The organism is Paenarthrobacter ureafaciens, assembly GCF_004028095.1.
Taxonomy (GTDB): Bacteria; Actinomycetota; Actinomycetes; order Actinomycetales; family Micrococcaceae; genus Arthrobacter; species Arthrobacter ureafaciens.
In genome coordinates this window covers 1-46,572 of sequence record NZ_SBHM01000008.1, presented here as the reverse complement: position 1 = coordinate 46,572, position 46,572 = coordinate 1, and the positions used below count along the sequence as shown (strand labels likewise).

General features: G+C 63.7%; 42 protein-coding genes. 17 read left to right on the top strand and 25 right to left on the bottom strand.

Annotation, left to right across the window (positions count from 1 at the left end):
- A partial coding sequence (locus AUR_RS18665) for an ATP-binding cassette domain-containing protein (RefSeq protein WP_164888704.1) occupies window positions 1-838 on the bottom strand: 838 nt, incomplete at its 3' end.
- A 275-nt stretch (window positions 839-1,113) separates the two neighbouring features.
- On the opposite strand from AUR_RS18665, the gene AUR_RS18660 reads away from it, so the two are divergent.
- From AUR_RS18660 to AUR_RS18650, 3 genes are read left to right on the top strand one after another with little or no spacing between them, the layout of a single operon-like run.
- Window positions 1,114-1,749 (top strand): biotin transporter BioY, encoded by a 636-nt coding sequence (locus AUR_RS18660; protein ID WP_062096856.1) that lies wholly within the window; start codon window positions 1,114-1,116, stop codon window positions 1,747-1,749.
- The gene (locus AUR_RS18655; protein ID WP_062096855.1) at window positions 1,746-2,468 is read left to right on the top strand and encodes an energy-coupling factor ABC transporter ATP-binding protein; all 723 of its coding nucleotides are present in this window, start codon (window positions 1,746-1,748) and stop codon (window positions 2,466-2,468) included. Before AUR_RS18660 ends, AUR_RS18655 begins: the two co-directional genes overlap by 4 nt.
- Window positions 2,465-3,115 (top strand): energy-coupling factor transporter transmembrane component T family protein, encoded by a 651-nt coding sequence (locus tag AUR_RS18650; RefSeq protein WP_062096854.1) that lies wholly within the window; start codon window positions 2,465-2,467, stop codon window positions 3,113-3,115. The genes AUR_RS18655 and AUR_RS18650 overlap by 4 nt, the downstream gene beginning before the upstream one ends.
- Here AUR_RS18650 and AUR_RS18645 read toward each other — a convergent pair.
- Both AUR_RS18645 and AUR_RS18640 read right to left on the bottom strand, forming a co-directional pair.
- Entirely contained in the window at window positions 3,112-4,350 is a 1,239-nt protein-coding gene (locus AUR_RS18645; protein WP_079941623.1) for a thiolase family protein, read from the bottom strand. The two genes, AUR_RS18650 and AUR_RS18645, sit on opposite strands and share 4 nt — an antisense overlap.
- Window positions 4,325-5,716 (bottom strand): class I adenylate-forming enzyme family protein, encoded by a 1,392-nt coding sequence (locus AUR_RS18640; protein ID WP_062096853.1) that lies wholly within the window; start codon window positions 5,714-5,716, stop codon window positions 4,325-4,327. The genes AUR_RS18645 and AUR_RS18640 overlap by 26 nt, the downstream gene beginning before the upstream one ends.
- A gap of 61 nt (window positions 5,717-5,777) precedes the next feature.
- Between AUR_RS18640 and ypfJ the strand changes: the two genes are divergently transcribed.
- Window positions 5,778-6,677, top strand: coding sequence for a KPN_02809 family neutral zinc metallopeptidase (gene ypfJ, locus AUR_RS18635; RefSeq protein ID WP_021470429.1), 900 nt, complete (start codon window positions 5,778-5,780; stop codon window positions 6,675-6,677).
- 78 nt (window positions 6,678-6,755) lie between these two features.
- Here the strand turns inward: ypfJ and AUR_RS18630 are convergent, their stop codons facing one another.
- From AUR_RS18630 to AUR_RS18605, 6 genes are read right to left on the bottom strand one after another with little or no spacing between them, the layout of a single operon-like run.
- Window positions 6,756-7,088: a metal-sulfur cluster assembly factor gene (locus AUR_RS18630; protein WP_021470428.1), complete on the bottom strand. Its 333-nt coding sequence runs from the start codon at window positions 7,086-7,088 to the stop codon at window positions 6,756-6,758.
- A gap of 13 nt (window positions 7,089-7,101) precedes the next feature.
- A complete protein-coding gene (sufC, locus tag AUR_RS18625; protein ID WP_021470427.1) occupies window positions 7,102-7,887 on the bottom strand; it encodes a Fe-S cluster assembly ATPase SufC in 786 nt (261 codons plus the stop codon).
- 45 nt (window positions 7,888-7,932) lie between these two features.
- The gene (locus AUR_RS18620) at window positions 7,933-8,289 is read right to left on the bottom strand and encodes a non-heme iron oxygenase ferredoxin subunit (protein ID WP_021470426.1); all 357 of its coding nucleotides are present in this window, start codon (window positions 8,287-8,289) and stop codon (window positions 7,933-7,935) included.
- 53 nt (window positions 8,290-8,342) lie between these two features.
- Entirely contained in the window at window positions 8,343-9,647 is a 1,305-nt protein-coding gene (sufD, locus tag AUR_RS18615) for a Fe-S cluster assembly protein SufD (protein ID WP_021470425.1), read from the bottom strand.
- A gap of 2 nt (window positions 9,648-9,649) precedes the next feature.
- Window positions 9,650-11,125 carry a Fe-S cluster assembly protein SufB gene (gene sufB / locus AUR_RS18610; protein ID WP_021470424.1) on the bottom strand — a complete coding sequence of 492 codons (1,476 nt, stop codon included), beginning with the start codon at window positions 11,123-11,125 and terminating at the stop codon, window positions 9,650-9,652.
- Window positions 11,125-11,928, bottom strand: coding sequence for a helix-turn-helix transcriptional regulator (locus AUR_RS18605; protein ID WP_031215925.1), 804 nt, complete (start codon window positions 11,926-11,928; stop codon window positions 11,125-11,127). The genes sufB and AUR_RS18605 overlap by 1 nt, the downstream gene beginning before the upstream one ends.
- Window positions 11,929-12,056: 128 nt before the next feature.
- Between AUR_RS18605 and AUR_RS18600 the strand changes: the two genes are divergently transcribed.
- Genes AUR_RS18600 through AUR_RS18590 form a run of 3 tightly spaced genes read left to right on the top strand, consistent with a single transcriptional unit; the run spans window position 12,057 to window position 14,744 of the window.
- The gene (locus AUR_RS18600) at window positions 12,057-13,016 is read left to right on the top strand and encodes an ABC transporter ATP-binding protein (protein WP_062096852.1); all 960 of its coding nucleotides are present in this window, start codon (window positions 12,057-12,059) and stop codon (window positions 13,014-13,016) included.
- On the top strand, window positions 13,013-13,777 hold the full coding sequence (locus tag AUR_RS18595) for an ABC transporter permease (protein WP_062096851.1): 765 nt from the start codon (window positions 13,013-13,015) through the stop codon (window positions 13,775-13,777). Before AUR_RS18600 ends, AUR_RS18595 begins: the two co-directional genes overlap by 4 nt.
- 22 nt (window positions 13,778-13,799) lie before the next feature.
- The gene (locus AUR_RS18590) at window positions 13,800-14,744 is read left to right on the top strand and encodes a COX15/CtaA family protein (protein ID WP_021470420.1); all 945 of its coding nucleotides are present in this window, start codon (window positions 13,800-13,802) and stop codon (window positions 14,742-14,744) included.
- A gap of 729 nt (window positions 14,745-15,473) precedes the next feature.
- Here the strand turns inward: AUR_RS18590 and AUR_RS18585 are convergent.
- Window positions 15,474-16,436, bottom strand: a complete 963-nt coding sequence (locus AUR_RS18585; protein ID WP_021470418.1) for a heme o synthase — start codon at window positions 16,434-16,436, stop codon at window positions 15,474-15,476.
- Window positions 16,437-16,877: 441 nt separating this feature from the next.
- Between AUR_RS18585 and tkt the strand changes: the two genes are divergently transcribed.
- Genes tkt through pgl form a run of 6 tightly spaced genes read left to right on the top strand, consistent with a single transcriptional unit; the run spans window position 16,878 to window position 25,101 of the window.
- Window positions 16,878-18,995 carry a transketolase gene (gene tkt / locus AUR_RS18580; RefSeq protein WP_062096850.1) on the top strand — a complete coding sequence of 706 codons (2,118 nt, stop codon included), beginning with the start codon at window positions 16,878-16,880 and terminating at the stop codon, window positions 18,993-18,995.
- Between the two features lie 31 nt (window positions 18,996-19,026).
- Entirely contained in the window at window positions 19,027-20,145 is a 1,119-nt protein-coding gene (gene tal / locus AUR_RS18575) for a transaldolase (protein ID WP_062096849.1), read from the top strand.
- Between the two features lie 6 nt (window positions 20,146-20,151).
- A complete protein-coding gene (locus tag AUR_RS18570; RefSeq protein ID WP_062096848.1) occupies window positions 20,152-21,783 on the top strand; it encodes a glucose-6-phosphate isomerase in 1,632 nt (543 codons plus the stop codon).
- Between the two features lie 15 nt (window positions 21,784-21,798).
- Window positions 21,799-23,355 carry a glucose-6-phosphate dehydrogenase gene (zwf, locus tag AUR_RS18565; RefSeq protein ID WP_021470414.1) on the top strand — a complete coding sequence of 519 codons (1,557 nt, stop codon included), beginning with the start codon at window positions 21,799-21,801 and terminating at the stop codon, window positions 23,353-23,355.
- A complete protein-coding gene (locus AUR_RS18560; protein ID WP_062096847.1) occupies window positions 23,352-24,293 on the top strand; it encodes a glucose-6-phosphate dehydrogenase assembly protein OpcA in 942 nt (313 codons plus the stop codon). Before zwf ends, AUR_RS18560 begins: the two co-directional genes overlap by 4 nt.
- Window positions 24,283-25,101 (top strand): 6-phosphogluconolactonase, encoded by an 819-nt coding sequence (pgl, locus tag AUR_RS18555; RefSeq protein ID WP_082694504.1) that lies wholly within the window; start codon window positions 24,283-24,285, stop codon window positions 25,099-25,101. Before AUR_RS18560 ends, pgl begins: the two co-directional genes overlap by 11 nt.
- Here pgl and AUR_RS18550 read toward each other — a convergent pair.
- The 15 genes from AUR_RS18550 to AUR_RS18480 all read right to left on the bottom strand — a co-directional run bounded on the left by AUR_RS18550 (window position 25,054) and on the right by AUR_RS18480 (window position 40,958).
- Window positions 25,054-25,449 (bottom strand): RNA polymerase-binding protein RbpA, encoded by a 396-nt coding sequence (locus tag AUR_RS18550; protein ID WP_079941385.1) that lies wholly within the window; start codon window positions 25,447-25,449, stop codon window positions 25,054-25,056. The genes pgl and AUR_RS18550 overlap by 48 nt on opposite strands.
- Before the next feature lie 109 nt (window positions 25,450-25,558).
- Window positions 25,559-25,816 carry a preprotein translocase subunit SecG gene (gene secG / locus AUR_RS18545; RefSeq protein WP_021470411.1) on the bottom strand — a complete coding sequence of 86 codons (258 nt, stop codon included), beginning with the start codon at window positions 25,814-25,816 and terminating at the stop codon, window positions 25,559-25,561.
- A gap of 36 nt (window positions 25,817-25,852) precedes the next feature.
- Window positions 25,853-26,668: a triose-phosphate isomerase gene (tpiA, locus tag AUR_RS18540; protein ID WP_062096846.1), complete on the bottom strand. Its 816-nt coding sequence runs from the start codon at window positions 26,666-26,668 to the stop codon at window positions 25,853-25,855.
- Window positions 26,669-26,743: 75 nt separating this feature from the next.
- Window positions 26,744-27,970, bottom strand: coding sequence for a phosphoglycerate kinase (locus AUR_RS18535; RefSeq protein ID WP_062096845.1), 1,227 nt, complete (start codon window positions 27,968-27,970; stop codon window positions 26,744-26,746).
- Between the two features lie 9 nt (window positions 27,971-27,979).
- Complete coding sequence (gene gap, locus AUR_RS18530) at window positions 27,980-28,990, bottom strand: type I glyceraldehyde-3-phosphate dehydrogenase (protein WP_062096844.1); 1,011 nt, start codon at window positions 28,988-28,990, stop codon at window positions 27,980-27,982.
- A 267-nt stretch (window positions 28,991-29,257) separates the two neighbouring features.
- Entirely contained in the window at window positions 29,258-29,881 is a 624-nt protein-coding gene (locus AUR_RS18525) for a superoxide dismutase (RefSeq protein WP_128397275.1), read from the bottom strand.
- Window positions 29,882-30,056: 175 nt separating this feature from the next.
- Complete coding sequence (gene whiA, locus AUR_RS18520; RefSeq protein ID WP_021470406.1) at window positions 30,057-31,037, bottom strand: DNA-binding protein WhiA; 981 nt, start codon at window positions 31,035-31,037, stop codon at window positions 30,057-30,059.
- A gap of 13 nt (window positions 31,038-31,050) precedes the next feature.
- Window positions 31,051-32,067 carry a gluconeogenesis factor YvcK family protein gene (locus tag AUR_RS18515; RefSeq protein WP_062096843.1) on the bottom strand — a complete coding sequence of 339 codons (1,017 nt, stop codon included), beginning with the start codon at window positions 32,065-32,067 and terminating at the stop codon, window positions 31,051-31,053.
- Entirely contained in the window at window positions 32,067-32,990 is a 924-nt protein-coding gene (rapZ, locus tag AUR_RS18510; RefSeq protein WP_021470404.1) for an RNase adapter RapZ, read from the bottom strand. Before rapZ ends, AUR_RS18515 begins: the two co-directional genes overlap by 1 nt.
- Before the next feature lie 111 nt (window positions 32,991-33,101).
- Window positions 33,102-35,114: an excinuclease ABC subunit UvrC gene (gene uvrC / locus AUR_RS18505; RefSeq protein WP_021470403.1), complete on the bottom strand. Its 2,013-nt coding sequence runs from the start codon at window positions 35,112-35,114 to the stop codon at window positions 33,102-33,104.
- Window positions 35,115-35,216: 102 nt separating this feature from the next.
- Window positions 35,217-35,885 (bottom strand): lysophospholipid acyltransferase family protein, encoded by a 669-nt coding sequence (locus AUR_RS18500; RefSeq protein WP_021470402.1) that lies wholly within the window; start codon window positions 35,883-35,885, stop codon window positions 35,217-35,219.
- Window positions 35,872-36,588, bottom strand: a complete 717-nt coding sequence (locus tag AUR_RS18495) for an HAD hydrolase-like protein (RefSeq protein ID WP_062099190.1) — start codon at window positions 36,586-36,588, stop codon at window positions 35,872-35,874. The genes AUR_RS18500 and AUR_RS18495 overlap by 14 nt, the downstream gene beginning before the upstream one ends.
- Window positions 36,589-36,668: 80 nt before the next feature.
- A complete protein-coding gene (gene uvrA / locus AUR_RS18490; RefSeq protein WP_062096842.1) occupies window positions 36,669-39,596 on the bottom strand; it encodes an excinuclease ABC subunit UvrA in 2,928 nt (975 codons plus the stop codon).
- Window positions 39,597-39,661: 65 nt separating this feature from the next.
- Window positions 39,662-40,042 carry a GntR family transcriptional regulator gene (locus AUR_RS18485; protein WP_021470399.1) on the bottom strand — a complete coding sequence of 127 codons (381 nt, stop codon included), beginning with the start codon at window positions 40,040-40,042 and terminating at the stop codon, window positions 39,662-39,664.
- 142 nt (window positions 40,043-40,184) lie between these two features.
- Window positions 40,185-40,958 (bottom strand): trans-aconitate 2-methyltransferase, encoded by a 774-nt coding sequence (locus tag AUR_RS18480; RefSeq protein ID WP_062096841.1) that lies wholly within the window; start codon window positions 40,956-40,958, stop codon window positions 40,185-40,187.
- Window positions 40,959-41,041: 83 nt separating this feature from the next.
- Here AUR_RS18480 and AUR_RS18475 point away from each other — a divergent pair, with 83 nt between their 5' ends.
- The 4 genes from AUR_RS18475 to AUR_RS18460 form a co-directional block, all read left to right on the top strand.
- Window positions 41,042-43,576 (top strand): DEAD/DEAH box helicase, encoded by a 2,535-nt coding sequence (locus AUR_RS18475; RefSeq protein ID WP_062096840.1) that lies wholly within the window; start codon window positions 41,042-41,044, stop codon window positions 43,574-43,576.
- Window positions 43,577-43,599: 23 nt separating this feature from the next.
- Window positions 43,600-44,985: a CoA transferase gene (locus AUR_RS18470; RefSeq protein WP_062096839.1), complete on the top strand. Its 1,386-nt coding sequence runs from the start codon at window positions 43,600-43,602 to the stop codon at window positions 44,983-44,985.
- A 49-nt stretch (window positions 44,986-45,034) separates the two neighbouring features.
- The gene (locus AUR_RS18465) at window positions 45,035-45,547 is read left to right on the top strand and encodes a GNAT family N-acetyltransferase (RefSeq protein ID WP_062096838.1); all 513 of its coding nucleotides are present in this window, start codon (window positions 45,035-45,037) and stop codon (window positions 45,545-45,547) included.
- A partial coding sequence (locus AUR_RS18460) for an alpha/beta fold hydrolase (protein WP_128397274.1) occupies window positions 45,540-46,572 on the top strand: 1,033 nt, incomplete at its 3' end. The genes AUR_RS18465 and AUR_RS18460, both read left to right, overlap by 8 nt.

Below are 46,572 nucleotides of genomic sequence, written 5' to 3'. Positions count from 1 at the left end.
TCGCGCGCATTTTGTTGGCTTGGTCCAAAAGGACCTGGGCCTTCTTTTCGGCGTTGGCACGCTCGCGCCGGCGGGCGCGCTCGTCAGTTTCGCGCTGCTGGAGATACCGCTTCCAGCCCATGTTGTAGTAGTCGATCTGGGCACGGTTGGCGTCGAGGTGGTAGACCTTGTTTACGGTCGCTTCGAGCAGCTCAACGTCGTGGCTGATGACGATCAAGCCGCCTTGGTGGTTCTTAAGGAAGTCACGCAGCCAGCTGATCGAGTCGGCGTCGAGGTGGTTGGTCGGTTCGTCCAGCAGCAGAGTCTCGGCGGACGAGTAGAGGATGCGGGCGAGTTCCACGCGGCGCCGCTGGCCACCGGAGAGGGTCTTCAGCGGCTGGTTCAGGATGCGCTCAGGCAGTGCAAGGTTTGAGGAGATGGCAGCAGCTTCAGCCTCGGCTGCGTATCCGCCCCCCGCCAGGAACTCAGCTTCAAGCCGGTCGTAACGGTTCATGGCCTTGCGCTGGACGGCGGCGTCCTCGCTGGACATCTCGGCCTGGGCCTTCTTAAGCTTGCCGACGACGGCGTCCAGGCCACGGGCCGACAGGATGCGGTCCCGCGCCAGCTGTTCCATGTCCGGGGTGCGCGGGTCCTGTGGGAGGTAGCCGATTTGCCCGCTCCGGGTGACTTTGCCGCCGGCAGGCAGGCCTTCCCCGGCGAGTACACGGGTGAGAGTAGTCTTGCCGGCACCGTTGCGGCCGACAAGTCCGATTTTGTCCCCTTTGTCCACCCTGAAGTTGACCTGGTCCATCAGCAGGCGTGCGCCGGCACGAAGTTCTAGGTCCTGGACGTTAATCAATTCGGGTGATGCCTTTCAACGGGGAACGCCTGCGGCACCGGACAATCCGGTGGAAGCGGCGGGAACTGCTGTGAGAACAGCCTTATCAAGTCTACCGGCAGGCTGGAGGCCAACAAACACGACGGAAATTTCCCGGAACACTGCCCCACTCTCCAAAGAACTGCGGCCGGTCTTTGTGGAGAGGCTCCAAAATGGCCTGCCGCCGCGCTCCGTACCCTCGAAAGAGTGGGCAGTGCCCGCTTAAAACGCACCAACTTTTCCGCAGAGGATCCCCAATGACCCAGACCCATTCCACCAAGGGCCCCGGCGCAGCGGCCCGTCGCCGTTGGAACGCCACCGACCTCGGACTCGTGGCCGTTTTCGCGGCCCTCGTGGCCACCTCCGCCATCGTTCCCGGCATCCCGGTCGGCGCCCTCGGGGTGCCGATCACGCTTGTCACGTTGACGGTGATGCTCAGCGGACTGGTGCTGGGCGCAGGGAGGGGGTTCGCCGCCGTCGGGCTTTATGTCCTGCTCGGACTGGCGGGCCTGCCCATCTTCAGCGGCGGACGCAGCGGACTTGGCATCCTCGCAACACCGTCTGCCGGCTATATCATCGCTTTTCCCTTGGCCGCGGCAGCCACCGGGTACTTGACGTCGTTGATCATCCGCAAGACGGTACGGTTCCGCGCGGCGCTTCTCTTTGCAGCCACCATGGCCAGCAGCGTCCTGATCATCCACGCACTGGGGATCGTGGGCATGATGGTTAACGGCAAGCTTGACCTTCCCAAGGCTTTCCTCGCGGACCTCCCGTTCTATCCGGGAGATATCCTGAAGAATGTCCTCGCGGTGGTTATCGCGGTGGCACTCCATAAGGCATTTCCTGACGTCCTGGTGCGCCGGGTTAAAAGGGCAGGCTCCACTTCTTCATGAACTCCATCAACTTCAGCAACGTCTCAGTCGCCGTCGCAGTAGATGGCAGCGACGCGCCCAAGACGCTGCTGCAGGATGTAAGCCTCGATCTGCGCGAACGACGGATCGGCGTCATCGGGGCCAACGGCTCCGGGAAGTCCACGCTGCTGCGCCTGGTCAATGGGCTCGTGGAGCCGAGCCAAGGATCAGTTGTGGTCCACGGCCACAACACCGTCCACGACGTCCGCAAGGTCAGGGCAAACGTCGGTTTCGTCTTTACCGATCCCCTCTCCCAACTGGTGATGCCAACAGGCCGCGAGGACGTCGAGTTGTCGCTGAGGCGCAGCATCAAAAACAGGCAGGAGCGGGCTTCCCGCGCAGAGTCCGTTCTGGAACGGTTTGGAATCCTGCACCTGGCGGACCAGAGTATCTACGAACTTTCGGGCGGGGAACGGCAACTGCTCGCGCTGGCAGCCGTGCTGGCGGTCGACCCCGCGGTTCTGGTCCTCGACGAGCCTTCCACCCTGCTGGACCTCAGGAACCGCGAATTGCTGCGCCGCACCATGTCCGGCCTGGAGCAACAAGTCATCATGTCCACGCACGATCTGGACCTCGCCGCCGACATGGACCGCGTGTTGGTGGTCGAAGCCGGGAGGATTGTGTTCGACGGCGGTCCGTCCGCTGCGGTGGCACATTACCGTGCGCTGTGCGCGGCGAGCCTGGAGGGTCCGGGCCGATGAGGGGGCACGGCTTCCTGCTGGCGAACTATGTCCGTGGAGATTCGCTTGTCCACCGCACTCCCCTCTGGGCCAAGTTCCTTGTGGTGGCTGCATGCGGCGCTGCTTCTTTCCTGATCGTCGACTGGCTGGTATCCCTGCTGGTCCTGGCACTTTTGTGCGGGATCTTCCTGCTCACGGGGGCCGGCTTCCGGAGGCTCCTGCGGGCTGTATGGCTGGTAGCGCCGATCCTCCTTGTCATCGGGGCATTCCAGTGGTGGCAATTGGGCGGCCCTACGGCTGCACGCATCGTGCTGAACGTTCTGGTGTGCGTGGTGGCGGCGTCCATCCTGACGGCCACTACCCCGGTCCAGGACCTGTTGGACGGAGTGGTCCGGTTGGCCCGGCCCTTCCAGCGCTGGGGCGCGGATCCGGAACGTTTTGCCCTCACCATCGCCATCATGCTCCGGAGTATCCCGTTCATAGCCGGTGCCTTCAGCGATGTGCGGGATGCGGCGCGTGCACGCGGATTGGAACGAAACCCGAAGGCCCTCATCCTGCCGGTGTTCATTAGCACTGTTGCCTATGCGCGGCAGACGGGCGACGCCTTGGCCGCACGGGGCCTCGGCGAAGCCGACGATTACCCGGAACCGCCTCCGGGCCGGGGCTAGAACCGACGGTACTTCACCAAGGCCGCGGTACCCATGCCCCCGGCGATGCTGATCATCGCAATACCCGTGACTTCCCGCTGCCGAAGTTCGTAGTCCCGCCGCGCCTGCGCCAGCAGCCGGGTTACCAGGACCGCGCCCGAGGCGCCGTAGGCATGCCCCAAGGCCAGTGCTCCCCCATCGAGGTTGGCACGTGCAGCGTCAATGCCCAGATGGTCGAGGCAAGCCAGCGTCTGCGAGGCGAAAGCCTCATTGAATTCGACCAGGTCCAGCTGCTCCGGATTCATGCCGTGGCGTGCCAACAACTGCTCCGCCGCGAAAGCTGCCCCGATGCCGAGCAACTGTGGGTCGACCCCTGAAGTGCCGCTGTCCAGGACAAGCAGCCCGTCCTTCACACCCATGAGGCGGGCCCGTCGCAGGGAGGTGACGACGACGGCGGCCGCTGCGTCAGCGTCGAAGCAGGAGTTCGCGGCCGTGACGGAACCTTCCGGTACAAAAGCTGCCGGGAAGCGCGCCATCAGCGCAGGACGAAGGTTGGGCTTGGGGCCGTCGTCCGCGGTTACTGGCCGGCCGTCGACGTCCAAGGGCACTGTTTCGGCAAGGAAGGTGCCTGCAGCTGCCGAAGCGACTGCCCGCTGGTGGCTTCGGAGGGCAAAGTCGTCCTGCCGGTCGCGGCTGATCGCGAAGTGCCGGGCGACGTTCTCGGCCGCCACGCCCATGTCCGGGTCACCGAAGGTAGGCGGCACGAAGGCGGCCCGCGAGTAGAAGTCCAGTCCGCCGTCGTCATTCCTGTGGGCTCGGGCCGGAGCGGTACTGACGCTCTCCACGCCGCCCGCCAGGTACAGTGGATCGCCGCCGGCGGCCACAAGCCGCGAAGCCAGGGCAATGGCGTCCAAACCGGAACCACACTGCCGGTCCACCGTGATGCCGGGGACGGAGACAGGCAGGCCTGCCTGGAGGGCGGCAAACCGGGCCACATTGCCGCCACCGCCCACCGCGTTGCCCATCATGACGTCGTCCACGTCCGCAGGCTCAGCACCCGTTTGTTCCATCAAGGCTGACAACACGGGCGCCAGCAGATCGGCGGCACGGAGTCTCTTCAAGGCGCCGTTCGCCCTGCATACCGGTGTACGGAGCGCGGCGATGATCACCGGCTGGCGGGAGGGGTCGATGTCCGCTAAGCGGTCGTTCTGCCCCGACGCCCCGGACTGGTCAGTGAAGGGGCTGGATGCGGGCATCATGGTTTTTTATCCAGTCCAACAGGAGCGAACGACTGATCTTTCCCCGATCAGTGATGGGCAGTTCGGAAAGGACGTAGTACTGCAGCGGCCATTTGTCCCTGGCCAGCAGACCGTCAAGTCCGGTACGCAATTGCGTCGCAGTGACGGCGCCATAGGCGGGTACGACGGCGGCAATCACCTTTTGGCCGCGGACGTCATCCGGTGCTCCTGCCGCAACGGCCACCTCAATCCCCGGAACCGACGCCAAGGCAAGTTCGACCTCGTGCGGATAAACGTTCTTCCCGGCCGTGATGATCATGTCCGAACGCCGCCCAAGAATGTGGAGCACGCCGCCTTCAAGGTAGCCCTGGTCCCCAACGGTGTACCACCCGTCCAAGCACCGGAGGGCCTGACCGTCGTCACCCCAGAGGTACCCGTTGCTGACCATTCCGCTGCGGACGCTGATGTTGCCGTGTGCGCCGTCCGGCACGGGCACTCCGTCATCATCCAGGATGCTCAGTTCCACCCCCGGGAACGGGCGCCCGATGCCCGTTCCTCCAACGTCCAGAGGTTGACCCGCTGCCAAGCGGGTTCCGGAAACAAAGCTGAGCTCGGACGCTCCGTAGTACTCGTAGAGCGCTGCGTTTGGTGCCCACCTGCGGGCCGCTTCAAGGGTGCGTGCATCCAGCTTGGAACCTGCGCAGATGATGCTGCGGACGCCGGAGGCATCCACGTCGCCGGCCAGGCCGCGTTCGCTCAGCAAACGCAGCATGGTCGGCGTCACGATCAACCGCGTGATGCCGTCGTGGCTGATCGCGGCGTGGGCATCGCCGACGTCAAAGGATTCAAGGGTGTAGAAGGCCGAGCCGGCGTAGAGACACTCTGACAAGGCATAAAGGTTGAGGCTGGAAGAAAGTGGACCTGCGGCGAGGGTGCGGTCGTCTTGCGTGAGACCGAAGAATTCGATGGAGGCGTCGAAGGAAACGCGCCACGAATGCCTCGAACGGGTGAACGCCTTTGGCACCGAGGTGGTTCCGGACGTGAGTCCGACAAGGAACGTCGATGAAGGATCGCCGTCACACAGCACTCCGCCGGAATCCCGGCCCGATCCCGTGATGCGCGAGGCGACTTCGTCGATCATCGCCGGCGGCCACGACGGATCCAGGACCGCGCACCGGCGCTCCCCCGCCAAAGCCGCAGCGTAACGGGCCACGAACTCCGTGGAATTTCGCTCGGCGAGGACCGTGGTGTCGGACGTGGTGGCGAGCAACCCGGTTGCTGCGTCGCGCAACTCCGACCAGGAGAGCCTGCTGCGCCCGACCACCACGGCAGTGTGGTGGGGGCGGTCATCGGCCCACAGTTGAAGGTTGTTCAGGAAAGGCATCCCCGCAATTTTACGGCAGTGTGCGCCATCGGACACCAATAGTGACGTCTATTCTGACTGTATGAGTTTCAATGACGGCGCACAGCTTGATCCATCGCAGGTAGAAGACAGACGCGGCAGCGGGCTGGGCCGTGGGACCAAGATCGGAGGCGGAATCGGTGGCGGGATCGTAGTACTGCTACTGGCGCTCCTTGGCTTCAATCCCAACATCCTTGGGGACCTGGGTGGCGGCAGCCAGCCGCCGGCCATAGAAAGCGGCAGCGGCGGCGGTGTCAACGAATGCCGGACAGGCGCCGACGCCGACAAGCGCCTGGATTGCCGCATCACGGGAACCGTGAACAGCCTCAACGCTTTCTGGCCTACATACCTCGCCGACTACAACGTCCGGTACTCGCAGCCGGGAACCGTAATCTTCGACCAGGCCACCAACACCGGCTGTGGAGCGGCCACGACTGCCGTTGGCCCCTTCTACTGCCCGGCGGACGTTAAGGCCTACTTCGATCCGGGCTTCTTTGACGAACTGGTCACCCGATTCGGTTCCTCCGGCGGGCCACTGGCCCAGGAGTATGTGGTGGCTCATGAGTTTGGACACCACGTGCAGAACATCCTCGGCAACCTGGACCGCGCCCAGCAGGATCCGCAGGGACCGCAGTCCGGAGCCGTTCGCGTGGAACTCCAAGCCGACTGCTACGCAGGGCTCTGGGTCCGCCACGCCTCCTCGCAGGCGGACCCAGCCACGGGCCAGCCCTTCCTGGATCCCATCACGCAGGAAGACCTGCAGGATGCCCTGTCGGCTGCATCCGCCGTCGGCGATGACCGCATCCAGCAAGCGGCCACGGGCAGGGTCTCACCCGAATCCTGGACCCATGGTTCCAGCGAACAGCGGCAGAAGTGGTTCTACCAGGGCTACTCCACCGGCGACATCAACAAGTGCGACACGTTCGGCGTTGCAGTGCCATAGCGGTTGCCACCACGCAAAATGGCTCCGGGCACAATGCCCGGAGCCATTCTTTGTGTCCGCATTCAGCGGAAAGTTTGATCAGATGTTGAAGCCGAGGGCCCGCATCTGGTCTTTGCCGTCGTCGGTGATCCGCTCGGGACCCCATGGCGGCATCCATACCCAGTTCAGGCGCCAGTCATCGACGATGCCGTCCAAGGACTTGCCCACCTGCTCTTCCAACACGTCGGTCAGCGGGCAGGCCGCCGTCGTCAGTGTCATGTCGATCAGGAGCGCGCCGTCTTCATCGGAGTACTTGAGCCCGTAGAGCAGGCCCAGGTCAACGACGTTGACACCGAGTTCGGGGTCGATGACGTCCTTGAGCGCTTCCTCGACGTCCTCGAGGCTGGTGCGCGCAGCGTTGATTTCGGTCATAAGGTGATCCTAACTAGGCCTGAGCGGCAGGAGCAACAGCGACGCCCGAACCTGCGGCGTAGCGATCGTAACCCTCTTCTTCGAGTCGGTCGGCGAGCTCCGGGCCGCCTTCTTCGACAACCCGGCCGTCAACGAATACGTGGACGAAGTCCGGCTTGATGTAGCGCAGGATGCGGGTGTAGTGGGTGATGAGCAGGGTGCCCATGTTGCCCTGTGCATGGGCGCGGTTCACACCTTCGGAGACAACCTTGAGTGCGTCGACGTCAAGGCCGGAGTCAGTCTCATCCAGGACAGCGAACTTCGGCTTGAAGAGCTCGAGCTGAAGGATCTCGACGCGCTTCTTCTCGCCACCGGAGAAGCCTTCGTTGACGTTGCGCTGGGCGAAGTCGGCGTCGATGCGGAGTTCCTGCATGGCAGCCTTGACATCCTTGGTCCAGGTGCGGAGGGCAGGGGCCTCGCCATCGATGGCGGTCTTGGCGGTGCGCAGGAAGTTCGTCATGGTGACGCCCGGAACCTCAACCGGGTACTGCATCGCCAGGAAGACGCCCGCACGGGCACGCTCGTCGACGCTCATTTCCAGGACGTCTTCGCCGTCGAGGGTGATGCTGCCGCTGGTGACCGTGTAACGCGGGTGGCCTGCGATGGTGGAGGCAAGGGTGGACTTGCCCGAGCCGTTCGGCCCCATGATGGCGTGGGTTTCGCCGGTCCTGATGGTCAGGCTGACGCCCTTCAGGATCTCCTTGGTGCCCTGCTCCGTCTCGATGCTGACGTGCAGGTCCTTGATCTCAAGAGTAGACATGCTCTTCTTTCTTTCCGTTCGTAAGTCTGGAGGTACTCGGCGCGCTCAGTAGTTGTTGACCGGGGCGCCGTTCACAACGTTGGTCACGTCCACGTAGACGTCGTCGCCATCGATGGTGACGGCGAAAACGGGGACGGGGTCGTAGGCAGGCAACTGAAGGGGTTGGCCGCTGCGCAGGTCGAACTGGGAACCGTGGCCCCAACATTCGATGGCGCAGCCCTCGACCTCGCCCTCGGACAATGAGATGTCAGCGTGCGAGCAGGTGTCGCCGACGGCGTGGATTTCGCCCATCGAGTCCTTGACGATGGCTACCGGGTAGTCGTCGATCAGGACACGCAACGCCTGCTTGACCTTGATGTCGTTGGCGTTGCAAACCAGTTCGCCCTTGATGTGATCACTCATGTTTGTTCTGTTGCCTGTCGTGTCGGGAGACGCTAGTTGTCTGACGCAGTGAGTTAGTTGTCTGTCGCAGCGAGTTCGCGCTCAACCGCAGCGGTCAGGCGTTCCTCGATGGCCGGGACCTTGATCTTCTGGATGATTTCGTTGAGGAAGCCGCGGACCACGAGCCTGCGGGCAACATCTTCCGGAATACCGCGCGCCATGAGGTAGAACAGGTGCTCATCATCAAAACGGCCGGTGGCGCTGGCATGGCCCGCACCCTCGATGAGGCCGGTTTCGATCTCGAGGTTCGGCACGGAGTCAGCGCGGCAGCCATCGGTCAGGACCAGGTTCTGGTTCTTCTCGTAGCTGTCAGTGCCCTCGGCGTTCTTCTGGATCAGAACGTCGCCAACCCACACGGTGTGCGCACCTTTGCCCTGGAGAGCGCCCTTGTACAGGACGTTCGACACACAGTTGGGCTGCGCGTGGTCAACAAAGGTGCGGTGCTCCAGGTGCTGTCCTGCATCGGCAAAGTAAAGGCCGAAGAGTTCGGCCTCGCCACCGGGGGCGGCAAAGCGTGCCGTCGGCGTAACCCGGACTAGGTCGCCGCCAAGGCTGACCACGATGTGCTTGAACTTGGCATCGCGGCCGATTTTCGCTTGCTGCGACGACGCGTGAACGGAGTCGTCGTTCCATTCCTGCAGGGAAACGACCGTGAGGTCGGCGCCGTCTTCGACGATGATCTCCACGTTCTCGGACACGACTGCGGAGCCTTCATGGCCCAGGACAAGCACGGCCTTGGAGAACTTCTGCGCAACGACAACCACGTGCTGGGCAGCTGCCTCGGTGCCGGCGCCCGCGAGGGTCACCGTGATCTCCGACTCAAGCGACGTCTCCGAAGGAACCGTGATGACCGTGGCTTCCTTGAAGTTTGCCCAGGCGTTGGCGGAAACCCGGTCTTCCGGAATGCCGGCCAGGCCGATGCGCTGGTCATCGCGGCCCACGGTCTCCACCGTGACACCGGCAGGGGCGGACACAGTGGTGGTGGGAGCTGCGCCGGTCAAGGCCTCAGTGTGGAGGCCGCGCAGGCGGCGAAGCGGCGTGAAGCGCCAGTCTTCTTCCAAGCCGGTCAATGCCTTGAAATCGTTCAGTTCATAAGAGGTCAAACGACCGGCCCGGGAGCTGTCCGGAACGCCGACGCCGCCGCCATGCGAATGGCTCTTGGCCGAAGCGCCCGCGAGCGGACCTGCGGAAGGCTGTTCCGCCGTCGAACCTGACGCGTTGATGGGCGAAAGATTCTCGCCCTCCTCCGTGAAGCCGTCGATAAAGGGCTGGGCTGAAGGCGCGCCGATACGGGCCTTTTCGGTAGTGATATCAGTCATTGTTAACCGACGGATCCTTCCATCTGAAGTTCAATCAAGCGGTTCAGCTCAAGGGCGTATTCCATGGGCAGCTCGCGGGCGATCGGCTCAATGAAGCCGCGCACGATCATGGCCATGGCCTCGTCCTCCGGCATGCCGCGGGACATCAGATAGAACAGCTGCTCTTCGCTGACGCGTGAAACGGTGGCTTCGTGGCCCAGTACGACGTCGTCCTCGCGGATGTCGATGTACGGGTAGGTGTCCGAACGGGAGATCGTGTCCACCAGGAGGGCATCACAGCGGACCGTGTTGGCTGAGTGCTTTGCGCCCTCGCGGACCTGGACCAGGCCGCGGTAGGCAGCACGGCCGCCACCGCGGGCCACCGACTTGGAGATGATGGAGCTCTTGGTGTTCGGCGCGATGTGGACCATCTTGGAGCCGGTGTCCTGGTGCTGCCCCTCACCGGCGAAGGCGATGGACAGGGTTTCGCCCTTGGCGTGCTCGCCAACCAGGTAAACCGCCGGGTACTTCATGGTCACCTTGGAACCGATGTTGCCATCGACCCACTCCATGGTGGCGCCTTCTTCGCAGATGGCGCGCTTGGTGACGAGGTTGTACACGTTGTTGGACCAGTTCTGGATGGTCGTGTAGCGGACGCGGGCGCCCTTCTTCACGATGATCTCCACAACGGCCGAGTGCAGTGAATCCGAGGTGTAGATCGGAGCCGTGCAACCCTCGATGTAGTGCACGTAGGAGTCTTCGTCCGCGATGATCAGCGTACGTTCGAACTGGCCCATGTTCTCCGTGTTGATGCGGAAGTAGGCCTGCAGCGGGATCTCTACGTGGACACCCTTGGGCACGTAAACGAAGGAACCGCCGGACCAGACCGCGGTGTTCAACGAAGCGAACTTGTTGTCACCCACCGGAATGACCGTGCCGAAGTACTCCTGGAAGATTTCCGGGTGCTCCTTCAGTGCGGTATCCGTGTCCAGGAAGATGACGCCCTGGGCTTCCAGGTCCTCACGGATCTGGTGGTAGACAACCTCGGACTCGTACTGGGCGGCCACACCGGAAACGAGGCGGCTGCGCTCAGCTTCGGGGATGCCGAGCTTCTCGTAGGTGTTCCGGATGTCCTCCGGGAGGTCTTCCCACGTTGCAGCCTGCTTCTCCGTAGACCGGACGAAGTACTTGATGTTGTCGAAGTCGATGCCGGAGAGGTCTGCACCCCAAGTAGGCATGGGCTTGCGATCGAAGTACTTCAGGCCCTTCAGGCGCAGGTCGAGCATCCATTCGGGCTCGCTCTTCTTCTCGGAGATGTCACGGACAACCTCCTCGCTCAGGCCACGGCGGGCATTTGCGCCGACGTCGTTCTTGTCGGCCCAGCCGTATTCGTAGTTGCCGATACCGTGCAACTCGGGATTCTTTTCCAGAATCTCCGAGATCACAGTGCCGTCAGCTACTGCCTTCTCTGCTGTTCCTTCAGCTAATTGACCCGTCATCACGGCCTTTCTTGCTGGTTGTTTGATTCCTGGGACGGGCTTCCCGCCGGCACTGCAGTGCCGGGGAGCACTGTGGCCGAGGGGCGCCCGGTAGGTATATGGGTGGTGCAGACGTGACCGCCTTGCGCCAAAGTGGACAGCCGGCGCACGTCGACGCCCACCAAACGGGAAAACACTTTGGTCTCCGTATCGCAGAACACCGGGAATTCGGCAGCCAGTTGCTGGATTGGGCAATGGCCCTGGCACAACTGGACGCTGGAGAATTCGGCGGGCAACGGAGCTTTGGCTTCAATCGAGTGTGCCGACGCTACGTAGCCGTCGCGGCTGAGTGCCTGGGACAGTGCCATGGCGCGCGAGGTGATGTCGTCCCCGGCAGCTTCCACCTCGGGTGCGTAGCGGCTCTCCAGCTCAGCGAAACGTTCTTCCGCATACTCACGGACGGCGTCTGCTCCGGCAATGGCCTCAAGCTTCCGCAGGGCCGAGCTTGCGATGTTCAGGTAATCGTCCCCGAGCTTTGACTGGCCCTGGGAACTGAGGACATAGCGGCGTGCCGGGCGACCGGCGCCGGAGCCTGCCTTCGCTACCCGCTTCACCTCTATGACGCCGTTGCGCTCAAGGTGGTCGAGGTGCCTCCTGACAGCCGCCGGCGTGAAACCGAGTAGATCGCCCAGTTCGGCGGCGCTGACCGGACCGTTTTCGAGCACGGCGCTGAGCACGCGGTCGCGCGTGCGATCTTCAGCGTCCGGCAGCGCGGGAGCCGCCATGGGGGCTCCGGCTGGTGCCGCATGCCGCTTTGATGGCATGGAAACGGGGGTGCTCACGGAATACACAACATAATCATGTCGTAATTTGTTTCCGGTCTCTAGTAAGGCGAGACTGACCTCACCTTCCCAACCGCATGTGACCGTACTACTTCGCGTAGAATACTTTGGTGCGATCCACCGACTCCCCTGTCCTCAGCATAGACGGACTCGTCAAGGATGTGGGCCCCCTGGCCTCCCTCGACGGCAAGATGCTCCGTGTAGTGAGTGACCTTTCCCTTGTGGCCGGTCGCGGCGAAATCACCGCGCTCCTGGGTGCCAACGGGGCCGGTAAGACCACCACCCTGGAATGCGCACAAGGACTGCAAAAACGCACCGGGGGCACCATCTCCCTCCTTGGCCAGGATCCTGATACCGCAGGTGCGGAACTGAGGTCCCGCGTCGGCGTGATGCTCCAGGACGGCGGCCTCCCGCCGTCGGCCCGTCCCCTGCCGCTGCTGCGGCATATTGCCGGCATGTACCAAAAGCCCATGGAGCTGGGCCGCCTTGTTGACCGTTTGGGCATCGACCAGTTCAGCCGGACGTCCGTGCGCCGCCTCTCCGGTGGGCAGAAGCAGCGGCTGGCCCTGGCGGCAGCCCTGGTGGGCAACCCCGAGATCCTCTTCCTCGACGAGCCGAGCGCCGGACTGGATCCGCAGTCGCGCCAGATCGTCTTCGAGCTCATTGCCGAGCTCCGCGACGCCGGCATGGGAATTGTCCTGACGACCCATTTGATGGATGACGCGGAACGGTTGGCCGATTACGTCTACATCATCGACGGCGGCCACAACGTCGCCGAAGGCACTGTCGCGGAGTTGCTGGCCCAGGAGCATTCAGCGGATATCGCTGACAGGACCCTGTACTTCGACATTCCGCCAGGGCTCGAACTGGGAGCTGCCCTCAGTGCCGGACTGCAGGTGACGCAAACCCGTGCGGGAAGTTTTACCGTCAGCGGGGCACTAACACCGGCGGACCTGGCTTCGCTGGCAGCCTGGTGGGCGGAAAAGGACATCTTGCCTGCATCGCTTCGCCTTGAGGCACGGAGCCTCGAGGACGTATTCCTGGATATCTCCGGAAGGGATCTTCGATGAGCCCGCTCCTCGGCACCAATGCCGGTCCCGCATCCCTGACGCGACGCATCCTGCAGCAGGGACGCTACGAGACCATCACCATGCTCCGCAACGGCGAGCAACTCATCCTGGCCATCATCCTGCCGCTCCTTGCATTGCTTGGATTGGTTGTCACGCCGCTGCTGGACGGTTTGGGCGGTGCGCGTGTGGACATCGCCACCCCCGGCATCCTTGCCCTCTGCGCCATGTCCACGGCGTTCACCGGACAAGGAATCGCCACCGGCTTCGACCGCCGCTACGGGGTACTTCGGTTCCTTTCCACCACTCCCCTGGGTCGCGGCGGGCTCATCGCCGGCAAGATCCTCGCGGTGTTGGTGGTGTTGTTCCTCCAGGTGGTGGTGGTCGGCGTCATCGCAGCGTTCCTGGGGTGGCAACCCCACCCGTCCGGTTGGCTTCCCGGGCTCGCGATCCTGGTTTTGGGCGCCGCGGCTTTCACGGCCCTGGGCCTCCTGGTAGCGGGCACCGTCCGTCCCGAGGCAACGCTGGCCATCACCAACTTGTTGTGGATCCTGCTGGGCGCACTGGGCGGCATTGTGGTTCCCGCCGAACGCTTGCCGGGCCTCGCCCAGGCCATCGCGCATTTCCTGCCCTCCGGGGCGTTGGGAGAAGCACTCCGGGACGCTTTCCAGTACGGATTGGTACCCGTCCCCGCCGTCGTAGTCCTCTTGCTGTGGACGGTTCTTGCCGGAGCCGCAGCCATCCGCTGGTTCAAGTGGAACTGACCCCGGAAGAATCGAGAATCCTGTGAGCACGGCATCGCGCCTACCAAAGACCGTACAGCGGCTTACGTCCAAGCTGCCCACGGAGGTGAACCGCACCGTACGCCGCCTGGCGGTCCTCTCCTTGATCGGCCAGACAGTCCTTGTAGTCACCGGCGGAGCCGTGCGCCTGACCGCATCCGGGCTGGGCTGCCCTACCTGGCCGCGTTGCACCGATGACTCCCTGGTCAACACCCCTGAGATGGGCATTCATGGCTTCATTGAGTTCGGCAACAGGCTCCTGACGTTCGCCCTTGCCGCGGTAGCCGCGTTGATGCTCGTCTACTTGTGGAACCTCCGCAAGGAACGCCGGGACCTCTTCCTGCTTGCCTTGGGCCTGCTCGCAAGCATCCCTGCGCAAGCAATCATCGGTGGCATCACGGTCCTTTCCGGCCTCAACCCGTGGGTGGTCGGGTTGCATTTCCTCGTCTCCATGGCGCTGGTTGTTGTTGCCACGCTCCTGGTCAACAGGGCATTTGGCCGGACCGGGCAGTTCATGAACAGGACGCTTGCACCGCTCCCGTCCATCCTCCGTCCCGCGATGATGGCCGTCCTGGTCTTCTCCACCATCGCGGTCATGCTCGGCGTGGTGGTGACGGGTGCCGGCCCCCACGCCGGCGACGCCGACGCTCCCCGGAACAACCTCGACTGGGACCTGTTCTCCCACATCCATGCCATCCCGGCCTACGTCATCACGGCTGGCTCGCTGTTCGCCGTCTACCTGGTGTTGCGGCACAAAATCAGCGGCCCCTTCCGTACGGCTGCCTTCCTCATGCTCGCGGTCACAGCTCTCCAGGCCGTCATTGGCTTCACGCAGTACTACAACGGCATCCCCGCGCTGCTGGTGGGTGCCCACATGCTGGGTGCGGCACTGCTCATGAGTGCCTCGACCAACGCTGCAGACCTCGCCAAGGCCAGCCCCGTTAAGTAGCCGGAGGCGCCCTGTAACTCGGGCGTTCCTCTTTCATGTCCCGTCGGGTTTCGGGGGTTCCTCTGTCACTTCCCGTCGGGGTTTTGGGCGTTCCTCTGTCACGTACCGTCGGGCTTTGGGTGTTCCTCTGTCATGTCCCGTCGGGTTTCGGGGGTTCCTCTGTCACGTCCCGTCGGGGTTTCCGAGGATGCTCTCCCATGACGTAGACGGGACTTGGGCAACTGCATCCGGGGGGGCTTCCGGCAGGGCTTCAAATTCGAGGTGGAATTCTTGGCACATATGCTCAGCATGCGGGACGGCTTGGGGTCTGATCTCGGGCGGTCATCACGAAAACTCACGCCGGAGTGCCGGCGTCGGGCTTTTTACGTTGCCGGCGTCTGGGCGACATGACCGGACGGCCTCAGTCGCAGAGGATGTGGCTAAGTGCCTTGGGATGTGCCAGAGAAAACGGCCACCCGGGTTGGGATGTGAAAGAGGAAACGGCTACCCGGGTTGGGATGTGAAAGAGGAAACGGCTACCCGGGTTGGGATGTGGGAGAGGAAACGGCTACCCGGGTTGGGATGTGGGAGAGGAAACGGCCACCCGGGTTGGGATGTGGGAGAGGAAACGGCCACCCGGGCTGGGATATGAAAGAGGAACGTTGGGCGCGGGCAACAACAAAGCCCGACGTCGACGCTCAGGGGCGAGCGTCGACGTCGGGGTGTGGCGGGTTGGGCCGCTTTAGGCGACTAGCCGCCGATGAGGGGTGAACCGACGAACGGGTCGACGGCCAAGGCGATGAAGAGCAGTGTCAGGTAGCTGATGGAGCCGTGGAAAACCTTCATTGCGCCCTTGTTGGAGACGTCCCCGCCCTGTGCCCGTTTGTAGAGGGCGTGGCTTTCGTAGAGGAACCAGGCGCCGGTGGCAACGGCCGCGATGGTGTAAACCCACCCTGCTCCACCCACCGGAATCATCAGCAGCGAGCAGGCCACCATGGCCCAGGCGTAAAGGACAACCTGCACCGAGACGACCTTGGCGCCCGCAATCGCCCCGAGCATGGGGACCTTGGCGTTCCGGTAGTCCTCGCCGTAGCGCATGGACAGCGGCCAATAGTGCGGCGGAGTCCACAGGAAAATCACCATGAACAGTACAATGGCCGGCCACTCAACGGTGTTGGTGACTGCGGACCATGCGATGAGGACAGGGAAACAACCTGCCGCGCCTCCCCAGACGATGTTCTGGGCGGTGCGGCGCTTGAGGATCATCGTGTAGATGACCACGTAGAAAACGATCGCGCCGAGGCCCAGCCAAGCGGAGAGCGGGTTGGCGCCGAACCACAGGATGGCGATGGAGGCCGCACCGAGGAGCCATGCGAAGACAATCGCTTCACGCGGGCTGACCTCACCGGTGACCAACGGCCGCTTCTCCGTGCGGTGCATGAGTTTGTCGATATCGCGGTCGATGTAGCAGTTGAACACGCCTGCGCTGCCGGCAGCGAAGGCACCACCCACGAGGGTTGCCAGCATGAGCCCGATCGACGGGAATCCCCGCTGGGCAAAGATCATGGTGGGCAACGTGCTCACCAAAAGGAGTTCTATGACGCGCGGTTTGGTGAGAGCCAGATACGCCTTGAGCTTGCGGGAAAATCCAATGCTCCCCCGGGCCGGGGTCGCGTTGACGGGCGTATCAGTTGTGCTCACGACGGCAGTCACTCTGTTCTATGCTCTCGGGGTTTGCGCAGCGGCAGCGTCCTGATTCGCGGAATGAACCGCGGGCGCGCGAGCCGCTGGAGGCCTCCAAATATCATACCGTGGCCGGAAGCGGGCCCATGTCCGCAAAATACGCCAATGTTTCTGACTCTTCACTACCGGCTGACGCCATGGTGATTCATAAAAGCTGTTTTTCTGTCCAGTTAGTGGGATTTCCTGAGCTTTGGACCACATTTAGGGCTAAGCTGTGAAGCAGATCAGCGCGCGTCGATCTTCCGGGAAACCGTATTCTCGGACTGTCCGTGTGTCTGGAAGAAAGATCAACGTTTCAATGGTGAACGGCTGGTAGACACATTGCAGCGGGCGCCATCTGAGCTTCCTGCGCGGTCGTGTATCCGCTATCCCGCCGTCAGCACAGAGAGGGGCTCGGTTTTCGTGCCACATTTGGAAGAGCAAGAACTGTCCTGGACCGATCTGGACCAGAAGGCTGTTGACACCGTTCGCGTGTTGGCTGCCGACGCTGTGGAGAAGGTCGGGAACGGCCACCCGGGTACGGCCATGAGCCTGGCGCCCGCGGCTTACCTGCTTTTCCAGAAGCTGATGCGCCACGACCCCAAGAACCCTGAGTGGATTGGCCGCGACCGGTTCATCCTCTCCCCCGGCCACACTTCGCTGACGCTCTACATCCAGTTGTTCCTCTCGGGTTACGGCCTGGAACTGAAGGACCTTGAGGCGTTGCGTACCTGGGGCTCCCTGACCCCGGGCCACCCCGAGTACAAGCACACCGCAGGCGTGGAAATCACCACCGGCCCGCTGGGCCAGGGCCTCGCGTCCTCGGTCGGGTTCGCTTACTCCCAGCGCCGCCAGCGCGGCCTGTTCGACGCCGATGCTCCCGCCGGCGAGTCGCCGTTCGACCACACCATCTGGGTCATCGCTTCCGACGGCGACCTGCAGGAAGGCGTGACCTCCGAGGCTTCCTCGCTGGCCGGCCACCAGGAACTGGGCAACCTCGTAGTGATCTACGACGAGAACCACATCTCGATCGAAGACGACACCGACGTTGCATTCACCGAGGACGTTCTGAAGCGTTACGAAGCTTACGGCTGGCACACCCAGCGGGTGGACTGGACCAAGACCGGCGAGTACGTCGAAGATGTCCAGGAACTCTACTCGGCCCTGCTGAAGGCCAAGGCAGAGACCACCAAGCCGTCCATCATCTCGCTGCGCACCATCATCGGTTACCCGGCCCCGAAGAAGCAGAACACCGGCAAGATCCACGGTTCGGCCCTCGGTGCCGAAGAGGTTGCCGCTCTTAAGACCGTTCTTGGCTTTGATCCTGCGAAGTCCTTCGAGGTCGATGAAGAGGTTCTCGCCCACGCCCGCAAGGTTGTTGAGCGTGGTTCCGAAGAGCGCGCTGCCTGGCAGAGCAAGTTCGAGGCATGGCAGGCGTCCAACCCGGATGGTGCCGCACTCCTGGAGCGCATCGAGGCAAAGAAGCTGCCCGTGGGCATCGACGCAGCCCTGCCGGTGTTCGAGGCGGGCAAGGACGTTTCCACCCGTGCAGCTTCGGGCAAGGTCCTGAACGCGATCGGCCCGGTCCTCCCGGAACTCTGGGGCGGTTCTGCCGACCTCGCCGAGTCCAACAACACCACGATCGAGGGCTCGCCGTCGTTCATCCCCACCTCGCGTTCCACCGACGCCTGGAAGGGCAACCCCTACGGCCGTGTGCTGCACTTCGGTATCCGCGAGCACGCTGCTGCCTCGATTGTGAACGGCATCGCCCTGCATGGCCGCACCCGTGCGTTCTCCGGCACGTTCCTGATCTTCTCCGACTACCAGCGCCCGGCCATCCGCCTCGGCGCGCTGATGGGTGTTCCCTCGCTGTACGTGTGGACGCACGACTCCATCGGCCTGGGCGAAGACGGCCCCACCCACCAGCCTGTGGAGCAGCTCGCTTCGCTGCGCGCCATCCCGGGCCTGGATGTTGTCCGCCCGGGCGACGCCAACGAGGTTGCCGCAGCCTGGAAGGTCATGCTCGAGAACCACGAGAACCCGGCAGGCATCGTCCTGACCCGCCAGAACATCCCCACGTACGCACGTGGTGAAGGTGAAGCCAGCGGTGACACGTTCGCGTCCACCGCCGGCGTGGCAAAGGGCGGCTACGTCCTGGCCGAAGCCTCCAAGGGCGGCGAAACGGTTGACGCCCAGGTGATCCTGATCGGCACCGGTTCCGAGGTCCAGCTCGCCGTCGCAGCCCGCGAAGCCCTCCAGTCCGAAGGCATCGCCACCCGCGTTGTCTCCATGCCGTGCGTTGAGTGGTTCAACAAGCAGGACGAGGCATACCGCGAGTCCGTCCTTCCGTCCGACGTGAAGGCACGCGTTTCCGTCGAAGCCGGCCTTGCCCAGGGATGGCGCGAATTCGTTGGGGACGCCGGCCGTTCCATCAGCCTTGAGCACTTCGGCGCCTCCGCCGACTACAAGCGGCTCTTCACGGAGTTCGGCATCACCGCCGAAGCCGTTGCAGCCGCTGCCAAAGACTCGCTCGCAGCCGTCAACGCATAACTGACTGCGAACTTCGAAGGAGATAAAAGACATGACCAGCACTCCCACGCAGCAACTCTCCGACGCCGGCGTTTCCATCTGGCTCGATGACCTCTCCCGCACCCGCCTGGACACTGGCACGCTGCAGAAGCTCATCGACGAGAAGAACGTCGTTGGCGTAACCACCAACCCGTCCATCTTCCATGCCGCGATCACCGCCGGCACGGACTACGATGCGACCATCGCAGCGAAGGCTGCAGAGGGTGCCAGCGTTGAAGAAACAATCTTCGCCATCACCACCACCGACGTCGCCGACGCCTGCGACCTCTTCGCACCTGTCGCTGCCGCCACCAACGGTGTCGACGGCCGCGTTTCCATCGAGGTGGACCCCCGCCTCGCTTGGGACACGGAAGGCACGATCGCCGAAGCGAAGCAGCTGTACGCCACGGTGAATAAGGACAACGTCCACATCAAAATCCCCGCCACGCTCGAGGGCCTCGAGGCCATCACGGCCGTCCTGGCCGAGGGCATCAGCGTCAACGTGACCCTGATCTTCTCCCTGGAGCGTTACCGGGCCGTCATCAACGCTTTCCAGTCCGGCTTGGAGCAGGCGAAGGAAAACGGACACGACCTCTCCAAGATCCACTCGGTGGCATCCTTCTTCGTCTCCCGCGTGGACACCGAGATCGACAAGCGCCTGGACGCCATCGGCACCGAAGAGGCCAAGGCACTCAAGGGCAAGGCCGGCGTGGCCAACGCCCGTCTTGCCTACCAGGTCTACGAAGAGCTGTTCTCCACCGAACGCTGGGCAGTTCTGGCCGAGGCCGGAGCCCTTCCCCAGCGTCCGCTGTGGGCCTCCACAGGCGTCAAGGATCCGGCCTACCCGGATACCCTCTACGTCACCGAGCTTGTTGCCCCCGGGGTCGTCAACACCATGCCGGAGAAGACCCTCGACGCAACCTTCGACCACGGCGTGGTTACCGGGGACACCGTGACCGGTACCTACGAAGAGGCCAACAGCACCCTTGATGCCCTCGAGAAGCTCGGCGTTTCCTACAACGACGTCGTGGCCCTCCTTGAGTCCGAAGGTCTGGATAAGTTCGTGGCCAGCTGGAAGGAACTGCTGGCCGACGTCGAAGGCGCACTTGCAACTGCACGGAAGGCTTCCTAACCAACAATGAGCACAATCAGCTTTGACGCCAGCGGTGCCGCACAGCAGGCAATCGCCAAGCACATTGACAGCCTGGTCGAAGACCGGATTGCCACGCGGATTTTCGCGAAGGACCACACGTTGTGGGGCCCGGACGCGGAGTCGGAGTCGGCCATCCGCCTGGGATGGGTTGAGGCTCCGGCCGTATCCCAGCCCCTGGTAGGCCAGATCCTGGAACTGCGTGATGCCCTCCGCGCCGAAGGCGTCTCCCATATTGTCCTTTGCGGCATGGGCGGTTCCTCTCTGGCGCCGGAGGTCATTGCCGGCACCGCTGGCGTCGAGCTGACTGTTCTCGACAGCACCGACCCCGAGCAGGTTGGTGCTGCCCTTACAGACCGGTTGGCGGAAACGGCGATCGTCGTTTCTTCCAAGTCCGGTTCCACTGTTGAGACCGATTCCCAGCGACGGGTCTTCGAAAAGGCGTTCAACGACGCCGGCCTGGACGCCAAGAGCCGGATCATCATTGTGACGGACCCCGGTTCACCCTTGGACAAAGCCTCGCGGGAGGCGGGTTACCGTGCGGTGTTCAACGCGGATCCGAACGTTGGCGGACGTTTCTCGGCCCTGACGGCCTTCGGCCTCGTGCCCTGCGGCCTCGCCGGCGTCGACATCCAGGCCTTCCTCGACGAAGCCGAAGAAGCCGCTGAAGTGCTCAACGAGGACTCCGCGGACAACATCGGCCTGTCCCTGGGCGTCGCTCTGGGTGGAACCACTCCCCTGCGCAACAAGATTGTCATTGCTGAGGACGGCTCCGGCATTGTCGGTTTCGCGGACTGGGCAGAGCAGCTTATCGCCGAATCAACCGGCAAGCTCGGCACCGGCGTACTTCCCGTAGTGGCGGGTCCGGACTCCCCGGAAGCCCGGGGTGGCGCTGAGGACGTCCTGGTCGTCAGGCTTGTGGATGCCGATGCCGATGTTGAACTGCGTGAGAACGAGGTCGCCATTGCCGGCGGCCTGGCGACCGAGATGTTTGTTTGGGAATTTGCCACCGCCGTCGCCGGCCGCCTTTTGGGCATCAACCCGTTTGACCAGCCCGACGTCGAAGCAGCCAAGGTGGCTGCCCGCGGCTTGCTGGACGCCCGCCCGGAGCCGACGCCGGCTGCTTTCACCGATGGTGCCGTTGAGGTCCGCGGCGGTGAGTGGTTGGGCCAGGCGGCTACCGTCAGCGAGGCCGTGCAGGCGCTGCTGAACCAGCTGGGACCTGATGGGTACCTGAGCGTTCAGGCCTACCTTGACCGCATCAGCCACGCGCCCCTCGAAGGCATCCGTGAGGAGCTTGCCGCTGTGAGCGGACGTCCGGTGACCTTTGGGTGGGGACCCAGGTTCCTGCACTCCACCGGCCAGTTCCACAAGGGCGGCCCCGCGATCGGCGTGTTCCTGCAGGTCACTGCGGCATCCTCCACTGATCTTGAAATTCCTGAGCGCCCGTTTACCTTCGGGGAACTTATCTCCGCCCAGGCATCGGGCGATGCCCAGGTCCTCGAAGGACACGGCCGGTCCGTCCTTCGCTTGCACCTCACAGAGCGTGCAGCAGGCGTGGCACAACTCCAGGACGTCGTCGCTGCTTTGGCCGGCCAGGCCAGCGCACTCGAAAGCTAAGGCACAAAAGCAAACATGCCAGAAACTGAAAACGGCAGGAAGAACGCCGGCCTGCGCAATCCGTTGCGTGATCCGCGGGACCGCCGCCTGAACCGCATTGCCGGGCCGTCGTCGTTGGTGTTCTTCGGGGTTACCGGTGACTTGGCCCGGAAGAAATTGATGCCGGCCGTCTATGACTTGGCCAACCGTGGGTTGTTGCCTCCGAGTTTTGCGTTGGTGGGTTTCGGTCGTCGGGATTGGGATGATGCTGACTTCGCGGCCGAGGTGAAGGAAAACGTCAGGGCCCACGCGCGGACGAAGTTTGACGAGGCGGTGTGGGAGCAGCTTGCTTCCGGTATCCGTTTCGTCAAGGGTGAGTTCGACGACGACGACGCGTTCGAGCGCCTCGGGGATGTCCTGGACGAGCTCGATCAGACCCGGGGTACCCGCGGCAACCATGGCTTCTATCTCTCGATCCCGCCGAAGGCCTTCGAGCAGGTCTGCCGGCAGCTGTCCAAGCACGGGTTGGCGCAGGCCAGGCCCGGGCAGTGGCGGCGTGTAGTCATCGAGAAGCCGTTCGGTCATGACCTCGAATCGGCGCGGGCGCTCAATGACATTGTGGAGTCGGTGTTCCCGCCGGATGCGGTGTTCCGGATCGATCACTACCTGGGCAAGGAAACAGTCCAGAACATCCTGGCGTTGCGTTTTGCGAACCAGTTGTTCGAGCCGTTGTGGAACGCGAACTACGTTGACCACGTGCAGATCACCATGGCCGAGGACATCGGCACCGGCGGCCGCGCAGGCTATTACGACGGTGTGGGCGCGGCCCGTGACGTGATCCAGAACCACCTCCTGCAGCTCCTGGCCTTGACTGCGATGGAAGAACCTATCTCGTTCAATGCCGATGATTTGCGGGCGGAGAAGGAAAAGGTCCTCGCTGCGGTGAAGTTGCCCGAGGACCTGTCCACGCATTCAGCGCGGGGACAGTTCACCGGTGGTTGGCAGGGCGGTGAGGAAGTCCTGGGCTATCTGGATGAGGACGGCATCCCCGCCGATTCCAAGACCGAAACGTATGCCGCGATCCGGGTGGACATCAATACGCGGCGGTGGGCCGGTGTGCCTTTCTACTTGCGCGCAGGCAAGCGCCTGGGCCGACGCGTGACGGAGATCGCCGTGGTCTTCAAACGCGCCCCGAACCTGCTCTTCCGTGACCACGCCGAGGACGACTTCGGGCAGAACGCTGTGGTGATCCGGGTCCAGCCTGATGAGGGTGCCACGATTCGTTTCGGGTCCAAGGTCCCGGGCACGCAGATGGAAGTGCGTGACGTGACCATGGACTTCGGCTACGGGCATTCCTTCACCGAGTCGTCCCCCGAGGCGTATGAGCGGCTGATCCTGGACGTGCTGCTCGGTGAGCCGCCGTTGTTCCCCCGGCACCAGGAAGTGGAGTTGTCCTGGAAGATCCTTGACCCGTTCGAGGAGTACTGGGCCGGGCTGGACGAACAACCGCAACCTTACGCACCGGGCAGTTGGGGACCGGCTTCGGCCGATGAGCTCCTGGCCCGTGACGGACGAACCTGGAGAAGGCCATGATCGTAGATCTTCCCGATACAACCACCTCGAAGATTTCCAAGAAGATCACCTCGTTGCGTGAGCAGGGCGGGGTGATCGCGCTGGGCCGGGTGCTGACGCTGGTGGTGGTGACCAAGTCCGGGCAGGAAGAAGAAGCCATCGAGGCCGCGAACGAAGCCTCCCGGGAGCACCCCTGCCGGATCATCGTGCTGGCCGACGCCGGAGCGCAGGCCCCGGACCGGTTGGACGCGCAGATCCGTGTCGGTGGCGACGCGGGCGCCTCGGAAGTGATCGTGCTGCGCGGGTACGGTCAGATGGCCCACGAAAGCGAGTCCCTGGTGGCTGCGCTGCTGCTCCCGGACGCCCCGATCGTGGCCTGGTGGCCGAACGGGGCACCCGAAAGCGCGTGTGAGACCTCCATCGGAGCGATCGCGCACCGCCGGATCACCGACTCCGCAAACGAACCGGACCCCGCCCAGGCCCTGGAGAACATCCGCCGAACCTACAAGGCCGGCGACACCGACCTCGCCTGGACCCGACTGACCAACTGGCGCATCCAACTCGCTGCGGTGCTGGACCAGGTGGACAGCGATCCCGTGTCGGCCATCGCCGTTGAAGGCGCGTCGGATTCACCCAGCACGCTCCTGCTGGCGGCGTGGTTGACCTTGGCGCTGCAGGCACCGGTCACTATTGTGGCCGACCCCGCAGGAACGGGCATTCGGCGGGTGCGGTTGACGCGGGCCAGCGGCGACGTGCAGTTGTTCCGGCCGGGCCTGTCCGTGGCGGAACTGACCCAGCCGGGACAGCCTGCCCAGCGCATTGCCCTTCCGCGCCGCAGCCTCAAGGACTGCCTCGCAGAAGAACTCCGCCGGCTCGACCCCGACGAAGTCTTCGGAGAAGTGATTACGATGGGACTTCCACTTACCAGTCAAAGGAGAGTCCAGACCAGTGCGCGCTGAGCCAAGAGTTAGCATCCACCCCGACTCCAAGGTTCTGATGGCAGCCATTGCGGCACGCCTCATCACCAAGCTTGTGGACGTCCAGGACAAGCACGGCGAAGCTACGGTGGTCCTCACCGGCGGAACCGTCGGTATCGGCACGCTGAAGGCCGTGGCGGAGTCGGCCGCGGCTCCGGCAGTCGACTGGTCCCGGGTGAATTTCTGGTGGGGGGATGAACGTTTTGTGCCCGCCGACAGCGAGGACAGGAACACGCGTCAGGCCTACCAGGCTCTGTTGGCACATCTGCCCGTAGATCCGAACCGGGTCCACGAACCTGGCTCGTCTGACGATTTTGCGACTGCCGACGAAGCTGCCCAGGATTACGCAGCCAAGCTCAAGGAAGCAGCGGAAGCCGAGCACGCAGCCGACATGTCAGATGATCGTCCGGAAGAGCCCGCAGCACTCCCCCGCTTCGACGTCTTGCTGCTGGGTGTCGGTCCGGATGCGCATGTGGCTTCCCTCTTCCCGGAACAGGGTGCAATCAGGGAGAAGAGCCGAACGGTAGTGGGGGTCGAGAACTCGCCGAAGCCGCCGCCGTCGCGTATTTCGCTGACGCTCCCCGCCATCAACACCGCCCAGGAAATCTGGATGGTGGTTGCGGGCGAGGACAAGGCCGGCGCGGTAGGCCTGGCCTTGGCCGGTGCCAATCCAGTACAGGTGCCCGCAGCAGGCCCCGTGGGCCAAGCCAGGACACTGTGGCTTATCGATGAGAATGCGGCTTCACGCGTCCCCCAGCAGCTGGTCCGGAAGGACCCCGCGGGCGCGTAGGCGTTCAAGCGCTCCGGCCAAGACCTTTTCCGCGTCCTGGCTGGAGCGTCTTTCTTTAACGTAGTCCAGGTGCGACTTGAAAATCTCGTCCTCGGAACGTGCCGAAGCCGGGTGCAGCGGATCCCTGGAGGCGGGTAGCCCGCACTTCGGGCAATCCCAGCTCACTGGTATCTGATCTTCGGGCAGCTTAAGAAAAACAAGCCGCGTCTCGTGTCCCTTGGCGCACCAATAGGGAACACGAATACGCGGCAGTTGTTCTCCATCACTATGATCACTGTGATTTCTGGGAGGCGACCCCTGGGCTACGCCCACCCGGGTGCCCCGGTAACCTTGCGTGCCATGAACCATTTCGATCCCCTAGCGACTCGGTGATCGGCCTGAAAGGCCAGTAGGCCTTTCAGGCCGACACGCTCAGTCTAATGCCAGGGCGCGGACGGCGGCACCCTTCGGATGAAGGCTAGGAATCCCCACCGGAGGTGAAGCGCATGATCAGGCCCAGCCCGATGATCACCACACCCCACGTAACACCCAGGATGATGGTAAACCTGTTCAGGTTCCGCTCAGCGACGCCGGACGAACTCAGCCCGGAACTCATGCCACCGCCGAACATATCCGACAAGCCGCCACCGCGGCCCTTGTGCAGGAGGATGAGCAAGGTCAGCAGGAGGCTGGTGATGCCCAGCAGGATCTGCAGGATGACTTGAAGAACGTCCACGACGGCCTTTCGAAGAAACGGAAAACGGGAGCCCGACTAGCCCTTGGCGACGTGGCTCTCGAACCTGACAATGTTAGCAAACTCGGCCGGGTCAAGGCTGGCGCCACCCACAAGCAGGCCATCGACGTCGGTCTCGGCCATGATGGCCGCAGCGTTGTTGGCCTTGACCGATCCGCCATAGAGCAGCCGGGTCTTCCCTGCCACATCGGCGTCGAACAGTTCCGCAAGTTCAGCGCGGATGGCTGCGCACATCTCCTGTGCATCGTCCGGGCCAGCCACTTCGCCGGTGCCGATGGCCCACACGGGCTCGTACGCAACCACAAGCTGAGCTGCCTGCTCTGCCGTGAGGCCCTCGACCCCGGCCCGCAGCTGGGCCAGCGTGTGGTCCACATGGGTGCCCGCTTGGCGCACCTCGAGGCCTTCACCAACGCACAAGACGGGGGTGACCTCGTGGCGGAACGCGGCCTTGACCTTGGCGTTCAGGACCTCGTCGGATTCGTTGTGGATGGTGCGGCGTTCGCTGTGCCCAACCAGGACATAGGCGCAACCCAGTTTGTTCAGGAATTGACCGGAGATGTCTCCCGTGTACGCGCCGGAATCAAACTGGGAAAGGTCCTGGCCGCCGTAGACGACGTCCAGTTCGTCGCCCTGGACGAGCGTCTGCACACCGCGAAGGTCTGTGAACGGAGGGAAGACGGCAACTTCAACACGGTTGTAGTCATGTTTGGCGTCCGAAAGCGTCCACGCCAGCTTCTGCAACAAGGTGATGCCCTGGACATGGTCCATGTTCATCTTCCAGTTGCCGGCGATGAAGGGTTTGCGGACGAAGTTGCCGTTGTCAGAAGTAGTCACGTGAACTCCAAGATTGCTTGTGAAAAGTGAACGGCCGGCGGAACGCAGGGGCGTCCCGCCGGCCGGATTGCTGATTTAGCGGTCCAGGACGCTGAGGCCCGGAAGTTCCTTGCCCTCGAGGTACTCAAGGCTGGCACCGCCGCCGGTGGAGATGTGGCCGAACTGCGAGTCCTCGAACCCGAGGGTACGAACGGCCGCAGCCGAATCGCCGCCGCCAACCACCGTGAAAGCCACGGTGTCCGTCAGGGCCTGGGCGATGGCACGTGTGCCGCCGGAGAAGGCCTCGAACTCGAAAACGCCCATGGGGCCGTTCCAGAAAACGGTCTTGGCACCCTCGATCTGGGCAGCAAAGGCGGAAGCTGATTCCGGACCAATGTCCAAACCGATACCGCTCTTGCCGAAAGAGCTTTCCTCAATGGCGTCGGCCTTCACTACCTCGTGCTCCGCGTCTGCGGCGAACTTGGAAGCGACCACGACGTCGGTCGGGATGACGAATGACGTACCGGCGTCGGCAGCGCGCTTGAGGTAGTCCTGCACAACGGGAATCTGGTCCTCTTCCAGCAGGCTGCCCGCCACCTTGTGGCCGGCCGCTGCCAGGAAGGTGAACAGCATGCCGCCACCAACGAGGATGGTGTCCGCCTTGCCCAGGAGGTTGTCAATAACCGCGAGCTTGTCCGAGACCTTGGAACCGCCGAGCACCACCACATACGGCCGCTGCGTGTCCGTGGTGAGCTTCCGGAGGACCTCAACCTCGGTGTGGACGAGGTCGCCCAGGTAAGCGGGCAAGCGGGTAGCGACGTCGTAGACGCTGGCGTGCTTGCGGTGGACGGCGCCGAAAGCGTCATCCACGAATGCTCCATTGTCCCCGGTCAGCGCTACAAGCTCGTCAGCAAAGGAGCCACGTTCGGCGTCGTCCTTGCTGGTTTCGCGTGCGTCGAAACGGACGTTCTCCAGGATGAGCACCTCACCATCCTGCAACGCCGCAGCGAGGGCCTTGGCGGACTCTCCGACGGTATCTTCGGCCAACTGGACCTTGAAGTCGGCGAGCTCAGCAAGACGGGCTGCAGCAGGCTTGAGGGAGTACTTTTCCTCGGGAGTTCCCTTGGGGCGTCCGAGGTGGGCGGTTACGAGCACGCGGGCACCGGCGTCCGAGAGCTTCTTAAGGACCGGAAGGGAAGCCTTGATGCGGCCGTCATCGGTCACTGTAGAGCCGTCGAGCGGCACATTCAGGTCACTTCGAACCAGAATGTACCGCCCGCGGACACCTTCAGCGATGAGTTCGTTGAGGGTGTGAGATGTCATGTGTCTACCCTAGCCCAGCTTGGATGCAACGAGCTCCGTGAGGTCTACGAGGCGGTTGGAGTAGCCCCATTCGTTGTCATACCAGGAAACAACCTTGACCTGGTTGCCGATGACCTTGGTCAGGCCCGAGTCAAAGATGGACGACGCCGGATCCCCCACGATGTCAGAGGAAACAATCGGGGCGTCTGTGTAGGTGAGGATGCCGGCCCACTGGTCGGACTCGGCAGCAGCCTTTACAGCCGCGTTGACTTCCTCAACCGTCACTTCGCGGGACACGGTCACAGTCAGGTCCGTAGCCGAACCGGTGGGGACGGGCACGCGGATGGCGTAGCCGTCAAGCTTGCCCTTGAGTTCGGGAAGCACCAGGCCGATGGCCTTCGCAGCGCCGGTGGACGTGGGCACCATGTTGATGGCAGCTGCACGTGCACGACGCAGGTCCTTGTGCGGGCCGTCCTGAAGGTTCTGGTCTGCCGTGTACGCGTGCACGGTGGTCATCAGGCCACGCTCGATGCCGAAGGCGTCGTTGACAACCTTGGCCAAGGGGCCGAGGCAGTTGGTGGTGCATGATGCGTTGGAAATGATGTTGTGTGCGGCGGGGTCGTAGAGGTCGTCGTTCACGCCCATGACGATCGTGATGTCCTCGTCGCTGGCAGGCGCCGAAATAAGAACCTTCTTGGCGCCGGCGTCGATGTGCTTCTGCGCTGCCGAAGCTGCGGTGAAGAAGCCTGTGGACTCGATGACGATGTCAACGCCGAGGTCGGCCCAGGGAAGGTTGGCGGGATCACGCTCTGCCAGAACCTTGATGGACTTGCCGTCAACGACGATGTTGCCGTCCACAACTTCCACGGACTGGGTCAGACGGCCTCCGACGGAGTCGTACTTCAGGAGGTGCGCCAGGGTCTCAGGGTTGGTGAGATCGTTGACTGCCACGATCTCAAGGTCTGCGCCCTGTGCCAGCGCGGCGCGGAAGTAGTTACGGCCGATGCGGCCGAAGCCGTTGATACCAATACGGGTGGTCACTGTTTGTCAATCTCCTTGGTGCTCTTGCAAGCACGCCTCGTGAGTTGGATTTGGGTCCAACCAACAGACCCCGCACGTCATTGGGCAGAGGTGATTATCAGATCGGAGGGCGACCAGCCACGTTGCTGAAGGCTAACCGCCTTCCGTGATCCATCTTACGTTTAACTGAGCCTGCCCCCGCAACTGCGGAGGCAGGCATTTCAGCATTTGGGCCTATTTCACTGAAATGTGACTTTTGTTACACCTCAATGAACGCGGCCTCACCAACTAGAGAACGATGAGCCCCGTGGCGTTGGCGCGGGCTGCTTCGAAGCGCTTGGCTACGTCCGCCCAGTTGACGATGTTCCAGAAAGCCTTCACGTAGTCAGCCTTGACGTTGACGTAGTCCAGGTAGAAAGCGTGCTCCCACGTGTCGAGCATGAGCAGCGGGGTGGTGCCCACGGCAACGTTGCCCTGCTGATCGTAGAGCTGTTCGATCACGAGGTTGCCGCCAATGGGCTCGTAGGCAAGGAAGGCCCAGCCGGACCCCTGCAGGGCAAGTGCTGCAGCAGTGAACTGAGCGCGGAAGGCATCGAACGAGCCAAAGGCATCCTCGATGGCTGCCGAGAGCTCGCCTTCGGGCTTGTCGCCACCGTCCGGGGAGATGTTGTTCCAGAACACGGAGTGGTTGATGTGGCCGCCGGTGTGGAACGCCAGGTCCTTGGAGAGGCGGTTGATGTTGGCGAAATCACCCTTTTCGCGGGCTTCCGCCAGCTGTGCGAGGGCGTTGTTGGCGCCGGCAACGTAGGCGGCATGGTGCTTGCTGTGGTGCAGCTCCATGGTCTTCGCCGAAATGTGCGGCTCCAGTGCTGCGTAGTCGTAGCCGAGCTCGGGCAGGACGTACTCTGTCACGAAATCCTCCAATGTAGTGGACCGAAGTCCGGTTGGTAACTCTCGTTCTGTTCATCCGGCCGATGAACCGGCCGGAAACCCTTGGGCGGAGAAGCCTCCTGTTGAGTCTACGGGCGACAACCCGACTGGCCCCCGGAGTATTTCCCCCGCACCCTGTCGATTCTATGGGCGGCGGCTATTCGTCCATCATTTCCGGAGTCACATTTGCCTCTGTACCCGGGATGCCCAAGTCGAGAGCGCGTTTGTCCGCCATGGCCAGCAGACGCCGGATGCGTCCGGCGATCGCGTCTTTGGTCATAGGCGGATCGGCAAGCCGGCCCAGCTCATCCAGGCTTGCCTGCTTGTGGGCAACCCGCAGCTCCCCCGCGTATTTCAGGTGCTCGGGAACGTCGTCGCCGAGGATCTCCAAGGCCCTGTCGACCCTGGCGCCGGCAGCAACGGCCGCTTGGGCGGAGCGGCGCAGGTTGGCGTCGTCGAAGTTGGCCAACCTGTTGGCCGTGGCGCGCACTTCCTTCCGCATGCGCCGTTCTTCCCACACCATCAGTGCATCGTGGGCGCCCATCCGGGTCAGCAACGCGGCGATGGTGTCGCCGTCGCGGATGACCACACGGTCAACTCCCCGTACCTCGCGTGCTTTGGCCTGGATGCCAAGGCGGCGTGCTGCGCCGACCAGTGCCAATGCGGACTCGGGACCCGGGCACGTCACCTCCAAGGAGGAGGACCGTCCCGGTTCCGTGAGCGAGCCGTGGGCGAGGAAGGCCCCGCGCCACACGGCCTCCGCATCCGCCGCCGAACCGTTGACGACCACCGACGGCAGCCCCCGCACAGGCCGGCCCCGGCCGTCCAGGAGGCCGGTTTGCCGGGCCAGCGCCTCGCCGTCGCGGACCACGCGCACGACGTAGCGGCTGCCGCGGCGGAGGCCACCGCCGGAGACGACGATGATTTCGCTTTGGTGGCCGTAAACCTCGGCAATGGCCGCCCGAAGCCGCCGGGCGGTGGAAGCCAGGTCCACCTCGGCCTCGATGACGATCCGGCCCGAAATAATGTGCAGGCCGCCCGCAAACCGGAGCATGGCCGAGACTTCGGCCTTGCGGACTGAGGACTTCTTGATGTCCAGCCGGGACAGTTCGTCCTTGACCGACGCGGTAAGTGCCATCGCGTATGTATTCCTAACTGTTCCCAAAGATATCGTGGTACGCCGCCGCCAGGAGCAGTGGGTCATGGACGGGCCTGCGTCTCGACGCCCCTACTCTACCCAAGACGACTTCGGCCCCGATCATCCCGGCGGCCTTCTCGAAGGCTTTGAGGTCCTGTACGGCGGCCGGGTCGGCAAGCACAACGTCCACGCTGAATTCCGGGGCGTAGCGCCGCAGGACATCCAAATGGTCGGCGGCGGTCATGCCTGAGGTTTCCTTGGTCTCGACGTCGAGATTCATGGTGAGGCAGCGTTTTGCGGTTGTCTCCCCCAATGCCTGGCGAAGTTCGGGCAACAGGAGGTGCGGCAGTACCGAGGTGTACCAGGAGCCGGGGCCCAGGATGACCCAGTCGGCCAGCTCAATGGCGGTCAGCGCTTCTGTGCAGGCCGGTGCGTCCTCGGGAAGGAGCCGGACCTCCTCGAGCTTTCCGGCTACCGCGCATTTGGCCTGGCCGCGCACCGTCTGCAGCTCATGACCGCCTCCGGGAAGTTCCACCCGGGCTTGCCCTTCGATGGTCAGCGGCACGCTGGACATGGGCAGGACCTGTCCGCGGGCACCCAGCAGCGCGCCGGCCCACTTGAGGCCTGCCACAGTATCGCCCAGCAGTTCCCACAGCGTCACGATCAGCAGGTTGCCCATGGCGTGATTGTCCAGTGAACCACCTTTGGCGGTTCCCGCGTTGAACCGGTGCTGCATGACATCGCGCCAGGTGCGGCCCCAATCGGTGTCATCACAGAGCGCACTGAGTGCCATCCGCAGGTCCCCGGGCGGGAGGACGCCGTACTCGTCCCGCAGGCGCCCGGAAGAACCGCCGTCGTCCGCTACCGTGACGATCGCCGTCAGCTCGGAGGTCAGAAGGCGCAGGGCGGACAGGGAAGCGGCCAGCCCATGGCCGCCACCGAGGGCGACGACGGAGGGGGTCTTGTCCTGCTGGCTGCCGGGAACGCCTTTGGGCGGGATCAGCGGCAGCGGACCGGTGAGGACGCCCATTACTCGCGACCCAGGTCTCGGTGAGTGGTTGTCACGGTCACCCGCGGGTACTGCGCGAGCCGCTTGGAAAGCTCGACGGCGACAGCCACCGAGCGGTGCTTGCCGCCGGTACAGCCCACGGCCAGCGTGGCGTAGTGCTTGTTCTCCTGGCGGTAACCGTCAAGTACCGGCTCCAGGGCGCTGACATAGCGGTCGACGAACTCGTGGACACCGTCGGCTGCCAGCACGTAGTCGCTGACGTCCTGGTCCAATCCCGTATGCGGGCGCAATTGCGGAACCCAATGCGGGTTAGGAATGAAGCGGGCATCGGCAACGAAGTTCGCATCCACGGGAAGCCCGTACTTGAAGCCAAAGCTCATGACGTTCAGCCGGAGGGTGACCGGGCCGGTGTCGCTGAACAGTTCGGTGATCGCCGTAGCCAGGCCATGGACGTTGTAATCGCTGGTATCCAGGACGATGTCGGCGTGTTCCTTGAGTTCCCGGAGGACCTCACGCTCCACTCCGATGCCGTCCAGGATGCGTCCCCCGCCCTGCAGCGGATGCGGCCTGCGGCCCTGCTCGAACCGGCGCACCAGGACTTCGTCCCTGGCGTCGAGGAACAGGACACGGAACGTCACGCCGCTGGCACTCAGGGCACCCAAGGCGGTCTGGATGTCCGTGAAGAGGTCCTTGCTCCGGACATCAACGACGACGGCCAGTTTGGGGATCGATTTGGGGGCATGGGAAACGATCTCGGCGAGCGTGCCCAGCATCTGCGGGGGAAGGTTGTCCACCACATACCAACCGTGGTCCTCCAGCGCGTCCGACGCGGTGCTTCGGCCTGCCCCGGACATGCCCGTCACCACCAGCAGTTCGGCCTCCGGCGGCTTGACGGGGGTCATCCCGTCCTGCTCCGCGCCCGATCCTGCCGTTGCCTCGTCCATCCGTCGTCCCCGTTTCCCTGAAAGTGGTGTGTCCCACAAAGCGCCTGTTGAAGGCAGGCATATGCGCCGGCGGCATCGCGAACGCGGCCACCGGTCAAGTTCTTACCCTAACTAAGATTCCAGGATTTCGCCGGTGGTCATGTTGATGGCCGGTGCGGCGTCCTCTGTATTCTCTGCGGAACCGAGGTGCCGGACAACAGCGGCAGCCAGGGCGGGCCCGATCCCCTTGGCCGACGTCAGTTCTTCGACGGAAGCGGCCTTGATCTTCTTCAAGGACCCGAAATGCGCCACGAGGGCCTTCCGCTTGGCTTCTCCCAGGCCGGGAACACCATCCAGTGCCGAGACCGTCATGGCCTTGCCGCGCTTTTGCCGGTGGAACGTGATGGCGAAGCGGTGTGCCTCATCGCGGATACGTTGCAGCAGGTAGAGGCCTTGGGACGTGCGCGGAAGGATCACCGGAAAATCACTGTCCGGCAGCCACACCTCTTCAAGCCTTTTGGCCAAGCCCACCACGTAGACGTCGTCAATCCCCAGCTCGGCCAAGGCCCGCGCAGCGGCGTTCACCTGCGGTTGTCCGCCGTCCACCACCACCAGGTTGGGCGGGTAGGCGAACTTGGCTTTCGGCGCCGGTTGGGACGGGTCCGACGGCGACTCTTCGGTAGCGCCCGTCACCGCCTTTTGGAGCGGGTTGACGATCTCACCGGACACGGGCACCTGCTCGGCCTTGTCGTTTAGATAGTGCCTGAACCTGCGGGTGAGGACGTCGTGCATTGCCGCGGTGTCGTCCGCGGCAGCCGCTCCGGTAATGGAGAACTTGCGGTAGTCGGACTTCTTGGGCAGGCCGTCCTCGACCACCACCATGGATGCAACCACATTGGTGCCCTGGACGTGGGAGATGTCGAAGCATTCGATCCGAAGCAGCGGAACAGGCAGTTCCAGTGCTTCCTGGAGTTCCTGCAGGGCGAGGGAACGCACCGTGATGTCCCCTGCCCGGCGGGTCTTGTGCAGCTTCAGGGCCTGTTCCGCGTTTTCCTTGACGGTGGACATCAAGGCGGCCTTGTCCCCCCGCTGCGGCACTCGGATGTCCACCTTGGCGCCACGCAGGCCGGCCAGCCATTCGGAAAGTTCGTCATGGTTGCTCGGGATTTCAGGAACCAGGACCTCGCGCGGAATGCGGCCCTGGACTTCGCTGTCCTCGCCGTAAACCTGCTGGAGCAAGTGCTCAATGAGCTCGGGAGTGGTGGCGTCTTCCACTTTCTCCACCACCCAGCCACGCTGGCCGCGGACCCGCCCGCCGCGCACGTGGAAGACCTGGACGGACGCTTCGAGTTCGTCATCGTGCAGGGCGAAGACATCGGCGTCCGTGTCTTCGGACAGGACCACTGCGTTGCGTTCAAAGACCTTGCGAAGGGCGATGATGTCGTCCCGGAGGCGCGCTGCCCTCTCATAGTCGAGTTCGGCAACCGCGGCGGCCATGTCCTTCTCGAGCTTGTTGATGAACCGTTTGGCTTCCCCGCCCATGAAGGAGCAAAAGTCCTCGGCCAGGCCCCGGTGTTCCTCCGGGCTCACCCGGCCCACGCACGGCGCGGCACATTTGTCGATGTACCCCAGGAGGCACGGCCTGCCGCTGGCCTGGGCGCGTTTGAAAACGCCTGCGCTGCAACTGCGGACCGGGAAGACCCGGAGCAGGGTGTCCATGGTCTCGCGGATGGCGCCTGCGGTGTAGGGGCCAAAGTAGCGTGTTCCCTTTTTCCTCTCGCCACGCATGACCTGGACCCTGGGGTACTTCTCCCCCATGGTCACTGCGAGGTACGGGTACGTTTTGTCGTCCCGGAACACCACGTTGAAGCGCGGCTTGAACTCTTTGATCCACGTGTACTCGAGTTGCAGCGACTCCAGCTCGCTGCCCACCACCGTCCATTCGACGCTGCTCGCGGCGTGCACCATGGCGTGCGTCTTGGGCAGCAGGCCCGCCGGATTGGCGAAATACGAATTCAGCCTGGAACGGAGGTTCTTTGCCTTGCCCACGTAAATGACGCGGCCGTGCGGGTCGCGGAAGCGGTATACGCCGGGGTTGGTGGGGATTTCGCCTGTTTTAGGGCGGTAACTTGCTGGATGTGCCACGTTTCAAGTCTAGTGATCGGGGCGGACAGCATACGCCGCCGCCGTGCAGCATGGTCAGTGCAGAGGATGGGCGGCGCACTGGATGGCGGGTACCCGGGCGGGCTACTCCACCGCCTTGCTCTGGTTATAGCTGGTGGAGCGCTCCTGCCCGCTGAGCGCCGCAATGGCATCCATGATGCGGTCAGTAACTTCGCGCCGGGCCGGCAGTGAATGGTCAGGGCCGGTCTTTTCGAAGTACAGCGGTTCGCCCACCTTCATGGTGAAGTGCTGGGGGCGCACAGCGTTCCTGCCTGCCGGCTGCAGCTTCTCAGTGCCGATGAGTCCCACCGGAATGACAGGTGCGCCAGTGGTCAACGCCAACCAGCCCACTCCGGTCCGTCCGCGGTACAGGATCCCGTCCCGGGATCGGGTTCCCTCAGGGTAGATGCCAATGCCCTTGCCATCCTCGAGGATATCCAGCAGGGTCTTCAACGCCTGGACGCTGGCTGCCTGTTCGCCGCGTTCGACGGGGATGGAACCCACAGCTTCGAAGAAGGACTTCATGACGGCGCCCTTGACGCCCTTGGTGGTGAAGTATTCGGCTTTGGCGAAGAAAGCTACCGGCCGAGGCATGAGCGCCTGGACAATGACGCTGTCCAGGAAGGAAAGATGGTTGGGTGCGACGATGAAGGGGCCTTCTTTGGGCACATTCTCAAGGCCGATGACCGTTGGCCGGCACGTGGTGGAAATCAGTCCACGGGTAGTCCACCGGATCGCATCAAATACTGCCATCGTTATGTACCTCGCTCAGGGCCGCCGCTCGGACAGCATCAAGTTCTTCAATTTTGCTTCGCAGTTCCAGCGTCGTGGCTACCACGGCCACAGCCCCGGCTTCCTCAAGTTCGCCGTCGGGAGCGAATCCCCACCTGACACCAATGCAGTCCAGGCCGTTCGCCATGGCCCCGGCGACATCCTGGTGCCTGTCGCCGACCATGACCGCCGGCTGGCTGTGCAGTGAGGCCAACGCGGCCCCAACGATGCCAACCTTGCCGGGGGCGGCATTCGTACCGAGTGATTCGTCGTCCGGAGCTCCGTGAATGGCAACGAAGAAGTCTGCGATGTTGTGGTGCTCAAGAACCAGCCGCGCAATCCCTTGCGGTTTCTGTGTTGCCACAGCGGTAGGCCGGCCCGACTCGGCGTAGAACTCCAAGAGATCGAAGATGCCGGGGTAGAGCTTGCTCTGGGCAATTCCGGCTTCCCGGTAATGGCTCCGGTAGCGGTGGATGGTCTCATCCACCAGGGCCGCGGGCACCTGCGCAAGATTCAGCAACGCGTCGCTGAGCTTGGGTCCGACCATCGAATTCAGCACGGCCTGGTCCGGAACCGGTAGTCCCATTTCCCGCAGGGCAGTCGAGATGCCTCCCGTGATACCGCCTGCTGGATCGACAAGGGTGCCGTCCAGATCGAAAATTACGGGCACCTTTGTATGAGTCACCGGCTTAGTTTCCCACACGTAGCGGCATGCCTGAAACTCGCATGCCGCTACGGGAATACTTCGACCGCAGTAAAGGGCCGTTAACCGAGAATCTCGGCCAGGAACTTTGCCGTGTGGCTCTCGGTCGACTTGGCCACCTGCTCGGGCGTGCCTGTGGCCACCACCCGGCCGCCTCCGGAGCCACCGTTTGGACCGAGGTCAACGATCCAGTCGGCGGACTTGATCACGTCCAGGTTGTGTTCGATGGTGATCACCGTGTTGCCCTTGTCCACCAAGCCCTGAAGGACCATGAGGAGCTTCCGGATGTCCTCGAAGTGCAGGCCGGTGGTGGGTTCATCCAACACGTAGATGCTGCGCCCGTTGGAGCGTTTCTGGAGCTCGGCTGCCAGCTTCACGCGTTGCGCTTCGCCGCCCGACAAGGTGGTGGCCGGCTGGCCAAGGCGAACATACCCGAGGCCGACGTCCACCAAGGTCTTCAAATGCCGGGCGATCGGAGTGAACGCCGCAAAGAACTCGGCAGCTTCCTCGATCGGCATGTTGAGGACATCGGCGATGGTCTTGCCCTTGTAGTGCACTTCCAGCGTTTCCCGGTTGTAGCGGGCACCATGGCAGACCTCGCAGGGCACATACACGTCCGGCAGGAAGTTCATTTCGATCTTCAACGTGCCGTCTCCCGAGCAGGCTTCGCAGCGGCCGCCCTTGACGTTGAAGGAGAACCGTCCTGGCAGGTAGCCACGAACCTTGGCTTCCGTTGTTTCCGCGAAGAGCTTCCGGATGTTGTCGAAGACCCCGGTGTAGGTTGCCGGGTTGGACCGGGGGGTCCGGCCGATGGGGCTCTGGTCGACGTGGACCACCTTGTCCAGGTGCTCCAGGCCGTTCACTGTCCGGTGCCTTCCGGCTACCTGCTTGGCACCGTTGAGCTTGTTCGCGAGGACCTTGTAAAGGATCTCGTTGACCAGAGTGGACTTTCCGGAGCCGCTGACGCCCGTCACGGCAGTAAACAGACCCAGCGGGAAGGTCGCGTCCACGTTGTTCAAGTTGTTTTCGCGTGCCCCAACGACCTTCAGCTCACGCTTCTTGTCGTACTTGCGGCGCTTGGCGGGGACGTCGATCTTCCGGCGCCCGGACAGGTAATCACCGGTCAGGGATTTCGTGTTCGCCAACAGTTCCTTGTAGGTGCCCGAGTGGACCACCTGGCCACCGTGCTCACCTGCGCCCGGTCCGATGTCCACTACCCAGTCGGCCTCATGGATGGTGTCTTCATCGTGTTCCACCACAATGAGGGTGTTGCCCAGGTCCCGCAGCCGGGTCAAGGTCTCAATGAGGCGCCTGTTGTCGCGCTGGTGGAGGCCGATGGAAGGCTCATCCAGTACGTAGAGGACGCCCACCAATCCCGAACCGATCTGCGTGGCCAGGCGGATACGCTGGGCCTCTCCGCCGGACAAGGTGCCGGACGGGCGCTCCAGGTTCAGGTACTCCAAGCCGACGTCCAGGAGGAACGTCAGGCGGGCCTGGATCTCCTTGAGGACCTGGTGTGCAATCTGCGCTTCACGGCCGGTGAGCGTCAGGTTGCCGAGGAAGGAAGCGCACTCCCGCATGGGCAGCGCAGCGACTTCGGCGATGGATTTGCCGTTGATGAGCACCGAGAGGGATGCCGGGTTGAGGCGGGCACCGTTGCACTCGGGGCAGGGAATCTGGCGCATGTACTCTTCGTACCGGTCCCGCGCCCAATCGGAGTCCGTCTCGCCGTGCTTGCGGTGCACATACTGGATGGCGCCCTCGAAGCCGGTGCTGTACTTGCGCTCACGGCCAAAGCGGTTCCGGTACTGCACAACCACTTTGTGGTCCTTGCCGTGCAAGACCGTGTTGCGGACGTCCTTCGGCAGTTTTTCCCAGGCCGTATTCATGGAGAAGCCGAGCTCCGAGGCAAGACCTTCCAGGAGCCGGTTCCAGTACTCCGTGGTGGCACTGCCCATCGACCACGGCGCAATGGCGCCCTCGGCCAAGGAGAGTTCCGGGTTGGGAACGATCAGTTCCTCGTCCACCTCAAGCTTGGTACCGATACCGCTGCAGGCAGAACAGGCGCCGAAAGGGTTGTTGAAGGAGAAGGAGCGGGGTTCGATCTCGTCAATAGCCAGTGGATGTTCGTTGGGGCATGCCAGGTTCTCGGAGAAAGCGCGAATCCGTGCGGGGTCCTCGGCGTCGAGGTCAACGAACTCGACCAGTACGCGGCCCTCGGCCAGGCCCAGGGCGGTTTCCACGGAGTCGGTGAGGCGCTGGCCAATATCTTCCTTGACCACCAGGCGGTCCACCACAACCTCAATGGTGTGCTTGAACTGCTTTCCCAGCTTGGGAGCTTCACTGAGCTGGACCAGTTCACCATCCACCCGGGCGCGGGAGTAGCCCTTGGCCGTGAGCTCCTTGAAGAGATCCACGAATTCGCCCTTGCGGCCGCGGACCACCGGGGCGAGGACCTGGAAGCGCGTGCCCTTGTCGAGCTCGAGCAGCTGATCGACAATCTGCTGCGGAGTCTGCCGCGTGATGGGCTCACCACAGACCGGGCAGTGCGGACGTCCCACACGGGCCCACAAGAGGCGCATGTAGTCGTAAATCTCGGTGATGGTGCCAACGGTTGAGCGCGGGTTCTTGCTGGTGGACTTCTGGTCGATGGAGACCGCGGGCGAGAGGCCTTCGATGAAGTCGACGTCGGGCTTATCCACCTGTCCCAGGAACTGGCGCGCATAGGCGGACAGCGACTCGACGTAGCGGCGCTGGCCCTCAGCAAAGATGGTGTCGAAGGCAAGGGACGACTTACCGGATCCGGAGAGCCCGGTGAAGACGATCATCGCATCCCTGGGAAGATCGAGGTCGACATTGCGGAGGTTGTGCTCACGCGCACCCTTGACCACCAGGCGCGACAGATCCGGGCGCACGGGCTTGGCGTCAGGTGCGACGGAAACAGTGTTCAGGTCATGGACGGCTGTATCTTCAGCTAAGGCTTTGGGCACCCAACAATGCTAGTCGAAAACGTCTTCGAATTTCCATGTCGTTGCTCACACCCTACCCGGCGGTATCAGTCGGCATCATAGGCTGCGGCCAGAAGCTGCACCGCCTCCGCGAACGATGCCCCCTGGGCCTTCGCGGCTGCCGCATATTGGGCGGCGACTTCGGCCAAAGCGCCCCACCGGTCGTCGCGGGCGCAGATCACGGTCCCATTGCGGCCCCTGGTGGCAACGACGCCGGCGGCTTCGAGTTCCTTGTAGGCCCGGGCAACAGTGTGGGGCGCAACATCAAGGACCCCGGCAAGGTTCCGCACCGGGGGAAGCTTGGCACCCACGGCCAGGACGCCGGAGTCGGCCAGTTCGATGATCCGCAGCCTCAACTGCTCGAACAGGGCAACCCCGCTGTTGGTGTTCGGACGCCAGTTTCCAGGAAACTCACCGTTGCCGGTCATTGCGGGCACCGGCAGGGCGGCACCTGGGCGGCGGTGCCTTGATCAGCGAAACGTCCTTGGTCCATGCCGAAAATTAGACCAGCGTCGAAGTGCCGGGACAAGCTGTGACGGCTCGCGGGAAAGCGTACGGCGCTGTTGCCTGTCACGGATTCCTCTGTGCCACGGCGAAGATCCGCCTGAACGGAAACACGGTGCCATGCTTCGATGGAGGGTAGGCCTGACGCAGCATAGCGGCGTATTCGTGCTCGAATTCGGCTCCCTCGGCCGGAGACAGGGCTGCCAGTACCGGCCGGAGTCCAGTGCCCCGCACCCAATCAAGGACAGGGTCCCCGCCCGGGAGCACCTGCAGGTAGGTCGTTTCCCAAGCGTCAGCCGTGAAACCGGCGTCGAGCATGATGTTCAGGTAGTCAGCAGGGCTGCCGACGGCGTCGTGCCGCAGTACCCCGGCCAGGCGCGGCGCCCAGGCGGGCGAGTCGGCGAGTTCACGCATCAGGGTGTGAGACGGCGAGGTGAAATTGCCGGGGACCTGCAAGGCAAACCAGGCCCCTGGCTGCAAAGCGCGCAACCAGGAAGCCAGCATTTCCTGATGGCCGGGGACCCATTGGAGTGCTGCATTGGTGACGACGACGTCCACGTCCGGCTCCGGCTGCCAATCGGCAATATCGCCGTGCTGGAAGCCGAGGCGGCCGGGCTCGGCCAGCGCGGCAGCTTTGGACAGCATTTCGGCAGACGAATCGATCCCCGTCACCCGTGCTTCCGGCCAACGCCTTCCCAAGGTGGCGGTAAGGTTGCCGGGCCCGCATCCAAGGTCCACCACCCGGGTGGGGTCATCGGCCCGGATCCGGGCAACGAGGTCATGGAAGGGACGGTCACGATGGTCACCGAACTGGACGTATCTACTGGGATCCCACTTCATTCGACAACCCTTCAGGCAAGCTCCGGACCAGGTACTGCTGACCTGAGCGAGCCTAGTGCGTCCGGGCACTAAGCTGGAAACCAATGAAACTTCCAGAGCAGCTTCCAGCTTCCACCGGCGCCGGGCCCCTCGACCCTGACGAGATCTACACGCGGTTTGTCGAATGGACGGAGAGCCGCGGGTTGCAGCTCTATCCCGCTCAGGACGAGGCCATCATGGAACTCGCCGCAGGCAACAACGTCATCCTGGCGACGCCCACGGGTTCAGGAAAGTCGCTGGTGGCGATCGCGGCCCACTTCGAGGCCATGGCCCGGGGCCAACGAAGCTACTACACCGCTCCCATCAAAGCGCTTGTCTCCGAGAAATTCTTTGCCCTCTGCGAGATTTTCGGCGCGGAGAACGTCGGCATGATCACCGGCGATTCCGGGGTCAACCAGGACGCCCCCATCATTTGCTGCACGGCCGAAATCCTGGCCAACACCGCGCTGCGCGAGGGGGCGGCTGCGGAACTTGGCTCAGTGGTGATGGACGAGTTCCACTTCTACTCCGACCCGCAACGCGGCTGGGCGTGGCAGGTGCCGCTGCTGGAACTGCCGCAGGCACAGTTCCTGCTGATGTCCGCCACCTTGGGCGACGTCACCCGGTTCGAGCGCGGCCTGACGGAGTTGACCGGGCGGCCCACAACCACCGTGAGCTCGGCGGAGCGGCCCATCCCGCTGCATTACTACTACCACGTCACCCCCGTCCACGAGACCTTGGAGGAGTTGCTCTCCACCAAACAGGTCCCGGTCTATGTGGTCCACTTCAGCCAGGCGGAAGCGATCGAGCGCGCGCAGAACCTGATGAGCATCAACATGTGCAGCCGCGAAGAAAAGGACCGCATCGCCGAGCTGATCGCGAACTTCCGGTTCGCGGCCGGCTTCGGGAAGACCTTGAACCGCCTTGTCCGCCACGGAATCGGGGTGCACCACGCGGGAATGCTGCCCAAGTACCGCCGGCTCGTGGAGCAGTTGGCCCAGGCCGGACTCTTGAAAGTCATCTGCGGCACGGACACCCTGGGCGTCGGTATCAACGTCCCTATCCGCACGGTGCTGCTCACCGCTTTGAGCAAGTACGACGGCGTTCGCACCAGGCTGCTTAACTCCCGCGAGTTCCACCAGATTGCCGGCCGTGCGGGCCGGGCCGGGTACGACACCGCCGGGACAGTGGTGGTGCAGGCTCCGGAACACGTTGTCGAGAACACAAAGGCCATGGCCAAGGCGACCGCGAAGTTCGGCAACGACCAGAAGAAGCTCCGCCAAGTGGTGAAGAAGAAGCCGCCTGAAGGTTTTGTCTCCTGGGGGGAACCGACATTCAACAAACTGGTGGAATCGACGCCGGAACCGCTGAGCTCGAGCTTTACGGTCACCCACGCAATGCTGTTGAACCTGCTGGAACGGCCGGGCGACCCCTTCCTGGCGACGCGCCGGTTGCTGACGGAGAACCACGAAACCAGGGCATCCCAGCTCAAGCTCATGAAGAAGGCTTTGGGTATCTACCGCGAACTGCTGGCGGCAGGTGTCGTTGAGCGCGTTCCTCCCGGGGAACAGGACGCTGAGGGCCGTTCCGTGCGGCTGACGGTCCATCTGCAGCCCAACTTTGCCCTCAACCAGCCTCTCTCCCCCTTCGCGCTGGCTGCCTTGGAGCTGCTCGATCCGGAGTCGCCGTCGTACGCCTTGGACGTCGTCTCGGTCATCGAGGCCACGCTTGAGAAGCCGCGCCAGATCCTTTCTGCCCAGCAGAAGAAGGCCCGCGGCGAGGCCGTCGCAGCCATGAAGGCGGATGGCATCGAGTACGACCAACGCATGGCCATGCTGGAGGAAGTCACGTACCCGATGCCCCTTGCCGGAATTCTGGGCGAGGCCTTTGAGGTCTACCGCAAGGCGGCACCGTGGGTGGGTGACTTCGAGTTGGCGCCCAAGTCGGTCATTCGCGATATGTACGAGCGCGCCATGAATTTCGGCGAGTTCGTCCAGTTCTATGGCCTGGCACGTTCCGAAGGGATCGTCCTGCGCTACCTCGCCGACGGCTTCCGGGCCCTGCGGCAGACCGTACCCCAGGACGTGCTGCGGGAGGACCTCGAAGACCTCATCGCATGGTTGGGGGAACTGGTCCGCCAGGTGGACTCGAGCCTCCTTGACGAATGGGAGGAACTGACTGCCGGGCTGGCTCCGACGCCGCATGATGCTCCCCCGCCGCCTCCGCCGTCGTTGACATCCAACGCCAGGGCATTCCGGGTGATGGTGCGCAACGAGATGTTCCGCAGGGTGGAGCTGTTTGCTGACGAAGACTCGGCCGCCTTGGGCGAACTCGACGGCGAGGGCGGTTGGGACGGCGATCGCTGGGAAGAAGTCCTGGACGACTACTTCGACGAACACGACGACATTGGAACAGGTCCCGATGCCCGCGGACCCGGGTTGCTGATCATCACCGAGGAACCCGGGAAGTGGCTCGTCCGCCAAATCTTTGACGACCCCGCCCGCAACCACGACTGGGGTATCTCGGCGGAAGTCGACCTCCAGGCCTCCGATGAAACGGGAACCGCCGTGGTCCGCGTGACCGACGCCGGCCGCTTGTAGCGGGTCATAGCGAAGAGGCGCGAATGCATCCTGTTCCCAATCTGGCCGACAGCCTCCGTACACTGGAGGCCGTCAAGGACGTGCCTGTTGCGGAATGGTCCGGGCCGCGCCTGTGGTGGCGCGGGCCCTTGGATGTGGAGGGCCTCGCCATTGGGTCGGTCCAGGCTGCGGCGACCGCCCTCAACGCCTTGACAGGCACGTCGGCCTATTCGGTCCCGTCAGCGGGGACCGCAGCCGCCTTTGACTCGCTGCGGCACTTGCGGATCGCCGGAAAGCAGCCGGAAGGTTTCGCGCCCCTCTCCGGCTTCCGTCCGACGTCGGACGGTTGGGTCAGGTTGCATGCCAACTATCCGCACCACGCGGCCAGGCTTTTGCAGGCCCTTTGCGTTTCCTCAACCGCCGACGTCGGCCCCGCCTTGAGGGAGCTGACAGCGTCGGAAGCGGAATCAGTGATTACCGCCAAAGGCGGCGTTGCCGCGGCTGTTCGAACCCGAGCGGAATGGACCCGCTCCCCCATGCACCAGGCGGCAAGCCGCGGTCCCTGGATCGCGCTGAGGGAGTCCGGGGGATCATCAGGGGAACGCCGCTGGGTGCCGGGGGGCGATGCCGCCCGTCCGTTGAAGGGCTTGAGGGTCCTCGACCTGACACGGGTCATAGCGGGACCAACGGCCACCCGGCTCCTCGCCGCGCTGGGGGCGGACGTCCTCCGGATCGACCCGCCCGGACTTCCCGAACTTCCCGATGCGTTCCTCGATTGCGGATTCGACAAACGAAGCGTCGTGGCGGACTTCTCGGTGCCTTCGGTTCTGGACGAGGTGCGCGCTGTGGTGGCACGGGCCGACGTCGTGGTCACAGGCTACCGATCCGGAAGCCTGGAGCGCTTCGGACTGGGAACGGGTGATCTGGCACGGGACAATGGTGGACTGGTGGTGGCGACGCTTAACGCCTGGGGTGCCGGTCCGTGGCAGGAGCGCCGGGGTTTCGACAGTATTGTCCAAGCCGCCTGTGGCATCGCTGCTGACTACGGAAGCGACGGCGACGCCGGATGGCGGCCGGGTGCGCTTCCGGTCCAGGCGTTGGACCACGCAACGGGCTACGGCCTGGCAGCGGCCATTCTGGGATTGCTTGCCGAACGGACCCGCACGGGCCGGGGCGGTGTGGCCACGATGTCGCTGGTCCGCACCGCTGAGGAGCTTTTCGGGGCCGGACTCCTTCCGGCCCAGGTTCCCGGCCACGAGCCGGCGTCACTGCCGGAGCCACTGCCGGAACCTGGATACCACGGGATGGAGAGCGTCCACGGCCATCTCCGGTTCGTCGGTCCGCCGCTGCTGGCCGACGGTGTTCCTGTCAGTTACACCCGCGCGCCTGTGGCCTATGGCTCGTCACAGCTCTTGTGGGGCAAGGCCTGAGCTTTGCGGCATCAGGCACCCGGGGCCGGGCGCTAGTAAGCTCGGAACCATGAGTGTAATCCGCCCCGCAACCGCTGATGATGTCCCCGCGATCCTTGGCATGATCCATGACCTCGCCATCTACGAAAAAGAACCGGACGCCGTCAAGAACACGCCCGAAAAACTCACCGAGGTCCTCTTCGGAGACAACCCCCGGGTGTTCGCAAACATGGCAGAGAACGCGGCCGGCGAGGTCCAGGGATTTGCCCTGTGGTTCTTGAACTATTCGACGTGGGAGGGCGTCCACGGCATCTATCTCGAGGACCTCTATGTCCGGCCCGAAGCCCGTGGCGAGGGCCACGGAAAGGCGCTGCTGCAGTACCTGGCCGCTACCGCCGTCGAACGCGGATACGCACGCGTGGAGTGGAGCGTCCTGGACTGGAATGAACCGTCCATCAAGTTCTACAAGAACCTGGGCGCGCTACCCATGGAGGAGTGGTCCACGTTCCGCCTGACGGGCGAAGCCCTTCATACTTTCGGATCGGCAGCCGGGGCGCCGGACAGGGCGTTGGCGCGTGGCTGAACTGCACAGCATCCGCGCAAGGCACGAGTTCCGGGGCCTCCGCACCGTGGAACACTTCTTCACGGTGCCCCTTGACCATGGCCCGGTGGAGGCTTGGGCGGGCCATAACGGCCGCGAGGCAATCCCTGGCGAAGAGTCCATCACGGTCTTCGCCCGCGAGTACACCTCCACGGAACACTCGGCGGAGGACGCGGCACGCTTGCCCTGGCTTTTGTACCTTCAGGGTGGACCGGGCGGACGCGGCAACCGGGTAACCTCCCTGTCCGGCTGGATGAAGGCTGCGGCCAAGGATTTTCGCATCCTGATGCTGGACCAGCGCGGTACCGGCCTGTCCACGCCCATTGAATTCCAATCGTTGGCACGTCGCGGAGACGCAGAGCGGCAGGCCGAGTACCTGGCGCACTTCCGGGCTGACTCGATCGTGGCCGATGCCGAGATGATTCGCCGGATCCTCGGGGCGGAACCTTGGACGGTGCTGGGCCAAAGCTTCGGCGGATTCTGCGCACTCACTTACCTGTCCTTTGCACCGGAGGGACTTCGTGAAGTCCTTATCACCGGCGGCCTCGCGCCCCTCCAAGGGCCGGCCGAACGGGTGTACCGTGCTACCTTCCGTCGCGTTGCCGCGCGCAACGCCGAATACTTCGCCTGGTACCCCGAAGACCGCGGGCGTATTACCCGGATCATGCGCCATCTGGCGGACCAACCAGAGCATCTGGCCAGCGGCGAGCGGCTCACCCCGGAAAGGTTCCAGATGGTGGGCTCATTCCTCGGTGGCAACACGCGGGTAGATGCCCTGCATTACCTCCTGGAGGACGCGTTCATCGAAACAGCCACGGGACCCCGTCTGTCAGAAGCGTTCCTTGAGCAGGTCCGTTCGCTTGTGAGCCGTGCCGGCAACCCGCTGTACGCCGTACTGCACGAGTCCATCTACGCGCAGGGCGAGGCCACCAAGTGGGCAGCCTGGCGGGTCCTGGAGGAGTACCCGGAGTTCGAACCCTCCGCGGACGAACCCCTTCTCACCGGCG

What these genes read in the sequence shown, in the direction of transcription:
- sufB (WP_021470424.1), bottom strand. Translation starts at nt 11,125, where the DNA reads ATGACGGGTCAATTAGCTGAAGGAACAGCAGAGAAGGCAGTAGCTGAC.
- AUR_RS18480 (WP_062096841.1), bottom strand. Translation starts at nt 40,958, where the DNA reads ATGAAGTGGGATCCCAGTAGATACGTCCAGTTCGGTGACCATCGTGAC.
- AUR_RS18515 (WP_062096843.1), bottom strand. Translation starts at nt 32,067, where the DNA reads ATGGGCGTCCTCACCGGTCCGCTGCCGCTGATCCCGCCCAAAGGCGTT.
- AUR_RS18605 (WP_031215925.1), bottom strand. Translation starts at nt 11,928, where the DNA reads ATGCCATCAAAGCGGCATGCGGCACCAGCCGGAGCCCCCATGGCGGCT.
- AUR_RS18650 (WP_062096854.1), top strand. Translation starts at nt 2,465, where the DNA reads ATGAGGGGGCACGGCTTCCTGCTGGCGAACTATGTCCGTGGAGATTCG.
- AUR_RS18630 (WP_021470428.1), bottom strand. Translation starts at nt 7,088, where the DNA reads ATGACCGAAATCAACGCTGCGCGCACCAGCCTCGAGGACGTCGAGGAA.
- AUR_RS18550 (WP_079941385.1), bottom strand. Translation starts at nt 25,449, where the DNA reads ATGGTTCATGGCACGCAAGGTTACCGGGGCACCCGGGTGGGCGTAGCC.
- AUR_RS18500 (WP_021470402.1), bottom strand. Translation starts at nt 35,885, where the DNA reads ATGGCAGTATTTGATGCGATCCGGTGGACTACCCGTGGACTGATTTCC.
- AUR_RS18485 (WP_021470399.1), bottom strand. Translation starts at nt 40,042, where the DNA reads ATGACCGGCAACGGTGAGTTTCCTGGAAACTGGCGTCCGAACACCAAC.
- AUR_RS18475 (WP_062096840.1), top strand. Translation starts at nt 41,042, where the DNA reads ATGAAACTTCCAGAGCAGCTTCCAGCTTCCACCGGCGCCGGGCCCCTC.
- whiA (WP_021470406.1), bottom strand. Translation starts at nt 31,037, where the DNA reads ATGGCACTTACCGCGTCGGTCAAGGACGAACTGTCCCGGCTGGACATC.
- sufD (WP_021470425.1), bottom strand. Translation starts at nt 9,647, where the DNA reads ATGACTGATATCACTACCGAAAAGGCCCGTATCGGCGCGCCTTCAGCC.
- AUR_RS18645 (WP_079941623.1), bottom strand. Translation starts at nt 4,350, where the DNA reads ATGCCCGCATCCAGCCCCTTCACTGACCAGTCCGGGGCGTCGGGGCAG.
- sufC (WP_021470427.1), bottom strand. Translation starts at nt 7,887, where the DNA reads ATGTCTACTCTTGAGATCAAGGACCTGCACGTCAGCATCGAGACGGAG.
- AUR_RS18640 (WP_062096853.1), bottom strand. Translation starts at nt 5,716, where the DNA reads ATGCCTTTCCTGAACAACCTTCAACTGTGGGCCGATGACCGCCCCCAC.
- AUR_RS18465 (WP_062096838.1), top strand. Translation starts at nt 45,035, where the DNA reads ATGAGTGTAATCCGCCCCGCAACCGCTGATGATGTCCCCGCGATCCTT.
- tal (WP_062096849.1), top strand. Translation starts at nt 19,027, where the DNA reads ATGACCAGCACTCCCACGCAGCAACTCTCCGACGCCGGCGTTTCCATC.
- ypfJ (WP_021470429.1), top strand. Translation starts at nt 5,778, where the DNA reads ATGAGTTTCAATGACGGCGCACAGCTTGATCCATCGCAGGTAGAAGAC.
- AUR_RS18470 (WP_062096839.1), top strand. Translation starts at nt 43,600, where the DNA reads ATGCATCCTGTTCCCAATCTGGCCGACAGCCTCCGTACACTGGAGGCC.
- AUR_RS18660 (WP_062096856.1), top strand. Translation starts at nt 1,114, where the DNA reads ATGACCCAGACCCATTCCACCAAGGGCCCCGGCGCAGCGGCCCGTCGC.
- AUR_RS18655 (WP_062096855.1), top strand. Translation starts at nt 1,746, where the DNA reads ATGAACTCCATCAACTTCAGCAACGTCTCAGTCGCCGTCGCAGTAGAT.
- zwf (WP_021470414.1), top strand. Translation starts at nt 21,799, where the DNA reads ATGCCAGAAACTGAAAACGGCAGGAAGAACGCCGGCCTGCGCAATCCG.
- AUR_RS18595 (WP_062096851.1), top strand. Translation starts at nt 13,013, where the DNA reads ATGAGCCCGCTCCTCGGCACCAATGCCGGTCCCGCATCCCTGACGCGA.
- AUR_RS18560 (WP_062096847.1), top strand. Translation starts at nt 23,352, where the DNA reads ATGATCGTAGATCTTCCCGATACAACCACCTCGAAGATTTCCAAGAAG.
- AUR_RS18620 (WP_021470426.1), bottom strand. Translation starts at nt 8,289, where the DNA reads ATGAGTGATCACATCAAGGGCGAACTGGTTTGCAACGCCAACGACATC.
- AUR_RS18535 (WP_062096845.1), bottom strand. Translation starts at nt 27,970, where the DNA reads ATGACATCTCACACCCTCAACGAACTCATCGCTGAAGGTGTCCGCGGG.
- AUR_RS18570 (WP_062096848.1), top strand. Translation starts at nt 20,152, where the DNA reads ATGAGCACAATCAGCTTTGACGCCAGCGGTGCCGCACAGCAGGCAATC.
- rapZ (WP_021470404.1), bottom strand. Translation starts at nt 32,990, where the DNA reads ATGGACGAGGCAACGGCAGGATCGGGCGCGGAGCAGGACGGGATGACC.